Source organism: Pseudomonas sp. xss_4 (assembly GCF_043104125.1).
GTDB classification, from domain to species: Bacteria; Pseudomonadota; Gammaproteobacteria; order Pseudomonadales; family Pseudomonadaceae; genus Aquipseudomonas; species Aquipseudomonas parafulva_B.
This window is the reverse complement of record NZ_JBICKJ010000089.1, coordinates 55,916-110,883: the sequence shown is the minus strand read 5'-3', so window position 1 is coordinate 110,883 and position 54,968 is coordinate 55,916. Positions and strand designations below refer to the sequence as shown.

General features: G+C 63.7%; 57 protein-coding genes (1 of these 57 cut by a window edge). 26 read left to right on the top strand and 31 right to left on the bottom strand.

What is annotated here, in order from left to right; all coding sequences use genetic code 11:
* Positions 1 to 24: 24 nt before the first annotated feature.
* The 8 genes from ACF8GB_RS18930 to cbiE form a co-directional block, all read right to left on the bottom strand.
* Positions 25 to 456: a DUF2946 domain-containing protein gene (locus ACF8GB_RS18930; protein ID WP_078477924.1), complete on the bottom strand. Its 432-nt coding sequence runs from the start codon at positions 454 to 456 to the stop codon at positions 25 to 27.
* A 19-nt stretch (positions 457 to 475) separates the two neighbouring features.
* Positions 476 to 955 (bottom strand): copper chaperone PCu(A)C, encoded by a 480-nt coding sequence (locus ACF8GB_RS18925; protein WP_058603508.1) that lies wholly within the window; start codon positions 953 to 955, stop codon positions 476 to 478.
* Between the two features lie 47 nt (positions 956 to 1,002).
* Entirely contained in the window at positions 1,003 to 1,392 is a 390-nt protein-coding gene (locus tag ACF8GB_RS18920) for a DUF2946 domain-containing protein (RefSeq protein WP_058603509.1), read from the bottom strand.
* 138 nt (positions 1,393 to 1,530) lie between these two features.
* Complete coding sequence (locus tag ACF8GB_RS18915; RefSeq protein WP_058638228.1) at positions 1,531 to 2,385, bottom strand: SPFH domain-containing protein; 855 nt, start codon at positions 2,383 to 2,385, stop codon at positions 1,531 to 1,533.
* A 25-nt stretch (positions 2,386 to 2,410) separates the two neighbouring features.
* Complete coding sequence (locus ACF8GB_RS18910) at positions 2,411 to 2,848, bottom strand: NfeD family protein (RefSeq protein WP_058638227.1); 438 nt, start codon at positions 2,846 to 2,848, stop codon at positions 2,411 to 2,413.
* Between the two features lie 137 nt (positions 2,849 to 2,985).
* Positions 2,986 to 3,708, bottom strand: a complete 723-nt coding sequence (locus tag ACF8GB_RS18905) for a cobalt-precorrin-6A reductase (RefSeq protein ID WP_078477925.1) — start codon at positions 3,706 to 3,708, stop codon at positions 2,986 to 2,988.
* Complete coding sequence (locus ACF8GB_RS18900) at positions 3,705 to 4,799, bottom strand: cobalt-precorrin-5B (C(1))-methyltransferase (protein ID WP_058638225.1); 1,095 nt, start codon at positions 4,797 to 4,799, stop codon at positions 3,705 to 3,707. The genes ACF8GB_RS18905 and ACF8GB_RS18900 overlap by 4 nt, the downstream gene beginning before the upstream one ends.
* Entirely contained in the window at positions 4,792 to 6,003 is a 1,212-nt protein-coding gene (gene cbiE / locus ACF8GB_RS18895; protein WP_197844440.1) for a precorrin-6y C5,15-methyltransferase (decarboxylating) subunit CbiE, read from the bottom strand. Before cbiE ends, ACF8GB_RS18900 begins: the two co-directional genes overlap by 8 nt.
* 157 nt (positions 6,004 to 6,160) lie before the next feature.
* On the opposite strand from cbiE, the gene cobG reads away from it, so the two are divergent.
* The 7 genes from cobG to ACF8GB_RS18860 all read left to right on the top strand — a co-directional run bounded on the left by cobG (position 6,161) and on the right by ACF8GB_RS18860 (position 12,700).
* A complete protein-coding gene (cobG, locus tag ACF8GB_RS18890) occupies positions 6,161 to 7,474 on the top strand; it encodes a precorrin-3B synthase (RefSeq protein WP_392527448.1) in 1,314 nt (437 codons plus the stop codon).
* Positions 7,467 to 8,093: a precorrin-8X methylmutase gene (locus tag ACF8GB_RS18885; RefSeq protein ID WP_027915280.1), complete on the top strand. Its 627-nt coding sequence runs from the start codon at positions 7,467 to 7,469 to the stop codon at positions 8,091 to 8,093. Before cobG ends, ACF8GB_RS18885 begins: the two co-directional genes overlap by 8 nt.
* Positions 8,093 to 8,824: a precorrin-2 C(20)-methyltransferase gene (locus ACF8GB_RS18880; RefSeq protein WP_058603631.1), complete on the top strand. Its 732-nt coding sequence runs from the start codon at positions 8,093 to 8,095 to the stop codon at positions 8,822 to 8,824. Before ACF8GB_RS18885 ends, ACF8GB_RS18880 begins: the two co-directional genes overlap by 1 nt.
* Entirely contained in the window at positions 8,812 to 10,509 is a 1,698-nt protein-coding gene (gene cobJ, locus ACF8GB_RS18875; protein ID WP_196126325.1) for a precorrin-3B C(17)-methyltransferase, read from the top strand. Before ACF8GB_RS18880 ends, cobJ begins: the two co-directional genes overlap by 13 nt.
* A 116-nt stretch (positions 10,510 to 10,625) precedes the next feature.
* The gene (locus ACF8GB_RS18870) at positions 10,626 to 11,309 is read left to right on the top strand and encodes a hypothetical protein (RefSeq protein ID WP_058638221.1); all 684 of its coding nucleotides are present in this window, start codon (positions 10,626 to 10,628) and stop codon (positions 11,307 to 11,309) included.
* Positions 11,310 to 11,364: 55 nt separating this feature from the next.
* Positions 11,365 to 12,051, top strand: coding sequence for a hypothetical protein (locus ACF8GB_RS18865; protein WP_196185794.1), 687 nt, complete (start codon positions 11,365 to 11,367; stop codon positions 12,049 to 12,051).
* Entirely contained in the window at positions 12,044 to 12,700 is a 657-nt protein-coding gene (locus ACF8GB_RS18860) for a hypothetical protein (protein ID WP_145253628.1), read from the top strand. The genes ACF8GB_RS18865 and ACF8GB_RS18860 overlap by 8 nt, the downstream gene beginning before the upstream one ends.
* Here ACF8GB_RS18860 and ACF8GB_RS18855 read toward each other — a convergent pair.
* The 8 genes from ACF8GB_RS18855 to ACF8GB_RS18820 all read right to left on the bottom strand — a co-directional run bounded on the left by ACF8GB_RS18855 (position 12,697) and on the right by ACF8GB_RS18820 (position 23,079).
* On the bottom strand, positions 12,697 to 15,489 hold the full coding sequence (locus ACF8GB_RS18855) for a response regulator (protein WP_392527447.1): 2,793 nt from the start codon (positions 15,487 to 15,489) through the stop codon (positions 12,697 to 12,699). The two genes, ACF8GB_RS18860 and ACF8GB_RS18855, sit on opposite strands and share 4 nt — an antisense overlap.
* 149 nt (positions 15,490 to 15,638) lie before the next feature.
* The gene (purD, locus tag ACF8GB_RS18850; protein ID WP_058638217.1) at positions 15,639 to 16,928 is read right to left on the bottom strand and encodes a phosphoribosylamine--glycine ligase; all 1,290 of its coding nucleotides are present in this window, start codon (positions 16,926 to 16,928) and stop codon (positions 15,639 to 15,641) included.
* A gap of 99 nt (positions 16,929 to 17,027) precedes the next feature.
* The gene (gene purH / locus ACF8GB_RS18845) at positions 17,028 to 18,635 is read right to left on the bottom strand and encodes a bifunctional phosphoribosylaminoimidazolecarboxamide formyltransferase/IMP cyclohydrolase (RefSeq protein WP_058638216.1); all 1,608 of its coding nucleotides are present in this window, start codon (positions 18,633 to 18,635) and stop codon (positions 17,028 to 17,030) included.
* Positions 18,636 to 18,716: 81 nt separating this feature from the next.
* Positions 18,717 to 19,037, bottom strand: a complete 321-nt coding sequence (gene fis, locus ACF8GB_RS18840; RefSeq protein WP_023534526.1) for a DNA-binding transcriptional regulator Fis — start codon at positions 19,035 to 19,037, stop codon at positions 18,717 to 18,719.
* Positions 19,034 to 20,047 (bottom strand): tRNA dihydrouridine synthase DusB, encoded by a 1,014-nt coding sequence (dusB, locus tag ACF8GB_RS18835; RefSeq protein WP_100850726.1) that lies wholly within the window; start codon positions 20,045 to 20,047, stop codon positions 19,034 to 19,036. Before dusB ends, fis begins: the two co-directional genes overlap by 4 nt.
* A gap of 207 nt (positions 20,048 to 20,254) precedes the next feature.
* A complete protein-coding gene (locus ACF8GB_RS18830; RefSeq protein ID WP_392527446.1) occupies positions 20,255 to 21,589 on the bottom strand; it encodes a DUF3426 domain-containing protein in 1,335 nt (444 codons plus the stop codon).
* A gap of 27 nt (positions 21,590 to 21,616) precedes the next feature.
* On the bottom strand, positions 21,617 to 22,510 hold the full coding sequence (gene prmA, locus ACF8GB_RS18825; RefSeq protein ID WP_196124432.1) for a 50S ribosomal protein L11 methyltransferase: 894 nt from the start codon (positions 22,508 to 22,510) through the stop codon (positions 21,617 to 21,619).
* Positions 22,511 to 22,623: 113 nt separating this feature from the next.
* Positions 22,624 to 23,079, bottom strand: a complete 456-nt coding sequence (locus tag ACF8GB_RS18820) for a MaoC family dehydratase (protein WP_058603526.1) — start codon at positions 23,077 to 23,079, stop codon at positions 22,624 to 22,626.
* A 130-nt stretch (positions 23,080 to 23,209) separates the two neighbouring features.
* On the opposite strand from ACF8GB_RS18820, the gene ACF8GB_RS18815 reads away from it, so the two are divergent.
* Genes ACF8GB_RS18815 through ACF8GB_RS18805 form a run of 3 tightly spaced genes read left to right on the top strand, consistent with a single transcriptional unit; the run spans position 23,210 to position 24,885 of the window.
* Positions 23,210 to 23,572, top strand: a complete 363-nt coding sequence (locus ACF8GB_RS18815) for a CidA/LrgA family protein (protein WP_023534554.1) — start codon at positions 23,210 to 23,212, stop codon at positions 23,570 to 23,572.
* Complete coding sequence (locus tag ACF8GB_RS18810) at positions 23,569 to 24,285, top strand: LrgB family protein (protein WP_058603527.1); 717 nt, start codon at positions 23,569 to 23,571, stop codon at positions 24,283 to 24,285. The genes ACF8GB_RS18815 and ACF8GB_RS18810 overlap by 4 nt, the downstream gene beginning before the upstream one ends.
* A gap of 9 nt (positions 24,286 to 24,294) precedes the next feature.
* Entirely contained in the window at positions 24,295 to 24,885 is a 591-nt protein-coding gene (locus ACF8GB_RS18805; protein WP_058638979.1) for an LON peptidase substrate-binding domain-containing protein, read from the top strand.
* A 13-nt stretch (positions 24,886 to 24,898) separates the two neighbouring features.
* Here the strand turns inward: ACF8GB_RS18805 and ACF8GB_RS18800 are convergent, their stop codons facing one another.
* Positions 24,899 to 26,215, bottom strand: a complete 1,317-nt coding sequence (locus tag ACF8GB_RS18800) for a bifunctional DedA family/phosphatase PAP2 family protein (RefSeq protein ID WP_058638945.1) — start codon at positions 26,213 to 26,215, stop codon at positions 24,899 to 24,901.
* A 3-nt stretch (positions 26,216 to 26,218) separates the two neighbouring features.
* Complete coding sequence (locus tag ACF8GB_RS18795) at positions 26,219 to 26,887, bottom strand: DNA-3-methyladenine glycosylase (protein WP_058603529.1); 669 nt, start codon at positions 26,885 to 26,887, stop codon at positions 26,219 to 26,221.
* A gap of 246 nt (positions 26,888 to 27,133) precedes the next feature.
* On the opposite strand from ACF8GB_RS18795, the gene ACF8GB_RS18790 reads away from it, so the two are divergent.
* The 13 genes from ACF8GB_RS18790 to ACF8GB_RS18730 all read left to right on the top strand — a co-directional run bounded on the left by ACF8GB_RS18790 (position 27,134) and on the right by ACF8GB_RS18730 (position 39,579).
* Complete coding sequence (locus ACF8GB_RS18790; protein WP_058638946.1) at positions 27,134 to 28,405, top strand: glutamate-5-semialdehyde dehydrogenase; 1,272 nt, start codon at positions 27,134 to 27,136, stop codon at positions 28,403 to 28,405.
* 1 nt (position 28,406) lies between these two features.
* A complete protein-coding gene (nadD, locus tag ACF8GB_RS18785) occupies positions 28,407 to 29,066 on the top strand; it encodes a nicotinate-nucleotide adenylyltransferase (RefSeq protein ID WP_058638947.1) in 660 nt (219 codons plus the stop codon).
* Between the two features lie 43 nt (positions 29,067 to 29,109).
* Positions 29,110 to 29,529, top strand: coding sequence for a ribosome silencing factor (rsfS, locus tag ACF8GB_RS18780; protein ID WP_027915263.1), 420 nt, complete (start codon positions 29,110 to 29,112; stop codon positions 29,527 to 29,529).
* A gap of 10 nt (positions 29,530 to 29,539) precedes the next feature.
* A complete protein-coding gene (rlmH, locus tag ACF8GB_RS18775; RefSeq protein WP_027915262.1) occupies positions 29,540 to 30,007 on the top strand; it encodes a 23S rRNA (pseudouridine(1915)-N(3))-methyltransferase RlmH in 468 nt (155 codons plus the stop codon).
* Between the two features lie 16 nt (positions 30,008 to 30,023).
* Positions 30,024 to 31,913 (top strand): penicillin-binding protein 2, encoded by a 1,890-nt coding sequence (gene mrdA, locus ACF8GB_RS18770; protein WP_058603532.1) that lies wholly within the window; start codon positions 30,024 to 30,026, stop codon positions 31,911 to 31,913.
* A gap of 38 nt (positions 31,914 to 31,951) precedes the next feature.
* On the top strand, positions 31,952 to 33,055 hold the full coding sequence (gene rodA, locus ACF8GB_RS18765; protein WP_042139378.1) for a rod shape-determining protein RodA: 1,104 nt from the start codon (positions 31,952 to 31,954) through the stop codon (positions 33,053 to 33,055).
* Between the two features lie 17 nt (positions 33,056 to 33,072).
* Positions 33,073 to 34,083, top strand: coding sequence for a lytic murein transglycosylase B (mltB, locus tag ACF8GB_RS18760; RefSeq protein WP_058638948.1), 1,011 nt, complete (start codon positions 33,073 to 33,075; stop codon positions 34,081 to 34,083).
* Positions 34,083 to 35,090 (top strand): septal ring lytic transglycosylase RlpA family protein, encoded by a 1,008-nt coding sequence (locus tag ACF8GB_RS18755; RefSeq protein WP_058603534.1) that lies wholly within the window; start codon positions 34,083 to 34,085, stop codon positions 35,088 to 35,090. The genes mltB and ACF8GB_RS18755 overlap by 1 nt, the downstream gene beginning before the upstream one ends.
* Positions 35,091 to 35,357: 267 nt before the next feature.
* On the top strand, positions 35,358 to 36,518 hold the full coding sequence (locus ACF8GB_RS18750) for a D-alanyl-D-alanine carboxypeptidase family protein (RefSeq protein ID WP_023534573.1): 1,161 nt from the start codon (positions 35,358 to 35,360) through the stop codon (positions 36,516 to 36,518).
* Positions 36,519 to 36,590: 72 nt separating this feature from the next.
* Positions 36,591 to 36,866, top strand: coding sequence for a DUF493 domain-containing protein (locus ACF8GB_RS18745; RefSeq protein ID WP_058603535.1), 276 nt, complete (start codon positions 36,591 to 36,593; stop codon positions 36,864 to 36,866).
* Complete coding sequence (lipB, locus tag ACF8GB_RS18740) at positions 36,866 to 37,513, top strand: lipoyl(octanoyl) transferase LipB (RefSeq protein ID WP_058638951.1); 648 nt, start codon at positions 36,866 to 36,868, stop codon at positions 37,511 to 37,513. The genes ACF8GB_RS18745 and lipB overlap by 1 nt, the downstream gene beginning before the upstream one ends.
* A gap of 2 nt (positions 37,514 to 37,515) precedes the next feature.
* A complete protein-coding gene (lipA, locus tag ACF8GB_RS18735) occupies positions 37,516 to 38,532 on the top strand; it encodes a lipoyl synthase (protein ID WP_058603537.1) in 1,017 nt (338 codons plus the stop codon).
* A 108-nt stretch (positions 38,533 to 38,640) separates the two neighbouring features.
* Entirely contained in the window at positions 38,641 to 39,579 is a 939-nt protein-coding gene (locus ACF8GB_RS18730; protein WP_196185787.1) for an LD-carboxypeptidase, read from the top strand.
* Between the two features lie 82 nt (positions 39,580 to 39,661).
* Here the strand turns inward: ACF8GB_RS18730 and ACF8GB_RS18725 are convergent, their stop codons facing one another.
* The 5 genes from ACF8GB_RS18725 to leuS form a co-directional block, all read right to left on the bottom strand.
* Positions 39,662 to 40,972: a lytic murein transglycosylase gene (locus ACF8GB_RS18725; protein WP_058638953.1), complete on the bottom strand. Its 1,311-nt coding sequence runs from the start codon at positions 40,970 to 40,972 to the stop codon at positions 39,662 to 39,664.
* Between the two features lie 60 nt (positions 40,973 to 41,032).
* On the bottom strand, positions 41,033 to 41,197 hold the full coding sequence (arfA, locus tag ACF8GB_RS18720; protein WP_027915252.1) for an alternative ribosome rescue factor ArfA: 165 nt from the start codon (positions 41,195 to 41,197) through the stop codon (positions 41,033 to 41,035).
* Positions 41,198 to 41,357: 160 nt separating this feature from the next.
* Positions 41,358 to 42,395 carry a DNA polymerase III subunit delta gene (holA, locus tag ACF8GB_RS18715; RefSeq protein ID WP_058603540.1) on the bottom strand — a complete coding sequence of 346 codons (1,038 nt, stop codon included), beginning with the start codon at positions 42,393 to 42,395 and terminating at the stop codon, positions 41,358 to 41,360.
* A gap of 40 nt (positions 42,396 to 42,435) precedes the next feature.
* Positions 42,436 to 43,041 carry an LPS assembly lipoprotein LptE gene (gene lptE, locus ACF8GB_RS18710; protein WP_145253609.1) on the bottom strand — a complete coding sequence of 202 codons (606 nt, stop codon included), beginning with the start codon at positions 43,039 to 43,041 and terminating at the stop codon, positions 42,436 to 42,438.
* A gap of 61 nt (positions 43,042 to 43,102) precedes the next feature.
* Entirely contained in the window at positions 43,103 to 45,709 is a 2,607-nt protein-coding gene (gene leuS / locus ACF8GB_RS18705) for a leucine--tRNA ligase (protein WP_392527441.1), read from the bottom strand.
* Positions 45,710 to 45,933: 224 nt separating this feature from the next.
* Here leuS and ACF8GB_RS18700 point away from each other — a divergent pair, with 224 nt between their 5' ends.
* Positions 45,934 to 46,248, top strand: a complete 315-nt coding sequence (locus ACF8GB_RS18700) for a hypothetical protein (RefSeq protein WP_392527440.1) — start codon at positions 45,934 to 45,936, stop codon at positions 46,246 to 46,248.
* 115 nt (positions 46,249 to 46,363) lie between these two features.
* On the top strand, positions 46,364 to 47,125 hold the full coding sequence (locus ACF8GB_RS18695) for a YdcF family protein (RefSeq protein WP_058638958.1): 762 nt from the start codon (positions 46,364 to 46,366) through the stop codon (positions 47,123 to 47,125).
* 45 nt (positions 47,126 to 47,170) lie between these two features.
* Here the strand turns inward: ACF8GB_RS18695 and lnt are convergent, their stop codons facing one another.
* The 8 genes from lnt to ACF8GB_RS18655 form a co-directional block, all read right to left on the bottom strand.
* Positions 47,171 to 48,688, bottom strand: a complete 1,518-nt coding sequence (gene lnt, locus ACF8GB_RS18690) for an apolipoprotein N-acyltransferase (RefSeq protein WP_078477939.1) — start codon at positions 48,686 to 48,688, stop codon at positions 47,171 to 47,173.
* Between the two features lie 8 nt (positions 48,689 to 48,696).
* On the bottom strand, positions 48,697 to 49,536 hold the full coding sequence (locus tag ACF8GB_RS18685; protein WP_023534628.1) for an HlyC/CorC family transporter: 840 nt from the start codon (positions 49,534 to 49,536) through the stop codon (positions 48,697 to 48,699).
* Positions 49,537 to 49,561: 25 nt separating this feature from the next.
* Complete coding sequence (gene ybeY / locus ACF8GB_RS18680; protein ID WP_058603546.1) at positions 49,562 to 50,035, bottom strand: rRNA maturation RNase YbeY; 474 nt, start codon at positions 50,033 to 50,035, stop codon at positions 49,562 to 49,564.
* Complete coding sequence (locus ACF8GB_RS18675; RefSeq protein ID WP_028687151.1) at positions 50,028 to 51,026, bottom strand: PhoH family protein; 999 nt, start codon at positions 51,024 to 51,026, stop codon at positions 50,028 to 50,030. Before ACF8GB_RS18675 ends, ybeY begins: the two co-directional genes overlap by 8 nt.
* A gap of 105 nt (positions 51,027 to 51,131) precedes the next feature.
* A complete protein-coding gene (locus ACF8GB_RS18670) occupies positions 51,132 to 51,677 on the bottom strand; it encodes a tetratricopeptide repeat protein (RefSeq protein ID WP_058603547.1) in 546 nt (181 codons plus the stop codon).
* Between the two features lie 254 nt (positions 51,678 to 51,931).
* The gene (gene hemL / locus ACF8GB_RS18665) at positions 51,932 to 53,215 is read right to left on the bottom strand and encodes a glutamate-1-semialdehyde 2,1-aminomutase (protein ID WP_058638961.1); all 1,284 of its coding nucleotides are present in this window, start codon (positions 53,213 to 53,215) and stop codon (positions 51,932 to 51,934) included.
* A 16-nt stretch (positions 53,216 to 53,231) separates the two neighbouring features.
* Positions 53,232 to 53,855 carry a thiamine phosphate synthase gene (gene thiE / locus ACF8GB_RS18660; RefSeq protein ID WP_058638962.1) on the bottom strand — a complete coding sequence of 208 codons (624 nt, stop codon included), beginning with the start codon at positions 53,853 to 53,855 and terminating at the stop codon, positions 53,232 to 53,234.
* Positions 53,856 to 53,868: 13 nt separating this feature from the next.
* Positions 53,869 to 54,666, bottom strand: a complete 798-nt coding sequence (locus ACF8GB_RS18655; protein WP_058638963.1) for a hydroxymethylpyrimidine/phosphomethylpyrimidine kinase — start codon at positions 54,664 to 54,666, stop codon at positions 53,869 to 53,871.
* A 262-nt stretch (positions 54,667 to 54,928) separates the two neighbouring features.
* Between ACF8GB_RS18655 and ACF8GB_RS18650 the strand changes: the two genes are divergently transcribed.
* Positions 54,929 to 54,968, top strand: partial view of a hybrid sensor histidine kinase/response regulator gene (locus tag ACF8GB_RS18650; RefSeq protein ID WP_196185784.1) — the beginning only. It continues 1,946 nt past the right edge of the window; 40 of the gene's 1,986 nt are visible here — the first part of the coding sequence; the start codon lies at positions 54,929 to 54,931; the stop codon falls past the right edge of the window.

The window sequence follows — 54,968 nt, the reverse complement described above, 5'->3', positions numbered from 1 at the left end:
GTTCAGGCTTCGTGCGCTAATGGGTCAAACACTGATCGAAACGGGCGGTGCGCGGCTGCGGGCGCCGGGGAAAACGGCCTGCCTGGCATGCCCGTGGCGCGTGGCAGGCTGAAGATGGACCTGAGGCAGGGCGGCTGCCAGGTTGAGGGGGCTGAGCGCCTGGGGCACTGCAGGGCAGTTGAACAGCAGGCTGCAGTAGCCGCACTTCTCCCACATCACATGAAGCTGGCCGTCCTGGCTCGGGCCGTGATGAGCGTCGCCATGCTGATGAGCAGCCGGCATCGGCATGTCCATTGGCATGGTCATGCCGGCGCCATGGTGATCCATGGGCATCGACTGGGAAACCAGCGGCCCGATGAAAATCATCCACATGGCGAACAGGCTCAGCCATCCGCCACCGGCGCGCCTGCGATCAGGGCGGGTGGTACGGGACTGGCGGTGTGGCGACGAGCGCATCACGCCCTGTCAGCGGCAGTCAGTGCTGATGAGCCTGCGGCTGGCCAGTCGGCGGTGCTTTCTGCACAGCCACTTGCACGGTGATGGGGCCGGCTTTCTCGAAGCGAAGGGTCAGCGGGAAGCGCTGGCCATCGGTCAGCAGGCTGCGATCCTTGGGCTGCATGAGCATCACATGGTAAGCGCTGGGTGCAAACACCAAATCCTTGCCTGCGGGCACTACCACGTTTGGCACTTGCTGCATGCGCATGGCACCGGCCGCGCTCATGGCGTGCTCGTGCAACTGGGTGTCATCGCTGATGGGGGACTCGGCGCTCAGCAGGCGGTCATCGGTGTTGCCATTGTTGTGCACCACGAAATACGCGGCGACGTTGGGGGCATTGGGCGGCAGCTGCAACGACCAGGGATGGGCGATATGCAGGTCGCCCACGGTGTATTCGTGAGCATGGGCGAAAGCGGCGGGCAGCAGGAGGGCGGCCACGGCAAGGGCGTGCTTGAGCATGATGAATGTCCCGATGGAATGAGGTTCAGGCAGGCGGCGTGAGACACTCAGGCAAGCGGGGAGGCACGGGGGTTGAGCGCGGGCCTGAGCTGGCGCGGCGTGGGCGTGGGTGGCGCATCCAGCGACAGTGGGCCGGCAAGACGTGCAGGCGAGGCATGCAGCTGTAACGCTTGTCCGCCCAATGGTAGTGGCGGCGCGGCACCCAGGCAGCACCAGCAGTGCATTGTGCTGGCGCTGTCATCGCTTTGCGGGCCCAGGTCGATCTTGGCCAGGGCCTGCACATCGACCTTTGCCTTGTTGGCCATGCTGGAACAGAACGCCCCCCATAGCAGTTGCTCTGCCGGGCCTTTGGGCGCAGCAGAGGACAACGGCATGGCCAGCAGGTTGAACAGCACCGCTAGGCAGGCTATCCAGGCAATGTGCCGACGTGGGGGCATGGAGAGATCCGGTCAGGAATCGTGGTGACTATTGTACGGCCGAGTATAAGCAAATTTGGCGGGGTGCGGTGACGTGACGCAGGTGGCGTGCCTGGCCGCTGGCTTCGGGATGCCCTGGCACCGCGAAGCCGTTCAGGTTCAGGCCTTGTTACGGCCCATCAGGCCGCGTACGGTTTCCTGCAGGTCGGCCGGCAGTACCACCACCTTGGCGTTATTGCTGCTCGCCAGGTTTTCCATGGCCCCGACGTAACGCTCACCGAGCAGGTACATGGCCGGGACGGTTTCGTTGCCGACCGCGTCCTTGACCAGCGAGATGGCCCGCGCCGAGGCTTCGGCCAGGCTGATCTGCGCCTCGGCATCCAGCCGGGCGGCCTGCAGGCGCGCTTCGGCTTCGAGTACTGCCGCCTGCTTGGCGCCTTCGGCACGGGTGACGTCGGCCTTGCGCTCCCGCTCGGCGGCCGCCTGGCGTTCCATGGCCAGTTGCATGTTCTGGGACGGCTTGATGTCCTGGATTTCCACCGAGCGCACGGTCACGCCCCAGTCCTCGGTCTGCTCGGACATGGCCTCGCGCAGGCGCGCCTTGATTTGCTCGCGGCTGGAAAGGGCTTCGTCCAGGTCCATGGCGCCGACGATGGCGCGCAGGGACGTCATGGTCAGGCTGGTGACGGCAAATGCGTAGTCCTGCACGCCATAAGACGCCTTCTGCGGGTCAACGACCTTGGCAAAGCACAGGGCGTTGGCGACGATGACGGCGTTGTCGCGGGTGATGATTTCCTGTTCCTGCACATCGAGGATGATGTCCTTGGTCGGCAGGCGATAGGCAACCACGTCCATGTAGGGGATGACGACGTTGAGGCCAGGCTTGAGGGTGGTGTGGTAGCGGCCCAGGCGCTCGACGATCCATTCCTCACCCTGGGGGACGATGCGTACCCCCTTGAACACGGTGATCAGGACGAACAGGGCGATGGCGCCGACGACGATGAGGCTGGTCATGATGGCAAATTCCTTTTTTACGGATTCAGGCCCGGATGACGCGGGCGGTATTTCCTTCGACGGCGATCAGGCGTACCCGCTCGCCGGCCGGGATGGTGGTATCGGCAATGCAGGTCCACTCCTCATTGCCCAGTACGGGCTTCTGGAAGCGCACCCGGCCTTTCTGGAATTCGGACACACCTGTGGTCAGCAAGCCGACCTCGCCGATCACGCTGGCGGCGGTCCAGCGCTCATCCGGCTGCTTACGGCGAAACACCTTGAACCACAGCAGGGTAGTCAGCGATGAAAGCACGACCCAGAGCAACCCTTGCATGTCCAGCTCCAGGCCTGGAAACGCCAGGGAGGCCAAGGCCACCAGCACGGCACCGATACCGAACCAGAGGATGAAGAACGTGGGCAAGACCAGTTCGAGCAACATCAGCGCGATGCCGAACACCAACCAGATCCACCATTGCAGTTCCATATCAGGCACGTCTTCCGAGGGGGGGCGCCCGAGTTTAAGGCAGGACTGCGACACATGGCCACTTGCAGGCGCTCGGAAAATGCCCAAAGGGGTGTAGGAGCTCAACCCCCCCTAGGCGCTATGCAAGGGGGCTTTCGTCACATAGCGAACAAAGCCGCCACCAGTTCCGGCAGGGCATGGAACGTCCGATCGGCAATCGGCAATGTCGGTCGCTTGAGAATGAACACCGGCAGGCCTAGCTCACGGGCTACTTCCAGCTTGGGTTCGGTGGCGACGCTGCCGCTGTTCTTGCTGACCAGAACGTCGATGCGCCGGTCGGTGAACAGCGCACGCTCCTGGTCCAGGTCGAAAGGCCCGCGAGCACCGATCACCTCGCAGCGCGCATTGCCAGGACAGGCCTGCAGGGCGCGCAATGTCCAGAACTGGCCATCCGGGATGGCGTCCAGGTGCTGCAGGGGTTCCCGGCCCAGGGTGAACAGCGGTCGGGCATAGGGCCCAATGCCCTGCATCAGCGCCGGCCAGTCTTCGACTTCGCGCCAGTCATCCCCCGCCTGTGCCTGCCAGGCCGGACGGTGCAGGGCCCAGCAAGGGATCCCGACACGCTGCGCGGCGCTGGCCGCGTTGGCGCTGATACGGGCGGCGTAGGGGTGGGTGGCATCGACCAGCAGCGTGATGCCGTTTTCATAAAGGTACTGGGCCAGCCCAGCGGCCCCCCCGAAGCCGCCCACGCGTACCTGGCACTGCAGGTCGTCGGGCACCCGGCCGACGCCGGCCAGGCTGTAGATGTGGTCCGGGCCCAGCAGGCGTGCGATGGCCAGCGCCTCGGTAATGCCGCCGAGCAGCAGAATGCGCGCCTTCATGGCTGGCCCGCTCGACCGACGATGCCGCCCTGGCGGTCGATGGCGACCACCTCGACGTTCACTTGGGCAGGCACGACGCTGCGGGCGAAGGCCAGGGCATGCTGGCACACGGCATCGCCCAATTGGACACCGGCGCTGTGGGCCAACGCCAGGGCCTGCTGGCTGGTGTTGGCGGCCACGATGGCAGCCTGAAGCGCCGGATCGGCCCCGCCTGCTGCGGCCCAGCCCGCCAATTGCGGCAGGTCGATGCTCGAATGACGGCTGTGCAGGTCCATGTGCCCGGCGGCCAGCTTGCTGATCTTGCCGAAGCCCCCGCACAGGGTCAGGCGTGAAACCGGCACCTTGCGCAGGTGCTTGAGCACCGCCCCAACGAAGTCGCCCATCTCGATCAGGGCGATTTCCGGCAGCCCGTAGACACGGCGCATGGTGTCCTCGCTGGCGTTGCCGGTGCACGCGGCAATGTGGGTGTAGCCGTTGGTGTGCGCCACGTCGATACCTTGATGAATGGAGGCAATGTAGGCTGCGCAGGAGAAGGGGCGCACAATACCGCTGGTGCCCAGGATCGACAGGCCGCCGAGGATGCCCAGGCGTGGGTTCATGGTCTTGAGCGCCAAGGCTTCACCGTCCCGCACGTTGAGGGTGACCTCGAACCCGCCGGTGTAGCCGCATTCGACGGCCAGGCCCTGCAGGTGGTCCGTGATCATACGCCGTGGCACCGGGTTGATGGCCGGCTCGCCCACGGCCAGGACCAGCCCAGGCCGGGTCACAGTGCCCACGCCTGTGCCTGCGACGAAGTGCACACCGGCCTGGGCACGCAGGCGCACCTGGCTGTACAGCAGTGCTCCATGGGTCACGTCCGGGTCGTCGCCGGCGTCCTTGAGCGTGCCTGCTTCGGCGTAATCGTCGACCAGGCGGCAGAACTCCAGGCGCATCTGCACCACCTTGCCCTTGGGCAGGGTGATGCTCACTGCGTCGCTGTCTGCACCGGTGAGCAGCAGACGCGCTGCCGCCAGGCTGGTCGCGGTGGCGCAACTGCCAGTGGTCAGGCCACTGCGCAGCGGGGCGGCCTGTTCGCGGGTTTCTTCACGCATCGGCCGACTTGACCACGTCGAGCAAGGTGATGGGCAGCGCCTGGCGCCAGGTATCGAACGCACCCAAGGGCTGGGCATGGGCAACATGAATGCGCGTCAGTTCGCCACCGTGCTGCGCCTTGAAGTGGGCCAGGGCCAGTTCGCTTTGCACCGTCACGGCGTTGGCCACCAGCCGACCGCCTGGGCGCAGGCTGGACCAGCAATGCGCCAGTACCCCTGGACGGGTGACCCCGCCACCAATGAACACCGCATGCGGCGGTTCCAACCCTTCCAGTGCCATGGGGGCCTTGCCGCGCACCAGGTGCAGGCCAGGTACGCCCAAGGCATCGCGGTTGTACTCGATCAACCCCTGACGGCCCTCGTCGGCCTCGATGGCCACGGCGCGGCATGCCGGGTGTGCACGCATCCATTCGATGCCGATCGAGCCGCAGCCCGCGCCCACGTCCCAGAGCAGCTGCCCGGGCTCGGGGGCCAGCCGGCCCAGGGTGATGGCGCGCACATCGCGCTTGGTCAGTTGGCCGTCGTGCCGGTAGGCGTCATCGGGCAGGCCTGCCAGGCGGTGCAGGCGAGGCGCTTCGGGCGCTGCCACGCATTCGATGGCCACCAGGTTGAGCGCAGCCGTTTGCCCGTGCTGCCACGTGGACGCCTGCCCGTGCAACTGGCCCTGGGCCTCGCCACCCAGGTGTTCGAAGACCCATAGGCGGCTGGGGCCGAAACCCCGTTCGCGTAACAACGCGGCAATGGCCGCCGGGCTGTCTCCATCGTTGCTCAGTACCAGCAGGCGCAGGCCGCCATGCAGGTGCGCGTTCAGCGCGGCCAGGGGCCTTGCCACCAGCGACACCACCTGTACGTCCTGCAGCGCCCACCCCAGGCGCGCAGCAGCCAGGGCGCACGAGGAGGGCATCGACAGCACCTGCATTTCATTGGCAGGCACTTGGCGCGCCAGGCTGGCGCCCACCCCATAGAACATCGGGTCGCCACTGGCCAGCACGCACACAGGCGAGCCGCGCAGCGCCAGTACCGGCGCTAGCGAGAAAGGGCTCGGCCAGTGCAGCCGTTCGCCGGTCACGCAACGCGGCAGCAGGGCCAGCTGGCGAGGGCTGCCGAAAATCCGTGTCCCACTGAGCAGCGCTCGGCGAGCCTGTTTGCCCAGACCGCTGAAACCGTCTTCGCCGATGCCTACTACTGTGAGCCAGGGTGCCATTGATACCTCTAGAGTTCGTGCGTGTGCAGCACGCCCAATTGTGCCTTTACCCGAAAGATGCTCGACCACCGGCTTTTCATGCGGGCGGCCAAAGCAGGCATAATACCGCGCCTTCTCCACTCAAGCGCAGTTTCACGGATTGCCGGATACCTCAGCGATGCCACCTCACGCTTCCTACAGTTCGCCTCGCCCCTCGGCTTGTCCGGGGTTGTGGCGTATCGTCAGCGCCCTGGATGGCGGCATTTGCCGGATCAAACTGCCGGGCGGGGTGTTGCTGGCCCAGCAGGCCGAGGCCGTCGCCAGCGCCGCCGAGCGCTTCGCAGGGGGGGTGATCGAGGCCACCAACCGGGGCAATCTGCAAATCCGTGGCGTCGGCCCTGATCACCAGGGCCTGGTGGCGGCGCTGCTTGCAGCTGGGCTGGGCCCGCGTGAAGCAGCCGGCGACGATGTTCGTAACCTGATGCTCAGCCCACTGGCCGGGCTTGACCCGGCGATGGTGCTGGACGTCAGGCCGCTGGGGGGGCAAATCCTCGACCTGCTCGAGGGCACGCCACGCTTTCACGCGTTATCGGCCAAGTTCGCCCTTCAGCTCGATGCCGGTGAACGCCTGGCCATGCTCGATCACCCGCACGACCTGTGGCTTTCGGTGCTTGAGCTTGAGCAGCAGCCTTGGCTCGCATTTGGCCTGGCCGGCAGCCTCGGGGAGAGTGACGTACTGGGTGCGGTGCCGTTCAGCCAGGGCTTGACCTTGGTACGCGCCGTGCTCGAACGTTTTCTGGACCTGGCCACCCCAATCCAGTCGCGCATGCGGCATGTGCTGCAGACCTACAAGGCTGCCGACTTCATCGGTGGGCTTGGCGTGGCGTTGCGCCAAGACCCCGCCGTGCTGGGCTGGCGCCGGCCGGTTCGCCCAGTGTCGTGGCTTGGGGCACTGGCTCAGCGGCGTGGGGTTGCGCTTGGCGTGGCACCGCCACTGGGGCGGCTCACCCCGGCCATGCTGCGTGAGGCGGCGCGTGTCGCGCGTGAACAGGGCGACAGCAGCCTGCGCTTGACCCCCTGGCAGAGCCTGGTGCTGCCCAACCTGGCGCCCGGCGCCATCGACCAGGCGCAGCGCAGCCTGATGACGGTCGGGCTGCTCTGCCACGCGGCTGAGCCCTTTGCGCGCATCAGCGCCTGCACCGGCGCCAGCGGCTGTGCCAAGGCCTTGAGCGAGACGAAGGCCGACGCCGTGGCACTGGCCGCATTACTGGGGCCCGGAGCGCCTGCCAGCGTGCATCTTACTGGCTGCCCCCGGTCCTGTGCCCTGGCCCACACCGCCCCGGCCACACTGCTGGCCCGCGCGTCCGGGCGCTACGATCTTTACCAGCGTGACCCCCGCCTGCCGGGGTTCGGCGCCCTGCGCGCCACTGACATTACCTTGAATGAAGCAGGCGCCATGCTCGACCTGCCGACGGAGCACCTTGATGATTGACTACATCCGCGATGGTCAGGAGATCTATCGCAATTCCTTCCGGATCATTCGTGAGGAAGCCCGACTTGAGCGGATTCCCGCAGACCTCGAAAAGCTTGCGGTACGCGTGATCCATGCCTGCGGCATGGTCGATGCGATCGATGGCCTGCAATTCTCCGAGGGCGCCGGCCAGGCCGGCCGTCAGGCCCTGCTGCGTGGCGCGCCGATCCTGTGCGATGCGCACATGGTCGCCGAAGGCATCACCCGGGCACGACTGCCAGCGAACAACCCGGTCATCTGCACCTTGCGCGACCCGAGCGTACCGGACCTGGCCAAGGCCGCTGGCAATACCCGCTCCGCCGTTGCCCTGGAGCTGTGGCGCCCCCACCTGGAAGGCAGCGTAGTGGTGATCGGCAACGCGCCGACGGCGTTGTTCTACCTGCTGGAAATGCTCGACGCCGGTGCGCCGCGCCCAGCGCTCATCCTGGGGTTCCCCGTCGGCTTCGTTGGCGCTGCCGAATCCAAGGCCATGCTGGCGGCCGACAGCCGTGGCGTGCCCTTCGTGATCATGCAGGGGCGGCTGGGCGGTAGCGCCATGGCCGCCGCGGCCGTGAACGCCCTGGCCACGGAGGTGGAATGATGGCCCCGCGCGGACGCCTGATCGGCCTTGGCGTAGGGCCGGGCGACCCTGAACTGATCACGCTCAAGGCCCTGCGCCTGCTGCGCGAGTCGCCGGTGGTCGGCTACTTTGTCGCCAAGGGCAAGCGCGGTAACGCATTCGGCATCATCGAAGCGCACTTGCAACCCGAGCAGACGCTACTACCGCTGGTCTATCCGGTGACTACCGAAGCCTTGCCCGCGCCCCTGTCCTACGAGCAGGTGATCAGCGACTTCTACGACGAAGCCAGCGTCCAGGTGGCCGAACACCTGGACGCAGGGCGTGACGTGGCGGTGATCTGCGAGGGTGACCCGTTCTTCTATGGCTCCTACATGTACCTGCACGACCGCCTGGCCCAGCGCTATGAAGCGCAGGTGATTCCTGGCGTGTGCTCCATGCTCGGTGGGGCCTCGGTGCTGGGTGCACCGCTAGTCTATCGCAACCAGAGCCTTTCGGTGCTCTCTGGCGTCTTGCCGGCCGAAGACCTCAAGCGCCGCCTGGCCGACGCCGATGCGGCCGTCATCATGAAACTGGGGCGCAATTTTCCCAAGGTGCGGCAGGTGCTCGGTGAGCTGGGCCTGCACGAGCGTGCGCTGTATGTGGAACGCGCCACCATGGCCAACCAGAAAATCGTACCGCTGGACCAGGTCGACCCGCAGTCCTCGCCTTACTTTTCGCTGATCATCGTGCCGGGGGAAAAATGGCAGGGCTGAACACGCAGGTGGCACCGGCCATCGTCATCCTGGGGCAAGGCAGTCTGACCACCGCCCGTTGCCTTCAACAGATCTACGCCCAAGCCACAATTTACGGCCTGCAAGGGCGCGTCCAGGGGGCAGACCAGGATTACAGCACTTTTGGCGATCTGCTGCGCAGCCTTTACCAGCGTGGTACGCCGATCATCGCCTTGTGCGCCGCGGGGATCGTGATCCGCAGCCTGGCCAGCCTGTTGGGCGAGAAAGGTAGCGAGCCGCCTGTGCTTGCCGTGGCAGAAGACGGCAGCGCTGTGGTGCCCCTGCTCGGTGGCCTCAGTGGCGTCAACCAGATGGCACGCGACATCGCCGCTGCGCTGGGTGTGTCAGCGGCCATCACCACCAGCGGCGAGTTGCGCTTTGGTACGTGCCTGCTCAATCCGCCTCAGGGTTACGCCTTGGCGGATCTGGAACAAGGCAAGCGTTTCGTGTCCGACCTGCTGGCTGGAGAGCCGGTTCGCATCGAGGGTCAAGCGCCGTGGCTAGCGCAGGCTCAGTTGCCTGCCAGTGATGCCGCGCAGCGCACCATCCATGTGGGCCATTTGGCGCGCCCCGCCAGCCGAGACGAGCTGTTGATCCACCCCCGCTCCGTCGTGGTCGGTCTCGCCAGCGGCGATCTGCAGACGATTCGTGACGCGCTGCAGCAGGCCGGTATTGCGCAGGCATCGCTGGCCTGCGTGCTGGCCGATGAGCGGGCCATGACGGACACCCGGTTGCATGCCGCCGCGCAGGCGCTGGGTGTCGAATTGCGCTTTGCGGCAAGGCCCGACGATGTGGCTGGCATGGTGGGCGCTGCACTGCCCGAGGCGCGGTTGCAGTGCCAGGGTGAGGTGGTCATCGCCGTGGCACCTGCGCCGGTCGAGGTGACTCAGATTGGCCGTCGCCGTGGACGGCTGGCCGTCATCGGTCTGGGACCCGGTGCAGCGGAGCTGATGGTGCCAGCGGTCAAGGCTGAGCTGGCACGGGCCGAGGATGTGCTCGGCTACGAAACCTACGTACGAATGGCAGGCCCATTCCGGGACGATCAGGTGCTGCACTGCACCGACAACCGTGAGGAGATGCAGCGCGCCCGCCACGCATTCGAACTGGCCGCGCGGGGCCGTTCGGTGGTGGTGGTGTCATCGGGCGACCCAGGTGTATTCGCCATGGCCGCTGCGGTCCTTGAGGCGTTGCACGAGTCCACGAATCCTGACTGGCACGCTGTCGATCTGGAGATACTGCCTGGCGTATCGGCCTCGCTGGCAACGGCTGCACAGGCTGGCGCGCCGCTGGGGCATGACTTCTGTGTCATGTCGCTGTCGGACAATCTCAAACCCTGGTCGATCATCGAAAAACGGCTGGACCTCGCTGCCCAGGCCGATCTGGTGCTGGCCTTCTACAACCCGATTTCCAAAGCACGTCCTCACCAACTGGGGACCGCGCTGGACGTCGTGCGCCGGCACCGTGGTGCTGATACACCTGTAGTCCTTGGCCGTGACATTGGTAGGCCGGGGCAGACTTTGCGCGTCGTCTCTTTGGCCCAACTGGTGCCAGAAATGGTCGATATGCGCACCATGGTGCTGGTGGGCTCATCGACCACGTGCACCTTCGAGCGCCCGGACGGCGGGCAGTGGGTCTACACGCCGCGGTGGTATGGCGCAAAGCCCTGAAGTACGGAAGCTCGATCCGAGGGGGAAGCGTTTCGAGGCAGGATGAGCAGCGTCGAGCAGTTAGGTTCACGGCCGAAACCACCTGGTTTCGACCGGACCTAACTGGAGCCTTTGACATGACCACCAACAAAGAGAACCTTGAACTGCAAGTCCTGCCTGACATGAACCTGTTCGTGTTCCCGGACACCATGAGCGAGGTTAACCGTAGCGCGGCCAAGGCCTGCCACGCCCTTGCTACCCAGGGCGCCAATAGACAGCACCACCCGATCCAGGAAACCCAAGCCTGGTTCAACCAGTACGTGTTCCTGATGTCGAAGATGGGTTGGACACCCACGCGCGTTGATGTGCAGCGTATTACCCAGAGCGACAGGCACCTGGAAATCAGCAACCTGGTTGGCAAGGGGCTGCAGGCTGCCTGTGGCGCCTTTACCGGCGACGTGGCATCGGCGCTGGAAGGGTTGGGCAAGACCGTCATTTCCGCACTGGCTGCCAGCACCAAGAATGTCGAATTGCTGGATCGCAAATCCGTGGAGGATGACCGCAACAGCCTGAGCCTGAACAAGTGTGAGCAGACCGGTGCTGGCCAGGTCGCCATGATGGTGAGCGCAGTCCAGACCGATGCCAAGCCTGATAAGAAAGCCAACTACCTGTTGGCCAAATGGGAGAGCAGCGGCACCACCAACTACGCCTGCGGTGCCGTACTGAATCTCGATCAGCGCCAGTACGAGAAAGTACGCGCCGTGGTTGAAACCAAGCTCGACGACAACGCCCTGGAAGTGTTGCTGGCCCTCGAAATCTAACCTGTCGGTCTGACTCACCGGGGCCTTGGCTTCGGTGAGCCTGGAGGGTGCATCAATGGCAAATAACTACAGCGTGTGGCGCAATGGCAACAGTCTGGTGCTCGTCGACAAGACCATCAGCGAGTCTTGCAGGCACGATATGCTCAATATCCAGCTGGCGGCCTACCTGGCCGCGTGCAATGGCGGTGTCTCCGGGGCTGATGGTGACAGCTGGCTCAATGAATACATACGTGTGCAGAGCAGTTTCGGCTGCACGCTTGCTACGCTGCGGTCGCAAACCATATCCATGGTGCCGGTTGCCGCTTTCAAGCCTTGGGACATGCTTTGCGACAGTCTTCTTCAGGCTACGCCTCACCGTCTTCGCGAAGCTGTCGCGCAGTGTCTGGCAGCCTGCGCCAGCAGTGAAACACGCGATGACCGGACGGGGGAGCGCTGGGATCTTGGCGAACACCCTGGCGACACTGGTCTGAACTACGCGCATGCCGAGGTTCGGTTGGTGCTGCCTGAGTATTCCATCATCAGCACTCAACTGAACCTGGGGAGTCGAGAGCCTCTTGATTCTGATTGGCTCTGGCAACTGTTCGACCCTCAGGCGGTGCAGGTGTGCTGGCAGTTCCAGGGGCAATACTTGATCGATTCCAGGCGTATGAACCTCATCGGTCCGGGGCTGGCAAAAAAACTTCAGGGCAAGCTGGCCCATCACCGCAGCGAAATCAGCGTGCAGGAGCTCAACCATGACTAACACCGACGCATCATCTATCGCCGGCCAGCTGGTCCACAGCAGCGTGCTGGTCTTTCTGCCAGGCGTATGCCCGCAAGCACGTTCAGACATACTGTTGGCCAACGCCTTTGCGCAGCAGGTGGCATGGGGGGATTCGAAAGACGGTCTCGAACCTGACTGGTTCAGGAATTACTGGCGCAACCTCGCTGCCCTTGGCTTCGATGGCAAGCTGGCGCCAGTAGGGCGGCGGCCCGGGCCTGACCGAGGCAGCCTTGCTGCGCAGGCAGTCGAGCACATCAGCCAGGCGAGCTCTCCACGCCTGGCCGAAGCGGCCAACCAGGCGCTAGAGGCCCTACGTCGAGATGACAAGGCGCTGAGACTGTTCAGCGCACATTCGACCGTGGGCACTCAGGCGCGCGTGCAGTTGTTGCCCTGTGCTCAGCAGTCGAATGGTTTTATCGACATGGTGCTGCTGCACATGGATATCTCGATGAAGACAAGCACCAGCGATTTCCTGTTCATGGGCGCAAGCAACGGGATCAGTGTGAGAGACCTGCGACTGGAAGTGATCCATTTCAATCTGCAAGGGTTCCGTGAGGATTATCGGCGCAGGGCAGAGGCCAGTGTTGCGCGAACGGCCGAGCGTGTCATCAGGGATCTGGTGCTCTAGTTGCGCGGCCAACTGCCGTCAGGGCCCATGCCCTGATCAGCATTGGCCGGCTGTTGGCTGGACCAGTGTTGGATCAACTCTCGCAGTTGGGACAATTCGACGGGCTTGGCCATATGGCCGTCCATGCCGGCTTGCTTGGCGCGGTCCTTGTGCTCGGCGAGGATATGCGCGGTCAGTGCAACGACGGGCGTGCGCACGCGCTGGTTGGCGGCTTCCCATTCGCGCAGGCGCCTGGTTGCCGAGAAACCATCCAGAACCGGCATTTCGCAATCCATGAGCACCAGGTCATAGCGCTTGGCTTTCATCGCTTCAAGGGCTTCTTCGCCGTTGGAGGCAGTATCGGGCTGCAGGCTGAGCTTGCCGAGCATGCTGCGGATGACCTTGGTCGAAATGGTGTTGTCCTCTGCGACCAGCACGCTGAAATCTGGGGGCAGGTCGAGGGCCTGGGGCTGGCCTGGTGCAACAGCCGGCAGCGCCTGCTCGCGGCCGCGTTGAGCCAGTTCTTCGGCCAGCGTGGTCTTGAGCGTGTAGCCAGCGACCGGTTTGGCCAGTATCCGCTTGATCCCGGCATTACGGGCGATGATCTTGCTGGGGGCGTTGCTGATACCGGTCAGCATGACCACCAGGATGTCGTGATTGAGGCTGGGGTCTTCCTTGATCTTGGCGGCCAGTTGCATGCCGGTCATGCCGGGCATGTTCTGGTCCAGGAGCACCGCGTCGAAGTAATCGCGAAGGTGAGCCTTGGTACGCAGCAAAGCCAAGGCTTCCTTGCCTGAAGGCACTGCGCTGACATTCATGCCCCAGGCGCTGCACTGTTGGACCAGTACCTTGCGGCACGTGTCGTTGTCGTCCACCACCAGTACCCGCGCGTCGCGCAGCGGCCCGTCCAGGTCGGCCGGAGGTTGCTCGAGGCAGGCTGGGTCCAGCGGCAAGGTCAGCCACAAGGTATTGCCGGTGCCGGTGCTGCTCTTGATGCCAAACTCCCCATGCATCAGGCCAATCAGCTGCTTGGCGATTACAAGCCCCAGGTGGCCGCCCAGCCGATTGCTGGACAGGAAGTGCCTGCTGTGCAGTTCCGCCTGCAGCAGCGCCTTGCGATCGGCTGCCGGCAAGGGGTCGCCGCTGTCCTGTACCGCGATGCGCAAGCGGGGCACCTCGCCGCGCTGGTCCAGTGCAACGACAAGCAGAATTTCCCCCTGGTCGGTGTTTTTCAGCGCGTTTTCCATCAGGCTCGACAGCGCCTGGCGCAAGCGTGTGGGGTCGCCGCTGACCACACGGGGCACCTGGGGCTGGGTGAAGCTGATCAGCTCGATGTTCTGCTGCTCGGCCTTGGCCCGAAAGATGTTCGTGCAGTCTTCGATTAGCGCGTTGAGGTCGAACTGGACATCGTCGAGTTCGATCTGACGGGATTCGAGCTTGGAGATATCGAGTATCTCGTTGATCAACGTGAGCAGCTCGTTGCCCGCGCTGTGAATGGTCTGAACGTAATCGCGCTGTTTGACGGACAACGGCGTGCCCAGCAGCAGTTCGGTCATGCCCAGCACGCCGTTCATGGGGGTACGTATTTCGTGGCTGATCTTGGCCAGAAATTCGGCCTTGGCGTTGATTTCGGCGTCACTGGCTGCCAAGGCGCGGCTGACACTGAAGCGCTCCTCATTGATGCGTCGCAGCCGGTCGCTGACAGCCAGGTTCAATAGCAGCCCGCTCGCCACTGCCAGCCCCAACAGAATGCACAGCAACCAAGGCGTGGGGGTGCGTGTAAGCCCAAGCAGGGCAGGCAGCAGCACCAGCCCGCCAACGTTGAAGATGATCATCGCCAGACCGAACAAACGGGCGGGTGCGTAACCGCGGTACCAATGGTAGCTGCTGACCACCAGCATCGTGACACTGCCCAGTGCCATCAAGGCATAGGTCATGAGATTGAGCGGCAAGGTGTCGATGAACAGCAGCACGATCCCGCTCACCCCCACCAGCAGCATCTCGCCGCTCAACAGCCGGTTAAGGCGCGGCGAGTTGCGCGGTGCGAAGAAGCGCTGGGTGAAGTACAGCCCTGCCAGCCCTGCCAGGACCAGCGTAAGGTACGCCGCTGGCGTCTGGGCGCTGTACCACACATGCCACCATGGGCCGCTGAGGTTCAGCAGGATCAGGCCGCTGAGCAACATCAAGCCATGGTAGAACGCCAGGATCAGGGCAGTGCTCGAGCGGCTGTAGATGAAGCGAATCAGGTTATGCAGGATCAGCATCACCAGGCCACCGAACAGCATGCCGAACAGCAACGGCTGGGTCTGATTGGCGGCGGCGCGCGCAGCGGGCTCAAGGCTGATGGCCGGGCGCAGCTGGTGTTCCGATACCAGGCGCAGGTAGATATCCAGGCTTTGCTTGCTGTTAGGCAATGGCAGCACGTGGTCGCTGCCGCGCAATGTGGGGTTGGCACTGCCGGTTTGGCGGCCGTGATGCAGGTGGCGTATCAGCTTGTCGCCTTGCAGGGCGTATAGGTCCAGACCAGAAAGATCAGGCGCGAAGACGCGCAGCAGTTGTTCCTGCTCACCGGGCTCTAGGCGGTAATGCAGCCACAGGGCCTGGTCGGGGGGCGCCGCATCGAGTTCTGCCAGCTCCAGCGGGCTGAACTGGTTGCGATAACGGTCCGAGCGCACGTCGCTCAGTTGCAGGTTGCCTTGTTCGTCGAGCAGCAGGGCCCAGCCACTGTCATGCTCCGCCATCGCGGGGAACATGCAGATCAGGGTCAGCAAGCTGACGATCAACGCTGAGGCAATCCGGAGCCGGCGCACTACGAAATCCCTTCTTGGCCCATGTGCGGGGTGCTAACTATGCGCGGCGTTTGGAGTTGAAGGCAAGGCCCGCGGGCACGCCAACGAGCCGGTTGCCGTGCGCCCGGCTGCACAGGTCCGGGCGCCTCGACAGTGCAGCGATAAAGCGGTTATTGCTCGCCACGTTCCCGGGCAATGGCCCGGTAGCCGATGTCGGTCCGGTAGAAGCTGCCGTCCCAGGTGATCTGCTCGGCCAGGCGATACGCTTGCTGCTGAGCGGATTCGACGGTCTCACCCATGGCCGTGGCGCACAGCACGCGCCCCCCAGCGGTAACCACGTCACCGTCCTTCAAGGCAGTGCCCGCATGGAATACCTTGCCTTCGATTTTTGCGGCCGCCTCCAGGCCTGAAATGGCTGCGCCCTTGGCGTAGTCACCAGGGTAGCCGCCTGCGGCCAGCACCACACCCAGACTAGGGCGTGGGTCCCACTGCGCCTCGACCTTGTCCAGGGCCTTGGCAAAGGCTGCTTCGATGAGCAGTACCAGGCTCGACTCCAGGCGCAGCATGATCGGCTGGGTTTCCGGGTCGCCGAAGCGGCAGTTGAATTCGATGACCTTGGGGTTGCCCGCCTTGTCGATCATCAGGCCTGCATACAGGAAGCCGGTGTAGACATTGCCTTCTTCAGCCATGCCGCGCACGGTCGGCCAGATCACCTGATCCATGACTCGCTGGTGAACCTGGTCAGTGACTACAGGGGCAGGGGAGTAGGCACCCATGCCGCCCGTGTTCGGGCCGCTGTCCTGGTTGCCGACGCGCTTGTGGTCCTGGCTGGTGGCCATGGGCAGCACGTTGTGGCCGTCGACCATGACGATGAAGCTGGCTTCTTCGCCATCGAGAAATTCCTCGATGACCACGCGCGAACCCGCTTCACCAAAGGCATTGCCCGCGAGCATGTCTCGCACGGCGGCTTCGGCTTCTGCCAAGGTCATGGCGACGATCACGCCCTTGCCAGCGGCCAGGCCATCGGCCTTGATCACGATCGGCGCGCCTTTTTCCTGCAGGTACGCCAAGGCCGGCTCGATCTCGGTGAAGTTCTGGTAGTCGGCCGTCGGGATCTTGTGGCGGGCCAGGAAGTCCTTGGTGAACGCCTTGGAACCTTCCAGTTGGGCAGCGCCCTGGGTCGGGCCGAAGCAGTCCAGGCCACGGCTGCGGAACAGGTCGACCACACCGATGACCAGTGGCGCTTCCGGGCCGACGATGGTCAGGTCGACGTTCTTCTCGGCAAAGTCAGCCAGTTGCTCCAGAGCGCAAACGTCGATGGCGACGTTCTCGCACTTGGCCTCGATGGCGGTGCCAGCGTTGCCTGGAGCCACGAAGACTTTTTCGACGCGTGGGTCCTGGGCGACTTTCCATGCCAGGGCGTGCTCACGGCCGCCGCTGCCGATGATCAAAACTTTCATGTCAAAACCTCTAGATCTGTCGAGCAAAAGGCTGTGCCTCTCGCTGTGCCAGGTCGCACCGCAGCAGTTGCCTGCCTGGGTGCGGCCGATTGCCCTGAATCAGTGGCGGAAGTGGCGCATGCCGGTGAACACCATGGCGATGCCGGCTTCGTCAGCGGCAGCGATTACCTCGGCGTCACGCATCGAGCCGCCGGGCTGAATGACCGCGCTGATGCCGACCTTGGCCGCATTGTCGATGCCATCGCGGAACGGGAAGAATGCGTCCGAGGCCATGACGGCGCCCTGCACCTGCAAGCCGGCATGTTCGGCCTTGATGGCGGCGATACGGGCGGAGTTGACGCGGCTCATCTGGCCCGCGCCAACACCGATGGTCTGGCGCTGCTTGGCATAGACGATGGCATTGGATTTGACGAACTTGGCCACTTTCCAGGCGAACACCAGGTCGTGGATCTCTTGCTCGGTGGGTGCACGCTGGGTGACGATCTTCAGGTCATCGGCGTTGATCATGCCGATGTCACGACTCTGGACCAGCAGCCCGCCGTTGACTCGCTTGAAGTCCCAGCCGGCAGCCCGCTCCGCTGGCCACTCGCCGCATTCGAGCAGGCGCACGTTCTGCTTGGCTGCAACCACCTCGCGCGCAGCCTGGGAGATCGTCGGTGCGATGATCACCTCGACGAACTGGCGCTCGACGATGGCTTTGGCGGTTTCGCCGTCCAACTCGCGGTTAAAGGCAATAATGCCGCCGAAGGCCGATTCGGTGTCGGTGGCGTAGGCCAGGTCGTAAGCTTTGCGGATACCGCCTTCGTCTTCAGGCACTACGGCCACGCCACACGGGTTGGCATGCTTGACGATGACGCAGGCCGGCTTGACGAAGCTCTTGACGCACTCGAGCGCAGCGTCGGTGTCGGCCACGTTGTTGAAGGACAGCTCTTTGCCCTGCAGCTGCACGGCAGTGGAAATGCTGGCTTCGCCTTTCTTGGCTTCCACGTAGAACGCCGCGCGCTGGTGCGGGTTCTCGCCGTAGCGCATTTCCTGGGCCTTGACGAACTGGGTGTTGAAGGTGCGCGGAAAATCGCCGCGTGCCTCGGTGCTCAGGGTTTCCCTGGCCTGGTCCACGGTGCCCATGTAGTTGGCGATCATGCCGTCGTAGGCGGCGGTGTGTTCGAAGGCCTTGAGCATGAGGTCGAAGCGCTGGGCGTAGGTCAGACCGCCGGCCTTCAGGCCCTCGACGATGCTGGCGTAGTCACTGGCGTTGACCACGATGGCCACGTCCTTGTGGTTCTTGGCAGCCGAGCGGACCATGGTCGGGCCGCCGATGTCGATGTTCTCGATAGCGGTCGGCAGGTCGCAGCCAGGCTTGGAGATGGTGGCTTCGAAGGGGTACAGGTTGACCGCCACCAGGTCGATGGGCTTGATCCCGTGCTCGTTCATGATCGCGTCGTCGGTACCGCGACGACCGAGGATGCCGCCATGGATCATCGGGTGCAGGGTCTTGACCCGGCCATCCATCATTTCGGCGAAGCCGGTGTAGTCGGCCACTTCCACCGCGTTGACACCGTTGTCCTTGAGCAGCTTGTAGGTGCCGCCGGTGGACAGTATCTCGACCCCGAGCAGTTGCAGCTCACGGGCAAATTCGAGGATACCGGTCTTGTCGGAGACGCTGATCAGGGCGCGGCGGACTGGCAGGCGGGTAGTCTGGTCGGTCATTTCGGGTTCCAATAACGCGGTGGAGTCAGCAAAAAAGGCGTCTGTGTTGAGACAGGCGCCTTTTTCGATCGGGATTCTGGCTTACAGCAAGTCGTATTGCTTGAGCTTCTTGCGCAGCGTGCCTCGGTTCAACCCGAGCATCTCGCTGGCTTTGGTCTGGTTGCCCTTCACATAGCTCATCACGCTTTCAAGCAGCGGCGCCTCGACTTCGGAGAGCACCAGGTTGTACACGTCCGTGACGGTCGCGCCTTCGAGGTGGGCGAAGTAGTTGTGCAGCGCCTTCTCGACGCTGTCGCGAAGGGTCTGGCCCTCTTCGCTTGGCGTGTTCAGGTGCTGTTTCAGGTTGGCGTTGTCGCTCACGGGCGTTGTTCCACTCACAAATGTTTCGGTCATCATCGTCATGCGGCCACCCCTTGTCCGTCCTCTGTCTCAAGGCTCTGTCGACGTTCACTGAAAAACGCGCGAACGTTGGCGCACTGCGCTTGTGTGTCTTCCAAAGCGTTGAACCGGGAGCGAAACTCCTTGCCGCCGGGTCGTGTCGCCAGGTACCAGCCCACGTGCTTGCGGGCGATTCGCACGCCCATGACATCGCCGTAGAAGGCGTGCAGGGCGGCCAGGTGCTCTAGCAGGATGCGTTCCACCTCGTCCAGCTGCGGCGCTGGCAACTGCTCGCCAGTGCGCAGGTAATGCTCGATCTCGCGAAAGATCCAGGGCCGCCCTTGAGCGGCCCGGCCGATCAGCAGGCCATCCACGCCCGTGGCGTCGAGCACTGCCTTGGCCTTTTCCGGCGAGGTGATGTCGCCGTTGGCGAAGACCGGGATGGACACCGCTTGCTTGATAGCGGCGATGGTGTCGTATTCGGCTTCACCGGTGTACAGGTCGGCGCGTGTGCGGCCATGCACCGCAAGCGCCTGGATGCCAGCCTGTTCGGCGATCTTCGCCACGTTCAGACCATTCTTGTTGGCCCGGTCCCAGCCGGTGCGGATTTTCAGCGTCACCGGCACGTCCACGGCGCCCACGACGGCGTGCAGAATTTCGCTGACCAAGGCTTCATCTCTCAATAAAGCAGAGCCTGCCGCCTTGTTGCAGACTTTTTTTGCCGGGCAGCCCATGTTGATATCGATGATCTGGGCGCCCGCGGCGACATTGGCCTGTGCGGCCGCCGCCATCATCTGTGCATCGCCCCCGGCAATCTGGACCGAGCGGGGCTCGGGATCGCCTTCGTGGATGCGGCGCAGGCTCGACTTGCGGCTGTTCCACAGGGACAGGTCGCTGGAGACCATTTCCGACACCACCATGCCTGCGCCCATGCGCTGGCAAAGTGTTCGGAACGGCTGGTCCGTGACCCCAGCCATGGGTGCGAGGATCAGATTATTGCGCAGTGTATAAGGGCCGATGCGTACCGCCGACATAGGTGTTCCCTGTTGTGGGGCCGAATCTTGAGGTTCGAAAAAGGGTTGGCATGATACCCGCTCTGGATGACCGGATAAAGATGGATTTGGATAAAATCTGAACAACTGCGGGTTGCCGCCCCTGCACCTTGGGCTCCGGGTCGTCAGACCCGGACAAGCGGCATCATGGCCGGCGTGCCGGCAGCGTACCGGGTAGGCCGCCTGGGTTTATTCCGGCGAGCGAAAGCTCAGGCTGTAGTTCACCGCTCGCTGTCCTGGGTCCAGAATATCCAGCGCGATGTGGATCGGGGTCTGGCTGGGCATTTCGCCGCGTCCGGCCAGCTCCCCGGACAGGTATTCGGCCGGTTTGAAGCGGCGACTGGCAATCAGTTGGCCGTTGAGGTCCGAGAAGCGCAGTTCGAGCAGTGGAAACGGTTGGGCGAAAGGTGCGCGGTTATAGATGATGGCGTCCACGATCAGCGCCCCTTTGAAGTCCGGGTGGCTGCGCACCACCAGGTTGCTGCTCTTGATCCGGTTCACATCGACGCGAGAGGGGACCTGGCAGCCCACGACCGGGCACACCTGCTCGAACAGTGGGCGATACTGGTCCTGTCGGGACAGCTCGTCGAAATGGAACCACACATACTGCAAGGCTAGCGTGGCGGCAGCGATCAGCGTCAAGCCACCCCATAACAAACGCTTGCCCCAGGCCGGGGCCGGTTTCTCCCAGCCTAGTTGCAGCGGGTCGTCCACCACATCCACCAGGGGTTCCTTGCGCCTTGGGCGTTCGACCTTGTCAGTGACTTCAGGCTCCAGACGCCCCATGGGCAACGGCGCCTCGTCGAGCTCATCGTCGGCGCGCAGGCTAGTTGCCAAAGGTTCGTCGTCGTGCGCGGTGAGGCCGGCAATCGACACATCGTCATCGTCATCGTCATCGGGGCGCAGCGGCGCTCCCAGTTTCGGCTCATCTTCATTCGTAACGATGCTGCCCAGCGGCGGCTCACCTTCTGCATCGGTGTTCAGGTCAGCGGTGAAGGTCGGCTCGGTACGCGCCTCGCGCCGTGAATCTGCCTGGGGGGCGGGCTTGAGCACGGGGGCGGCATCAGCCTGTTCCGGTTCAAACGGCTCGCCGGCTGCAGTGCCGAAGACCTCGTCCAGGTGTTCCTCTGTGTCCTCCTCGTGACGCCGTGCCTGCAGCACGGGCGTCTGGTCGGCCTCACCCACCTGTACAGGCGCGTGGCGGCGTTCCAGGCGCTCCAGTTCCTTGTCCAGATCGAGTTCGTCCAAGGCCTGGGCGGTCTGGGCCCAGGCCTCGTCGTCCGGGGCGATGGGGTGCCCTTGCGCGGGGGTGGGCGCGGCAGGCGACGGCGCTGCCTCGGTTGCCGGCAGCGGGTTCGCCTGAGGGGGGGCGCTGCGGTTCTGTGCCAGCAGCTGCTTGGCGGCATTGAACACTTGCAGGCACTGGCCGCAACGCACCACGCCACGGGCCACGCTCAACTGGTGGTGGGTGACACGAAAGCTGGTCTGGCAATGCGGGCACTGGGTGACGAAACTGTCGGTCATGCGGCGATCCGGAGGCTGTGCTGAGGGCTATTCTAGGTTCGACTGGCGGCGGCGACCACTGATTCGCACCCAGCCATCGCGAACGACGATGGGGTCCAGGTCGAAATCGGCAGCGTAGGCGGCAGCCACTTCTTCACCTTGTTCGGCGAGGATGCCCGACAGCGCCAACAGGCCGCCCGGGCGAACCAGGCCGCTGAGTTGCGGTGCCAGCGCCACCAATGGCCCGGCCAGGATGTTGGCCACCAGCACGTCGGCCTGCATGGCAGGCATGTGCTCGGGCAGGTAGAGCGCGAACAGCTCGTCGGCAATGCCGTTGCGCCGGGCATTGTCGCGAGAGGCCTCGATGGCCTGCACATCGATGTCCGTGCCTACCGCTTCGCGCGCGCCCAGCAGCAGTGCAGCGATGGCCAGAATGCCCGAGCCACAGCCGAAGTCCAGGACCTGGGTGCCTTGCAGTTGCTGACCGTCGAGCCATTCAAGGCACAGCGCCGTGGTGGGGTGCGTGCCCGTGCCGAACGCCAGGCCAGGATCGAGCAACAGGTTCACGGCCTCCTTTTCCGGGGCATCGTGCCAGCTGGGCACGATCCACAGCCGGCGGCCGAAGCGCATCGGCTGGAAGTTGTCCATCCAGCTGCGTTCCCAATCCTGGTCTTCGATCACTTCGGCCTGGTGCTGGGGCAGCTCGACCCCCGTCAGCAGGTGCAGGTGCGCGAATACCTGCTCGGGGTTGGTGTCGGCCTCGAACAGCGCCAGCAGATGGGTGTGCGACCACAGCGGCGTGGTATTGAGGTCTGGCTCGAAGATGGGTTGATCTTCGGCGTCCATGAAGGTGACCGACACCGCGCCGACTTCCAGCAGCGCGTCTTCGTAGGTTTCGGCTTGTTCCGGGCTGATGGCCAGACGTACTTGCAGCCAGGGCATGGCGTGTACCTTTGATAGATCCAGAAGGGCAGCCCAAGGCTGCGCGGAAGCCTGGCAGTTTACGCGAGTGCGTGGGGTTTGTAGAGACGCCTGCGCCTGCCAGGTGCCGGTGCCTAAACAAAGCACAGGGACAGGGATTCGGCCCGGTAGGCGGGCTTGTCCTCGTCTTTTATCTCCAGTGTGGCGATAGCCTTGAGCAACCATTGGCCGGGGCGCTTTTGCTGCACATCGGCCAGCTCCACATGCAGGCGCACCTGGCTGTCGACCTTCACCGGCTGGATGAAGCGCACGCTGTCCAGGCCGTAGTTGACGACCATTTTCAACCCCTGTGGCAAGACCAGGATGTCTTCGATCAGCGCAGGTATCAGGGACAGGGTCAGAAACCCATGGGCGATGGTGCAGCCGAACACGGTCTGCGCCGCTCGCTGCGGGTCGACGTGGATGAACTGATGATCGCCAGTCGCCTCGGCGAAACGGTCGATACGCTGCTGGTCGATGGTCAGCCAGGCCGAGTGGCCGAGGGACTTGCCGATGTATTGGGTAAGCGCGGTGACCGGCACTAGCGGCATGGTGAGCCTCATGGGTATTAAATGGTACGTGCGTGCAAGATCAACACGCCCGGCCAGGCCGGTCAAGTTGCGCTCGGCGCTGGCAGCGTGCCCATGCTTATAATGAGCCGCACGCCTGAAGGAGAACGTTATGCTGTTGCGGGGTTTGACCTGGCTGGTGCTGTTCCAGCTGTTGGGGACGGCAGTCAATCATCTATTGGTTCCCGTCTTGCCGGGGCCGATCATTGGCCTTTTGCTACTGCTGGGCTTTCTGATGGTGCGCGGCGAGGTGGGGGCCCCCCTCAATGAAGCTGCCGGCAGCCTGCTGCGCTACTTGCCGCTGTTGTTGGTGCCTCCTGCCGTGGGGGTGATGGTGTATGCCCGCGACATCGCCGCCGACTTCTGGGCCATTGTCGGCGCGCTGCTGATTTCCTGCCTGCTGACGCTGGTGGTGGTGGGCGTGCTGATGCAGAAACTCATTCATCGTCAGGCCCGGCGCGAGGACCAGCCATGATGCTCGACTGGCAAGGCGCAGTGAATGCAGTGGTCCACCACCCGTTGTTCGGCATTGGCGTGACCTTGGGGGCCTATCAGCTGGTGCTGGCCGGGTATGAGAAGACCCGTTGGATCTTCCTGCAGCCGGTGCTGGTGTCGATGGCGCTGGTCATCGGCGTACTGCTGCTATGCGGCATCGACTACGCCGAATACCGCAAGAGCACCGAAATCATGAACATCCTGCTGGGCCCTGCCACCGTGGCCTTGGCGGTGCCGCTGTTCCTGAACCTGCGCCGCATTCGTCAGTTGTTCTGGCCGACCTTGACTACGCTGGTACTCGGAGGCCTGTTCGCCACGGTGTGTTGCCTGTTGCTGGGGTGGTGGTTTGGCGCCGAGCACATGATCCTGATGACCATGGCACCCAAGTCCGTCACCTCGCCCATCGCGATGCTGGTAGCCGAGCAGATCGGTGGGGTGGCGGCGCTAGCTGCGGTCTTCGTGCTGATTACCGGGGTGATCGGGGCCATTTTCGGGCCTGCCTTGTTGAGCCGCTGCGGTGTGCTCAGCCCTGAAGCGCGGGGCATGTCCCTGGGCATCACGGCCCACGCGGTCGGCACCTCGGTGGCCTTGCAGGAAAGTGACGAATGCGGCGCCTTCGCCGCGCTGGCGATGAGCCTGATGGGCGTGGCAACGGCAGTGTTCCTGCCGCTGGCCGTCAGCCTGGTGGCTTGAGGAGTGATGATGATGCTACCGCTGTTTCCCCTCGACACCGTGCTGTTTCCAGGGTGTTTTCTCGACCTGCAGATTTTCGAAGCCCGCTACCTGGACATGATCGGGCGTTGCATGAAACAGGGCGAAGGCTTTGGTGTGGTCTGCATCGTGGAGGGCGAGCAGGTCGGCAAGGCGCCGCCCGTGGTGGCGTCCATTGGCTGCGAAGCCGTGATCCGCGATTTCGTCCAGCAGGAAAACGGCCTTTTGGGCATTCGCGTCGAAGGCGTGCGGCGTTTCGATCTGCAGGCCACCGAAGTGCTCAAGGATCAGCTGCTGGTGGGGCAGGTGCAGTGGCTGCCTGATCTTGAAGACAGCCCCTTGCAGGAAGCGGACGACGATTTGCTGGCGCTGCTGCTGGCCTTGGGCGAACATCCGATGGTCGAGGCGCTCGACATGCCCCGGGCCGTGGACGGGCGTCAGACACTGGCCAACCAACTGGCCTATCTGCTGCCCTTCACCGAGCAAGACAAGCTGGACTTGCTGGCCCAAGACTCGCCCGAGCAGCGGCTGGGCGAGATCCACAGGTTGCTTGAGCGCATCCAGGGTGAGCTGTTTGCCTGAATAGCGCCGGGCGTCAGTACTGGTACCTGAGCAGCGCGTGGGGCAGGGCGTGGGTGGCAAAGAAGGCCAGCAAGGCGATGCAGGCCGGCAACACCAGCCACCAGACCTTCAGGGGCAGGGCCGGCAGGGTCTGCCGGTACTGGGACAACGTCAGGCTGATCGCGCAGACGCAGCAGGCCAGCAGGGCACCGGCCAGGATGTCGGTGGGCCAGTGTGCACCCAGGTACACCCGCGACAGGGCGATGGCCAATGCCGGAATGCAGCCCAGCATGATCCAGGTCAGGCGCATGCGCGGTGGCTGGCCGCGGCCGGCGAGCACCGCCAGCACCAGAAAGAACGCAAACGACGCCGAGCTGTGGCCGCTGGGCATGCTGTAGCTGGTCAGCGGGTCGGTCAGCACTTCCGGGCGGGCCCGGGCGAACAGCCACTTGAGCGTGCCGTTGGCGATGGCGGTGCCCATCAGCGCCCCCGCGGCGAAGAAAGCGTGCCGCCACTGACGTACCACCAGCAGCAAGCCTGTCAGCAGCCCGCCCAGAAAGAACTGCGTGCGAAAATCCCCAAGCCGCGTCACCACCACCACGGCGCCGTCGATGGCCTGGCTGCGATGCTCCTGGACCAGGGTCATCACCCCGTCGTCGAAGTCGTGCAAGTAAGGCCAACCGAGAAACACCCCGACCAAGGCCAGCAGGCATAGGGCACCAATCAGCCGTGTGCCGTGCCGGCGGTCGCGGATGCTGGTGCTCAGACTAAGGCCGATGATCACCGCCAACGTGCCAAAAATGATGCCGGCCTGGGGCCAGAAGCCTTCGGGCAGGGGCAGGCGCATGGCAGCGCCCGTGGCCCAACCGGGCAGCAGGTAGGCGATCGACCATCCTGCGGCTGCCACCAGGCTAACGGCGATGAACCGCAGCAGGGGCATGTCGAACATGCCTGCGACCATTGGCAGCATGGGCCGCAACGGGCCGATGAAGCGGCCTACGAGCAGGCTGGCGATGCCATAGCGCTTGAAGTAGGTTTCGGCGCTGCCGATCCATTCCGGGTGGTGTCGCAACACCGGCAGGCGGCGAATGTTCTGGTGGAAATGCTTGCCGATCATGTAGGACAGCGCGTCACCCAGTAACCCGCCCAAAAAGCCCAGCAGCAAGGTTTCGCCAAGGCCCAGCACGCCGCTGCCTGCCAGCACGGCGACCGCGAACAGCAGCACCGTGCCGGGGACGATGATGCCGGCGATGGCCAGGCATTCGATGCACGCGACCAGGAAGATCGCGACGCCCAGCCACTGTGGGTTGGCGCCCAGCCAACCGGTCAGGCCGTCGAGCCATTGTTCCATGGTTCAGTTCTCTTGTTCGATGATGGAGAAGTCACGGCCTTCGACCTGGCCGCGCCGCAATGGGTTGCGCGTGCAGAACCGGGCGTACGCGGCATCGACGAAGCGGTACGGCAGGTGCTCGTCACGCCCGTGGGGAATGCCCAGGCGCGCTGCCTGGATCACCCGGGGCACCGGGTTGGCGCAGTCGTCCACATACAGCCGCTGCGGGTCGAAGCGCTGCGCATCCCACTGTGGCACCTTGAGGCCTAGCGCCCGGCACAACAGCGTCTGCCCTGCGCACAGGCGCTCGACGGGGCGCAGGTTGCCGCTGGCGTCGGGGTTGTTCAGGTGCATCTGCGCCAGGCTGTCTGGCCCGGACAAGGCATCCTGCCATGGGTAGGCAGACTTGATGAGCACCGCATTGCCGGGGCCCTGGGCGCTGAAGTTCAGGGAGTCCCCGCCGCGGGCGTAGTACATATAGATGTGCCCACCATCGAGAAACAGCGCCTTGCGCTTTTCGGTGTAGCCCAACGACGCATGGCTACCCTTGTCGGCGAGGTAATAGGCCTCGGTCTCGATGATGCGGGCGGCAAGCCACAGGTTGCCCTGGCGGTGGCGGATAACCTTGCCCAACAGGGCTTTGGCCAAGGTCTGGGCGTCGCGGTCGAAAAAGCTGTCTGGCAGTGCTGGCATGCAAGGACTTCGCAGGCTAAAGGCATGAGGGTAACAAGCGCTACCTTAACCGAATCTGAAACCTGCGAATATGCGACGGCGCACGGCAGCGATTTCCACAGAGTTCTGCGTTTTTATGGATAAGCCCGGTTACATCTTTCCTACGGATTACCCACAGCTTTTTTTACCATCCGCCACCCACCGCTGGGCGTACACCTGCGCGACAGTTATAATCAGCCGTTTCCCCACCGCCAAGACACCGAGCCCATGACTGAGTCCGTTCTTGACTACATGACCCGCCTGGGTCGCGCAGCCCGTGAAGCGTCCCGGGTAATCGGCCGTGCCAGTACCGCGCAGAAGAACCGTGCGCTGCACGCTGCCGCCGACGCGCTGGATGCAGGGCGTGACGTGCTGATCGCAGCCAACGAGCAGGACTTGGCCCACGGCCGTGCCACCGGGCTGGAAGCCGCGTTGCTCGACCGCCTGGCCCTGACCCCGGCGCGCATCGATGGCATGATCACCGGCCTGCGCCAGGTGGCCAGCCTGCCTGATCCGGTCGGCGCCATTCGCGACATGAGCTACCGCCCATCGGGCATCCAGGTCGGCAAGATGCGCACGCCGCTGGGCGTCATCGGCATCATTTACGAATCACGCCCGAACGTCACCATCGACGCGGCCAGCCTGTGCCTGAAGTCAGGCAATGCCACCATCCTGCGCGGCGGCTCCGAAGCCATCCACTCCAACCGCGCCATTGCCGCCTGCATCCAGCGCGGCCTGGCGGCGGCAGGCCTGCCCGCGGCCGTGGTCCAGGTGGTGGAAACCACCGACCGCGAGGCGGTGGGCGCGCTGATCAGCATGCCCGAGTTCGTCGATGTCATCGTGCCGCGCGGCGGCCGGGGCCTGATCGAGCGCATCAGCCGCGACGCCCGGGTACCGGTCATCAAGCACCTCGACGGTATCTGCCATGTCTATGTCAGTCAGCATGCCGACCTGGACAAGGCCTGGCGCGTGGCATTCAACGCCAAGACCTACCGTTACGGCATCTGCGGGGCGATGGAAACACTGCTGGTGGACCAGCAGGTCGCCGAGCGCTTCCTGCCCGAGATGGCGCGCCGCTTCCAGGAAAAGGGCGTTGAGTTGCGCGGTTGCGAGCGTACCTGTGCGCTGATCGACGCGCACGCGGCCAGCGAAGATGACTGGCACACCGAGTACCTCGATGCAGTACTGTCCATCCGTGTGGTGCAAGGCCTGGATCAGGCCATCGAACATATCAACCACTATGGCTCGCACCATACCGACTCGATCATCACCGAGCATCAGGGGCAGGCGCGCCAGTTCATGGCGGAAGTCGACTCGGCCTCCGTCATGCTCAACACCCCGACCTGCTTCGCCGACGGCTTCGAATATGGCCTGGGTGCCGAGATCGGCATTTCCACCGACAAGCTTCACGCCCGTGGCCCGGTCGGCCTCGAAGGCCTGACGTGCGAGAAATACGTGGTGATCGGCGACGGTCAACTGCGCGGCCAGGAGTCCTGCTGAGTTGAATCAGGCCCAGGCAGTGCGCCGCGTCGGCATTCTTGGCGGCACCTTCGACCCGGTTCACATCGGCCACCTGCGCAGTGCGCTGGAAGTCGCCGAGTTCATGGACCTGGACGAGCTGCGCCTGCTGCCCAATGCTCGCCCGCCGCACCGAGACACGCCGCAAGTGGCCGCGCACGATCGCCTGGCCATGGTGCAGGGCGCCGTCGCGGGCGTTGCAGGCCTGAGCGTGGACGCACGTGAACTGGCACGGGACAAACCGTCGTACACCATCGATACGCTGGAGTCGATCCGTGCCGAGCTTGCTGCTGACGACCAGTTGTTTTTGGTGCTGGGCTGGGATGCTTTCTGCGGACTGCCCGGTTGGCACCGCTGGGAAGAACTGCTGCAACACTGCCACATCCTGGTGCTGCAACGCCCGGATGCGGACGTAGACCCCCCCGACGAACTGCGCAACCTGCTGGCTGCCCGTTCGCAGAGCGATCCCACCGCCATGTCCGGCCCGGCGGGAAACATTTCGTTCGTCTGGCAGACACCGCTTGCGGTGTCGGCTACACAGATCCGACAGCTGCTGGCCAGCGGCAGGTCGGTGAGGTTCCTGGTGCCGGACGCCGTACTGGCCTACATCGAGGCGCACGAACTGTATCGTGCGCCCAACTGACGGTGCCCCTGGCACCTCATCCTACGAGTTGAACGAGTTTTATATGACCAAGCAGAAAATTTACGGCGACGAACTGGTCGCAGTGACCACGGCAGCGCTGGAAGACGTCAAGGCCCAGGATATCCAGGTCATCGACGTGCGTGACAAGCACAGCCTGACCGACTACATGATCATCGCCACCGGTACCTCCAACCGTCAGATCAACGCCATGGCCGAGAAGGTCCGCGAGGCGGTCAAGGCCAAGGGCGCCCAGCCGCTGGGTGAGGAAGGCAAGGGTGACAGCGATTGGGTGCTGCTGGACCTCAACGATGTCATCGTGCACATGATGACCGCGGCTGCACGCCAGTTCTACGACCTCGAACGCCTGTGGCAGGGTGCCGAGCAGAGCCGCGCCGCCGATGGCAAGCACCACAGCCCGGACCATGTCCACGAGTACTCCGACAAGCTCAAAGATCGCGAATAAGGAAAGCGCCGTGCGTCTGCGCCTGATCGCGGTCGGCTCGCGCATGCCGAAGTGGGTCGAGGAGGGCTGGCATGAGTATGTCAAGCGCCTGCCGGCCGAACTGTCGCTCGAGCTGGTGGAAATACCGCTGAACACCCGCGGCAAGAATGCCGACGTCGCCCGCCTGATTCGCCAGGAGGGCGAAGCCATGCTCAGCAAGGTGCAACCCGGCGAGCGCGTCGTGACCCTTGAGGTTCATGGCAAGCCGTGGAGCACCGAGCAGCTGGCAGGTGAGCTGGACCGCTGGCGCCTGGATGCGCGCACGGTGAATTTGATGGTGGGCGGGCCCGAAGGGCTTGCGCCGCAAGTGTGCGCCCGCGCCGATCAGCGCTGGTCCCTGTCGCCGCTGACCTTGCCGCACCCGCTGGTCAGGATACTCATCGGCGAGCAGGTCTACCGGGCCTGGACGGTGTTGTCCGGCCATCCCTACCACAAATGAGCCTGTAAGCAGCCCGATGTCGCAGCCGATCCGCCTCAAGGACCACGAAAAAGACGCCCGTCTGGTGCGCAACCGCGTCGTGGTCGGCGCCGTGGCGGTCATGCTGCTCATCTGCGTGCTGATTGCGCGGCTGTACTACCTGCAGATCATCCAGTACGACTACCACTCCACGCTGTCGGAGAACAACCGGGTGCACGTGCAGCCGATCCCGCCGACACGCGGGCTGATCTTCGACCGCAACGGGGTAGTGATCGCCGACAACCGGCCCAGCTTCAGCCTGTCCATGACCCGGGAGCGTGCCGGAGACTGGCAGCAGGTACTGGACAGCATCGTCGAGATACTGGAACTCACCCCAGACGACCGCGCGCTGTTCGAAAAGCGCATGCGCCAGGGGCGCAGGCCGTTCGAGCCGGTACCTATCCTGTTCGAACTCAACGAGGAACAGATCGCCCGTGTGGCGGTGAACCAGTTCCGCTTGCCAGGGGTGGAAGTGGTCGCCCAGCTGGTACGTCACTACCCACAGGGGGCGCATTTCGCGCATTCGGTGGGCTACGTCGGGCGTATCAACGAGAAAGAGCTCAAAACCCTGGACCCTGTGAACTACAGCGGCACGCACCACATCGGCAAGACCGGCATCGAGCGGTTCTACGAGGCCACGCTGCACGGCCAGGTCGGCTACGAAGAAGTCGAGACCAACGCCCGCGGCCGTGTGCTCAGGGTGCTCAAGCGTACCGATCCCAAGCCTGGCAAGGACATCGTGCTGAGCCTGGACATCAAGTTGCAGGAAGCGGCCGAGGCCGCCCTGGCCGGGCGCCGTGGCGCGGTGGTTGCGCTTGACCCACGCACCGGTGAAGTGCTCGCCATGGTGAGCCAGCCCAGCTTCGACCCCAACCTGTTCGTCACTGGCATCAGCTTCAAGGCCTATGCCGAACTGCGTGATTCGATCGACAGGCCGCTGTTCAACCGCATCCTGCGCGGCCTCTACCCGCCCGGCTCGACGATCAAGCCCGCCGTGGCGATCGCCGGCCTGGACAGCGGCGCGGTGACCCCAAGCAGCCGTGTGTTCGACCCTGGGTACTACCAGCTGCCCAACTACGATCACAAATACCGTAACTGGAACCGCTCGGGTGACGGCTGGGTGGACCTGGATACCGCCATCATGCGCTCCAACGACACCTACTTCTACGACCTGGCCCACAAGATGGGCATCGACCGGTTGTCCAGCTATATGAACAAGTTCGGCATCGGCCAGCGGGTATCGCTGGACATGTTCGAAGAGTCCGCAGGGTTGATGCCGTCGCGGGAATGGAAGCGGGCCACGCGCCGGCAGGCCTGGTTCCCGGGCGAAACCCTGATCCTGGGTATCGGCCAGGGCTACATGCAGGCCACGCCGCTGCAGCTTGCGCAGGCGACGGCGCTGATTGCCAACAAGGGTGTGTGGAATCGGCCGCACCTGGCCAAGACCATCGAAGGGGAACCGCCGGTGGACGAAAACCCAATGCCGGACATCGTGCTGCGCGACAAGGCCGATTGGGCGCGCGTGACCCATGGCATGGAGCAGGTGATGCACGGCGCGCGCGGTACTGCCCGCAAGGCCGCCATCGGCGCCCAATACCGCATCGCCGGCAAAAGTGGTACCGCCCAGGTGGTGGCCATCAAACAGGGCGAGAAGTACGACCGCAACAAACTTCAGGAGCGTCACCGCGACCATGCCTTGTTCGTGGCCTTCGCTCCGGCAGACGACCCCAAGATCGTGGTGTCGGTCATGGTCGAGAACGGTGAGTCGGGTTCTGGGGTGGCTGCGCCAGTGGTGCGCCAGATCATGGATGCCTGGCTGCTGGACGAAAACGGCCGGCTCAAGCCTGAGCTTGCGCCGGCTACCGCTACTCAGGAGTCGCCGCTGTGATGAACAATTTCGATCGCATGCTCTCCAGCGAGGATGTGATGCGTCGGCGCGCCAGCTTCCTGCAGCGCATCCACGTCGATGGTCCTTTGCTGATCATCCTCCTGACCCTGGCCGCAGGCAGCCTGTTCGTGCTGTATTCGGCCAGCGGCAAGAACTGGGACCTGTTGCTCAAGCAGGCCACCTCGTTTGGCATCGGCCTGGTATCGATGTTCGTCATCGCCCAGCTCGAGCCACGGTTCATGGCGCGCTGGGTGCCACTGGCCTACCTCACCGGGGTGTTGCTGCTGGTGGTGGTGGACGTGATGGGCCACAACGCCATGGGTGCGACGCGCTGGATCAACATACCCGGGGTGATTCGCTTCCAGCCCTCCGAGTTCATGAAGATCATCATGCCGGCGACCATCGCCTGGTACCTGTCCAAGCGCACCCTGCCGCCGCACCTCAAGCATGTGGCCATCAGCCTGGTATTGATTGGCGTGCCGTTCATCCTGATCGTGCGCCAGCCGGACCTGGGTACGGCGTTGCTGATCCTGGCCTCCGGTGCCTTCGTCCTGTTCATGGGCGGCCTACGCTGGCGTTGGATTCTCAGCGTGCTGGCGGCCACGGTGCCGGTGGCGGTGGCCATGTGGTTCTTCGTGATGCACGACTACCAGAAGCAGCGGGTGCTGACCTTCCTCGACCCGGAGAGCGACCCGCTGGGTACGGGCTGGAACATCATCCAGTCCAAGGCAGCGATTGGTTCTGGCGGCGTGTTCGGCAAGGGGTGGCTGCTGGGCACCCAGTCGCACCTGGACTTTCTGCCTGAAAGCCACACCGACTTCATCATCGCCGTGCTGGGCGAGGAGTTCGGCCTGGTGGGCATTTGCCTGTTGCTGATCGTCTACCTGCTGCTGATCGGCCGGGGCCTGATGATCACGGCGCAGGCACAGACATTGTTCGGCAAGCTGCTGGCAGGCAGCTTGACCATGACGTTCTTTGTATACGTGTTCGTCAATATCGGGATGGTAAGTGGCCTTTTGCCCGTCGTCGGCGTGCCGTTGCCCTTCATTAGCTATGGCGGAACTTCATTGGTGACGCTGCTGTCAGCGTTTGGCGTTCTGATGTCGATCCACACGCATCGAAAGTGGATCGCACAGGTTTGAATAAGGTGAACAATTACATGCAAGCAGTGCGTAACTGGGCTACCCGTTGTGCGCCGTGGTTTGGTGCGGTGAGCCTGTTTGGCGCTGTACAGCTGGCCGAGGCTGGCGACTACGACAACTCGCCCCAGGTGGCCGAATTCGTTGGCCAGATGAGCCGCGACCATGGTTTTGCCCCAGAACAACTGATGGGCGTGTTCCGTGAAGTGCAGCGCAAGCAGTCGATCCTCGATGCGATTTCGCGGCCCGCCGAACGGGTCAAGCCCTGGAAGGAATATCGCCCCATGTTCCTCACCGACGCGCGCATCGCGCGGGGCGTGGACTTCTGGCGTCAGCACGAGGCCGTGCTGGCGCGGGCCGAGCAGGAATACGGGGTGCCGGCACAATACATCGTGTCGATCATTGGCGTTGAAACCTTTTTCGGGCGCAACACGGGCAACTTCCGGGTGCTTGACGCGTTGTCCACCCTGGGCTTCGATTATCCCCCCCGCGCCGAATTCTTCCGCAAGGAACTGCGTGAGTTCCTGCTGCTGGCCCGTGAAGAACAGCTCGATCCCCTGACTCTCAAGGGCTCCTATGCCGGGGCCATGGGGCTGCCGCAGTTCATGCCCAGCAGCTTTCGCAACTATGCCGTGGACTTCGACGGTGATGGGCACATCAACATCTGGACCAACCCCGATGATGCCATCGGCAGCGTGGCAAGCTACTTCAAGCGCCATGGCTGGATGGCCGGAGAGGAAGTGGTCAGCCGCGCAACCGTGCAGGGCGAGCGCGCCGATCAAGGCCTGACCACCGGTATCGAGCCGGCCAGCACGGTCGGACAGTTGCGTGCCCTTGGCTGGTCGGTTCATGATTCGCTGCGCGATGATCTGCCCGTCACGGCCTTCCGCCTGGAGGGTGAGAACGGCCCCGAGTACTGGGTGGGGCTCAAGAATTTCTACGCGATCACTCGCTACAACCGCAGCGTGATGTATGCCATGGCGGTGCATCAGCTTGCGCAACAGCTGGTCCAAGCACGGGGCGTCAACTAATGCGCGCAATTTTCTCTACCACTTCCTTCAAACTGATCACCTGCGCAGCCATCGGCCTGGCATTGGTCAGTTGCTCCTCCAGCCGCCCGGCGCCCAAGAGTTCCAGCGGTGCGAGCGTGGTGCGCAGCCAGCCCGGCCTGGACATCAACCGTGCCCACAAGGACGGTGCGCCGTGGTGGGATGTGGACGTCAACAAGATCCCCGATGCCACGCCCACCCTGCACACCGGCAACTACAAGGCCAACCCCTACACCGTCCTGGGCAAGACCTACTACCCGATGCAGGATGCGCGCAACTACCGCGCCGAGGGCACGGCGTCGTGGTATGGCACCAAGTTCCATGGCCAGAACACCGCCAACGGCGAGCTGTACGACCTGTACGGCATGAGTGCCGCGCACAAGACACTGCCACTGCCCGCCTATGTGAAGGTGACTAACCTGGCTAACGGTCGCAGCGTTATCCTGCGGGTGAACGATCGCGGCCCGTTCTATTCCGATCGCATCATCGACTTGTCGTACGCGGCGGCGAAGAAGCTGGGCTACGCCGAGATCGGCACTGCCCATGTACGCGTCGAAGGCATCGACCCCCAGCAGTGGTGGGCGCAACGTGGCCAGACGCCACCCATGGTGCTCAAGGAGCCCCAGGTGGCCCAGACCCAGGCGATCCCGGCCAGCTCCGGTCGGGTAGAGCAGTGGACGCCGCCGCCACAGCAGCATGCAGCACCGGTGGTGCCGGTGCAGGTGGGCGGCAACAACGTGCCTGCTGGCACTGGCGGCAGCTTCCTGCAAGTCGGCGCTTTCGCCAACCCGGATGCGGCCGAGCTGCTGCGCGCCAAGCTCAGCAGCATGGTCAGCGCACCGGTGTTCATCAGCTCGGTCGTGCGTAACCAGCAGACATTGCATCGTGTACGCCTGGGGCCGATCAACAGCCAGGGTGAAGTCCAGCAGGCGCAGAACAGCATTCGCCTGGCGAACCTAGGGCAGGCCAAGCTGGTCACAGCTGACTGACCAGGCGTCCCGGCAGGATGACCGACCCCTCGCGCACGGTATGAACAGCCTGCGTGTGGGGTTCACCTACGGGCAAGCACGGTGCAATGTGGCGGTTTTGTCATGAATTGACAGGCTCAGCCATGTACAATGCCGGTTTTGCCCGCAGCGGCACCCTGTCGCACGTTGCCGGGCCAGGCCTCAGGCCAATAACTAGACTGACCGGTGCTGGGCCGTGTGCTTGCCCAGAAAACATCTCCAGACCATTAAGCGATTTTCGAGAGACGGATGAACATCACCAACCTTGCCAAACGACTTTGCTTGCCCGTATTGCTCCTGCTCACTCCGGTAGCCTTCGCGGCCGAGCAGATGACGCCCGCGCCGCCTCAACTGGCAGCCAAGTCCTACGTACTCATGGACGCGTCCAGCGGCAACGTGCTGGTCGAGAACAACGGTGACGAGCGTCTTCCGCCAGCCAGCCTGACCAAGCTGATGACCGCCTACATCGCCACGCTGGACATCCGCCGTGGCCAGATCGGCGAAAACGACCCGGTGACCGTCAGCGAAAACGCCTGGCGCACCGGGGGCTCGCGCATGTTCATCAAGGTGGGCAGCCAGGTGACCGTCAGCGACCTGCTGCACGGCATCATCATCCAATCCGGCAACGATGCGTCCGTCGCCCTGTCCGAGCACATCGCCGGCAGCGAAGACGCGTTCGCCGACATGATGAACAAGACCGCTGCCGACCTGGGCATGACCAACAGTCACTTCATGAACCCCACCGGCCTGCCGAACCCGGAGCATTATTCTTCTGCTCACGACATGGCGATCCTGGCCCGTGCGATCATCAACGTCGATCCGGCTCACTACGCCATCTATTCGCAGAAAGAGTTCTTCTGGAACAACATCAAGCAGCCTAACCGCAACTTGCTGTTGTGGCGTGACAAGACCGTGGACGGCCTTAAGACCGGCCACACCGAAGAGGCTGGCTACTGCATGGTGGCGTCGGCCGTACGTGACGGGCAGCGCCTGATCGCCGTGGTGTTCGGTACCAATAGCGAGCAGTCCCGTGCTGCCGAAACCCAGAAGCTGCTGACCTACGGTTTCCGCTTCTTCGAAACCCAGACCTTCTATCAGAAAGGCACCGAGCTGACCAAGGCGCCGGTCTGGAAAGGCGCCACCAGCGAAGTCAAGGCAGGCCTTGCCGAAGACCTGACCATGACCATGCCCAAGGGCCAGCTTAAGCGCCTGCAGGCTTCGATGACCATGAACCCACAACTGACCGCACCTATTGCCAAGGGTGACGTGATCGGCAAGGTTGAAGTCAAATTGGACGACAAAGTGGTTCACAGCGCCGACCTGATCGCCCTCGATGGCGTCGAGGAAGGTGGTTTCTTCCGCCGTATGTGGGATAGCATCCGTCTATTCTTCTACGGGTTGTTCAACTGACACGTGACCTGCACACCCCCGCGTGATCGCGGGGGTGTTGTTGTTGCCACGGCTTGCGAGGCCGTTTCCGCCATGAGCGAACCAGACGTCAAGTCTCATAAAATCGAATTTCCCTGTGCCGACTACCCGATCAAAGTCATTGGTGACACTGGTGTCGGCTTCAAGGACACCGTGATCGAAGTGCTCAGCAAATACGCCAAGGTCGATCTTTCCACGCTGGCCGAACGCCAGAGCAAGGAAGGCAAGTACACCACCGTGCAACTGCACATCGTGGCCGAAAGCGAAAACCAGCTCCACGACATCAACAGCGCCCTGCGTGCCACCGGCATCGTGAAAATGGTGCTGTGATGCCCGGCTGCCTCGGTGTCCGCGAACTTGGCCTGCAGCCCTATGAGCCGGTGCTCGAGGCCATGCGGCGTTTCACTGAGCAGCGCACTGCCGATACCCAGGATGAAGTCTGGCTGGTCGAACACCCGCCGGTCTTCACGCAAGGGCAGGCTGGCAAGGCCGAGCACCTGCTGGTGCCGGGCGATATCCCCGTGGTGCAGGCCGACCGTGGTGGCCAGGTGACCTATCATGGGCCAGGCCAGCTGGTGGCCTACCTGCTGCTGGATGTACGCCGCCTGGGCTTTGGCGTACGCGACCTGGTCAGCCGCATCGAGCGCAGCCTGATCGCTTTGCTCGATGGCTACGCGGTGCAGGCCGCTGCCAAACCCGATGCACCCGGTGTGTATGTGGACGGCGCGAAGATCGCTTCGCTTGGCCTGCGTATCCGCAACGGCCGCTCCTTTCATGGCCTTGCCTTGAACGTGGACATGGACCTGGCGCCCTTTTGCCGAATCAACCCCTGCGGTTATGCGGGGCTGGCGATGACCCAGCTGCGTGACCTGGCAGGCCCGATCGAACTCGACGAGGTCAGGACAAGGCTGCGCGAACAGCTGGTCAAGCACCTCGACTACGCAGAGCAGACGACCCTCACGGGCGGAATCGACTGAATATGACTACTGTGCAAGAAGCCGTGCCGAACCTGATCCCAACCCAGGACGCTACGCCGCGCTCCGCCCCCAAGAAGGTCGAAGCTGGGGTCAAGCTGCGAGGCGCCGACAAGGTCGCGCGCATCCCGGTCAAGATCATCCCCACTGACGAGCTGCCCAAGAAGCCTGACTGGATCCGTGTGCGTATCCCGGTCTCGCCCGAGGTAGACCGCATCAAGCAACTGCTGCGCAAGCACAAGCTGCACAGCGTCTGCGAGGAGGCCTCCTGCCCGAACCTGGGCGAGTGCTTCTCGGGCGGCACCGCCACCTTCATGATCATGGGCGACATCTGCACGCGCCGCTGCCCGTTCTGCGACGTGGGGCATGGCCGTCCCAAGCCGTTGGACGTGGACGAGCCGAAGAACCTTGCGGTGGCCATTGCCGACCTGCGCCTGAAGTACGTGGTCATCACCTCGGTTGACCGTGATGATTTGCGCGATGGCGGCGCCCAGCATTTCGCCGACTGCATCCGCGAAATCCGCGCTTTGTCGCCAGGCGTGCAGCTTGAAACCCTGGTGCCGGATTACCGGGGCCGTATGGACGTCGCGCTGGCGATCACGGCTCAGGAGCCGCCGGATGTGTTCAACCACAACCTCGAAACCGTGCCGCGTCTGTACAAGGCCGCTCGCCCGGGTTCGGACTACGACTGGTCGCTGGACCTGCTGCAGAAGTTCAAGCAGCTGGTACCGCATGTTCCTACCAAGTCTGGCCTGATGCTCGGGTTGGGCGAGACCGACGAAGAAGTGATCGAGGTCATGCACCGCATGCGCGAGCACGACATCGACATGCTCACCCTGGGTCAATACCTGCAGCCATCGCGCAGCCACTTGCCGGTACAGCGTTTCGTGCACCCTGACACCTTCGCCTGGTTCGCCGAGGAAGGCTACCGCATGGGCTTCAAGAACGTCGCTTCCGGCCCGCTGGTGCGCTCGTCCTACCATGCCGACCAGCAAGCGCACGAAGCCAAGATCAAACTCTGATCTGACCGTAAAAAGAGAAATGCCGATGCGCCGCAAGGCCGCGTCGGCATTTTTTTTTCTACCAGCCAAGCCGTAAGCTGTTTGTGACAAGCCGTATGGAGTTGCCCGATGAACTGCGTAGAACCTTCTGCCTTGCCACTGCGCAAGGCCATTGAGCCCGATGCCTGCTTTGCCGTGGTTGCCCCGGCAGGCCCGGCGCGTCTGGATGTGCACAAAGCGGCCCAGTGGTTCGCCGAGCGCGGCTACCGCTGCCGGGTCTATCCGGGTGCGACTCAGTCCGAGGGCTACCTGGCAGGCGCCGACGCGCAGCGGCTACAGGATCTGCACGACGCCTTCCGGGACCCGTCCATCGACGCGGTTCTGTGCATGCGTGGCGGCTACGGCAGCATGCGCCTGCTGGACAAGCTCGATTTCGAGCTGTTGCAACACCACCCCAAGCCTTTGATTGGCTACAGCGATATCACCGCCTTGCATGCGGCGCTCTACCGTCACACGAGGATGATCAGCTTCCACGGGGCCATGCTCAACGCCGACCTGCTGGGTGGCAAGCAGGCACCGACCGAATCGTCGCTGGTGGCGCAGTTGAGCGGGCAGGTGGCAGCCGGTGACCCGATCACGCACCCGACGCAGTTCACCTTGCACACGGTCTTCCCCGGCCTTGCCAGTGGCCCGCTGCTGGGTGGGAACCTGTCGATGCTGGGTGCGACCCTTGGGACCTTGGCAGAGCTGGATACCCAGGGCTGCATCCTGTTCATCGAAGACGTGAACGAGCCGTTGTACCGAGTCGATCGCCTGCTGACGCAGTTACGGCTAGCCGGCAAGCTAGAAGGCATCAGGGGTGTGCTGGTAGGGGACTTTGCTGGCATTACCGCGGCGGCGCTGGCACCGCTGCTGCGCGACACGTTCGGCCCACTGGGCGTCCCTGTGCTGGCCGGATGGCGCAGTGGGCACTGTGACCCCAATATCTGCCTGCCGCTAGGTGCCCGAGTAACGCTGGACAGCGAGCGGCAGCGCCTGGTGCTGGAGCAGGCGTTGTTCCAGGCATGAGCCTGGCGCCAAGGCCACCCCAGGGTCACGGTTACCGTGCCCAGGGGGACCCGCATTGTTGCCAGTCAGCGAGAGCGTGTGGCTACCGTAGGCTCTCCAGGAGCTTGTGCGTCGGATAGCCATCGGCTGGCCAGCCCAGGCCCTGCTGGGCATTACGGATGGCCTTGCGGGTGTTGGCGCCAATGATCCCATCGGCGTTGCCCGCCTCAAAGCCCTTGGCATTGAGCAAGTTCTGCAACTCCATGCGCTCGCTACGGCTCAGGGGGGTGTCGTCCTTGGGCCAGCTGCCAGCGATGAAGCCCCAGCCGGTGAAGCGATCGCTCAGGAGGCTGACGGCCAGCGCGTAAGCCGATGAGTTGTTGTATTTGAGAATGGCGCGGAAATTGTCGAGAACCAGGAATGCCGGGCCTCGCGCGCCAGCGGGCAGCAACAGGGCGGCTGGCAACTCATTGCTACCGGCTGGCAACTGCGTACCAGCAGGCAGTGTCAGGCCCATGGCCAACCATTCGGCGATCGGCTTGCGCGAGGTCCCGTCAGCTTGCCAATAATCGAAGCCTGCCGGTACCTGCACCTCGAACCCCCAGGGTTGGCCACGCTTCCAGCCTGAGCTTTGCAGGTAGTGTGCAGTGGAGGCCAAGGCATCGGGCGTGCTGTTCCAGATATCGCGGCGGCCATCGCCGTCGAAATCCACGGCATGGGTGTTGTAGGTGGTCGGGATGAATTGGGTCTGGCCCATGGCGCCGGCCCAGGAGCCGCGCATCGCATCAGGCTGAATATCACCGTGCTGGATGATCTGCAGGGCGGCAATCAGCTGGTCTTGGGCAAACTGTGGGCGTCGTCCTTCGTAGGCCAGGGTGGCCAGGGAGCGGATCACTGACTTGCTGCCCTGGAACTGGCCGAAGTTGCTTTCCATGCCCCATACCGCGACCAGGATCTGGCGATCAACGCCGTAGCGCTGTTCCAGGCGGGTCAGCAGCTCGGCGTTCTGCTCCAGCAGCCTTTTGCCGTTGCGTACGCGTACGGGGGATAAGGCACCTTCCAGGTATTCCCAGACTGGCCGGGTGAACTCTGGCTGGCTTCGGTCAGCCTTGATCACGTCCATGTCCGGCGTGACGCCGAGAAACGCCTTGTCGAAGATTTCCGGGGCAATGCCCGCTTGCAGGGCCTGTTGGCGGAAACCTGCTTGCCACTGGGCAAAGGTTTGGGACGGCTGGATATCTGGGTTGCTGTCTGGCGCCTTGCCAGGTGCATTCACGACAGGTGCCGGCTGCGCCTGGGCGAGGGGCAATGCATCGGCTGCCGTGGGTTTTTCCGCACAGGCAACGAGCAGGATGAAGCTGGAGGCCGCAACGAGCTGGCGGGTTTCCCAACGAGGAAAAAGACGGTAGAGCATGCACAGGTCCAGGTCTGCAGGTCAGGTGATGACCATATCATGCCTGCGCTACGGATGCCTTCATGCCGCCAAAAAGTAAGAAGCCTCCCAATCTCTCGATTGGAAGGCTTCGCGGCGGTAGCTGCCCTTGCCTTTCTCCGGCCGTTCCTGACGGCAACGGAACAGGGGCTGGGCGACGATGGACTTGGCCTTGTTATGGCCTTGCTTGTTTGGTTTTTTGCTCATGAAGGTGGTTCCTGCGTTGGGACGGTGCGGGCTGCACTGTGCAGGCTTGGCCGTGGGCAGGCCAATTGATTGTTTATATGGTCGTGAGTGTCATCCAGGCCTCATGAGGCGGCTTGCCGGCCATGGCCAACAAGCGCGGGCTCTATAGGCAGGGCTTCGACTATTGGGCAGGCAGCGCTAGGCGCTGGCCGGCCATCAGTAGCACCAGGCGCGCCAGGCCTGTCCAGGGAGAACCTTGCGCCTGGCCCTTGATCTGGGCGTCGATACGCTGGGCGTCCTGCAGCAGCTGCGACCAGCGCTGGGCGGGTAACCGCTGCAGGGCCTTGCTAACCAAGGGGCGGCGTTTGTCCCAGATGGGTGGGCGTGCCTGGCTGAAGGCCTTGTCCAGGGGAACGCCCTGGCTGAACTGCTGGGCCAGGCCCGCCAGTTGCCGCAGTTCACGGGCCAGGGCCCAGAGGATCACCGGGGGCTCCACGCCTTCGCCGCGCAGGCCTTCGAGCATGCGCAAGGCATGGGCGGCTTCACCCTTGAGAATGGCGTCGACCAGCCCGAAGACATCGAAGCGCGCGCTGTCCGCCACCGCGGCCTGGACCGTTTCCAGGGTGATGACGTTGCCCTCGGCCAGCAGCTTGAGCTTTTCGATTTCCTGCGCGGCCGCGAGCAAGTTGCCCTCCACGCGCGCAGCAATCAGGTCCACGGCGTCACGCTGGGCACTCAGGCCTGCCTGTTGCAACCGCTGATTGATCCATTGGGGCAACTGATGCGCGTCCACGGGCCATATCTGGATGAACTGGCAATGATCACCCTCGACCAGTGCCTTGCCCCATTTGGTCTTCTGCGCGCTGGCATCGAGCTTTGGCAAGCTGATCAGCAGCAGCGTGTCTTCGGCAGGGCGGGCGCAGTATTCCAGCAACGCGGCAGCGCCCTTGTCACCCGGCTTGCCCGAGGGCAGGCGCAGTTCCAGCAGGCGTCGCTGGGCGAAAAGCGACAGGCTCGCACCCGCTTGCAGCAGGGTGCCCCAATCGAAGTTGGCATCGGCACTGAATACCTGGCGCTCGTCGAAACCTTGCTGGCGGGCGGCGCTGCGGATGGCGTCGGCCGCTTCCTGGCACAGCAACGGGTCATCGCCGCTGACCACGTAGACGGGCGCGAGTGAGCCTTGCAGGTGTTTGGTGAGTTGAGCGGGGGCGAGTTTCATGGCATCGGGGGCAGGGCGCCAGACAGCGCCCTGCACGGGCTCAGTTGCCCGGCACTTCCAGCGGCGACTGCTGCGGTGTCTCGGCCTGCTGGCGACGCGCGGCTTCCAGCGCATCCGCTTCGGCCTTGGCACGCTCATCGGCCTTGCGCTGCAATTCATCGAGCTGGGCAGGGGTGAGGTTTTGCAGGCGCACGATCATGGCATTGACCAAGTCGCGGCGCATCTCGTCACGGGCGCGTTTGGCATCCTGCTCGGAACCGGTGATGTTCGAGGCGTCACGCACATAGACCTTGCGCACTTCGACCTTGTCGCTGGTCAGCTCCAGGTTGTTCAGGCCCTGGATGCTGTAGTCCAGCTCGGTGGTGAGCTCGAATTCCGCCGTGCGGTTGCCGCTGTTGTAGGTAACGGCGCGCTGGCGCTCCTGTTCGTTGGTCAGCACCAGGCGGTAAGGTGCGCCTGCGTGGACGTTCACGCCGCTGCGCTCGAGCACTTCGCGCAGTTGAATCACGGTCGGGCCGTAGGCGTTGCGCGCGCTGACGTCCATCTCCTTGACGCTCATTTCGCTGGTGCCCGTGCCGCGCAGCTGGAACCCGCAGGCGCTGAGCATGACCGCCAGGCCAACTACCAGCAGATTGCGTTTGATCATGTTGTTGCTCCCTCGTGAGCCTGTTCCGCCCGTGCGCAGAGCCTGCGAACGGGCGTTGCCATCAGTTGGCGACGATATTGACCAGTTTGCCCGGCACTACGATGACCTTGCGGATGGCCAGGCCATCGATGAAGCGCAGGACATTCTCGTTGCTGCGCGCGGCGGCTTCGACTTCTTCGCGGCTGGCTGCGGCTGGCATCTCGATCTGGCCACGCAGCTTGCCATTGACTTGCACCACCAGGGTCACGGTGTCCTGTACCAGCGCGGCTTCATCCACTGCAGGCCAGGCGGCATCGATGACGGCCTGGTCATGGCCCAGTTGCTTCCACAGCTCGTGGGAGATGTGCGGCGTGATCGGGGCCAGCAGCAGGGTGACGGCTTCGAGGCCTTCCTGCAGCAGGGCACGGTCTTGTGCGGTGGACTGCGGCGCCTTTTCCAGCACGTTCATCACGGTCATCACCTGGGCGATGGCGGTGTTGAACTTGTGGTGCTGGCCTACATCGGTACTGGCTTGCTTGATGGCGGCGTGGATGGCGCGGCGGATCACTTTCTGCGCGTCATCCAGGGTTGCCACCTCCAGCTTGCCAGGCAAGCCCTGGGCAACGTGGGCCTGAGCCAGGCGCCAGACGCGGCGCAGGAAGCGGCTGGCGCCCTCCACACCTGAGTCGGACCATTCCAGGCTCATGTCGGGCGGCGAGGCGAACATCATGAAGAGGCGGCAGGTATCGGCGCCGTACTGTTCGATCATCGACTGGGGATCGACGCCGTTGTTCTTGGACTTGGACATCTTCTCGGTGCCGCCGATTTCAACCGGCAGGCCATCGGTCTTCAAGCGTGCGCCGACGATCTTGGCCTTGGCATCGCGCTCGACTTCGACATCGGCCGGGTTGAACCAGTCCTTGCCGCCGTTGCTGGCGACGCGGTAGTAGGTTTCGGCCACGACCATGCCCTGGGTCAGCAGGTTCTTGAACGGCTCGTTCGAGGTCACCAGGCCTTCGTCACGCATCAGCTTGTGGAAGAAGCGCGCATACAGAAGGTGCAGGATGGCGTGTTCGATGCCGCCGATGTACTGGTCGACCGGCAGCCAGTGGTTGGCCGCTTTCGGGTCTACCATGCCGCCTTCGTAGTTGGGCGAGGCGTAGCGCGCGAAGTACCACGAGGACTCGACGAAGGTGTCCATGGTGTCGGTTTCGCGTTTGGCCGCAGTGCCGCACTTGGGGCAGCTGCATTCGTAGAATTCGGGCATGCGCGCCAGCGGCGAGCCTGCACCGTCCGGTACCACGTTTTCGGGCAGGGTAACCGGCAACTGGTCTTCCGGCACCGGCACATCGCCGCAAGACGGGCAGTGGATGATCGGAATCGGGCAGCCCCAGTAACGCTGGCGGCTGATGCCCCAGTCGCGCAGGCGGAACTGGGTGCGGGACTTGCCCAGGTCCTTGCGCACCAGCGCCGCTTCGATGGCGTCGAAGGCGCCGGCGAAATCCAGGCCGTCGAATTCGCCGGAATTGATCAGCTGGCCATGCTCGCCATAGGCAGCCTGCCACTGGGCGCCCACCTCGTCACCGGCACTGGTACGCACCACGGCCTTGACCGGCAGGTCGTACTTGCGGGCGAACTCGAAATCGCGTTCGTCGTGGGCTGGCACAGCCATGACTGCACCGTCGCCGTAGTGCATCAGCACGTAGTTGGCGACCCATACCGGCAGCTTCTCACCGGTGAGCGGGTGCTCGACCAGCAGGGAAGTGGCCATGCCCTTCTTTTCCTGGGTGGCCATGTCCGCTTCGGCCACGCTGCCGCCCTTGCATTCATCGATGAAGGCTTGCAGCGCCGGGTTGCCCTGGGCCGCCTGGGTGGCCAGCGGATGCTCGGCGGCGACTGCCACGTAGGTAGCGCCCATCAGCGTGTCCGGGCGGGTGGTGAAGACTTTCAGCGTACCGGTGTGGCCAATGCTGGCCTGATCGTACGGGAACTGCACTTCCATGCCGCGGGACTTGCCGATCCAGTTGCGCTGCATGGTCTTGACCTGCTCAGGCCAGCCCGGCAGCTCGTCGAGGCTTTCCAGCAGCTCGTCGGCATAGTCGGTGATGCGGAAGTAGTACATCGGGATTTCGCGCTTTTCAATCAGCGCGCCGGAACGCCAGCCGCGCCCGTCGATGACCTGTTCGTTGGCCAGCACGGTCTGGTCAGCCGGGTCCCAGTTAACGGTGCCGTTCTTGCGATAGATGATGCCCTTCTCGAACAGGCGGGTGAACAGCCACTGCTCCCAACGGTAGTAGTCGGGCTTGCAGGTGGTGACCTCGCGGGCCCAGTCGATGGCAAGGCCCAGGCTCTTGAGCTGGGTCTTCATGTAGTCGATGTTTTCGTAGGTCCACTTGGCCGGGGCGACGTTGTTCTTCATCGCCGCGTTTTCGGCAGGCATGCCGAAAGCGTCCCAGCCCATTGGCTGCAGGACGTTCTTGCCCAGCATGCGCTGGTAGCGGGCAATAACGTCGCCGATGGTGTAGTTGCGCACGTGGCCCATGTGTAGCTTGCCGCTCGGGTACGGGAACATCGACAGGCAGTAGTACGTGTCCTTGCCTGGCTGTTCGGTAACAGCGAACGATTGTTGCTCGTCCCAGAATGTCTGGGCGGCGGCTTCGATATCACGGGGCGTGTATTGTTCGTGCATGGCTACTTTTGGCTGAGAGAGAGGAGACCTTTCCAGGCAGCGAACCTCGCTGCGTCCGGCACTCCGGTGTCATCGGGAGTGAACGCCGTAGCATACAGCAGCGCCGCGCATCGTGGGAAACGTTCGTTGCGAATGGCCGCTGGTCGCAGCGTCGGGCTGCTTTTCGCAACGACGCTAAGCTCTCGGGTGGGGGAGATAATCGTTATCTTCAATGAGGTGAACGAATGGGAGAGTCGCAGCTACCTGCAGGAAAACCAGAACTCTATGAGCGCCTGATCGATAGGCTCGGGCTTGCCCTGGATACAGCCAGAACGTCCATGCGACTTCGGGACGAGGCGCCAGCCGAGTTGGAGTTGCGTGGTTTGAGCCGCGCCGAGTTCGAGGTGATCAAAACTTATCTGGATACCTTCCAGAAACGCGCCGACGAGGCTGCAAACCTCAGGCCGCAAGCTGAACCTGCGTCGGCCAGGATCATCTGGCTCAAGGAGATCAAGCGCACAGTGCGCACGCCACGCCCACGCAAGGCCTCCCGCCGCTAGGGGTTTGCGCGGCGCCTTTCAAGGGTTTGCACAGTAATCCGACCTTGATCGACGCCGGCCATGTTGTTGGCCGGCGCCGATGCTTTTAGTCTGCACACCTTCGAAGGAGGTGTGCATGCCCATTCGGTATTTCATCAAACAGTGGTTGTTACCCCCAGGCGTGCTGTTTCTCCTGCTGCTTGCAGCCTGGTGGCTGCGCAGGCGTCGCCCCCGGCTGGCCGCTGTGTGCTTTGTGGCAGGGCTAGGCGGGCTGTGGATGACCAGCTTGCCGGTGGCCGTTCAGTACCTGGCAAGAGCCCTGGAGACGGAGCCTGCGCTAGCCGGGCAGGACTGGGCTGGCCTCAAGCAGCGGGCCGATGCCATCGTCGTGCTGGGCGCAGGGCGTGAACGGGGCGACCCTGCCTGGGCGGGTGTCGACCAGCCGACGCCCACGGCCTTGGAGCGGCTGCGCTTTGCCGCTCGCCTGGCCAAGGCGTCCGGGCTACCGGTGCTGACCAGCGGCGGGCTGCACTACGGCACACCACCCAGCGAGGCGCAGCTGATGGCCGACAGCCTGCATGACGACTTCGGCATTGAGGTGAAGTGGTTGGAGCAGGCGAGCCGCACCACCTGGGAAAATGCCCAGCACTCGGCGAGTGTGCTTGAGCCGTTGGGGATACGCCGCGTCGTGGTGGTGACCCAGGCCTGGCACATGCAGCGCTCACGCTGGAGCTTCGAGCAGGCAGGTTTCGAAGTGGTACCCGCGCCAGTCGGCTTCCTCGGCCGTGATCCGGCGCGGCCATTCGGTGGTTGGCTGCCGGAAAGCCGGGCCATGTGGCAGAGCGGGCAGTTGCTCAATGAGGTGGCTGGGCTGGTGGGGTATCGGTTGTTCTACTGAAAGGGCTGAGCAACAGCCCCTTGGAACGTCAACTTCAAAGCCCCGTCACACTGCCCTGGCCACACGCCCGGCCATCAACGCCCAGACCAGCAGCAACCCACAAACGATTGCAAGCGGCCAGGAACGCCATTGCAGATAAGGCGTCAGCTGCTGCATCGGCACCACCTCGCCGTACATCACTGCCTGCTGGAACTGAGGCACTTGGGTCGTGATGCGCCCGAACGGGTCGATCAAGGCCGTCACGCCATTGTTGGTGGCCCGGATCATCCAGCGGCCGGCTTCAAGCGCACGCATCTGGGCCATCTGCAAGTGCTGCAGCGGGCCTATGGAAGTGCCGAACCAGGTGTCGTTGCTGATGGTCAGTAGCAAGTCGCTACGTGCCGCCAGGCCGGCGGCAAACTCGGGGTAGACCACCTCGTAGCAGATATAAGGCGCGATCTGATAACCCTTGGCCTGGAGCAGCGGTTGGTCCTCAGGGCCCCGGGCGAAATCCGACATGGGCAGGTTGAAGAACTCGATCAGCCCCCGCAGCATGTCCTGCAGCGGGACATATTCGCCAAAGGGCACCAGCTTCTGCTTGAGGTAGGTGCCGTCCCCTTCGCCCGTGACGGTGATGCCGTTGAAGTAGCGACGCTGGCGGTGCACCACTTCGCGAACCGGCACGCCGGTGATCAGGGCCGAATGCCGGTCTGCGGCGAAGCGCCCCATGATGTCGATATACCCTTGCGCCTGGTCCTTGAGCACAGGTACCGCCGTTTCCGGCCAGATCAACAAGTCCGCAGGTTTTGAACTGAAGCTCAAGTCGCGGTACAGGGCCAACTGGGCGTCGATATGCGCCGGGTCCCACTTCACGTCCTGTTCGACGTTGCCCTGAATGGCAGCGACCTTGAGTGGGTCGCCTGCCGGAGTAGTCCAGGCATGCCCTTTGAGTGCCAATCCTACCGCCCAGGGAGTGAGCAGCAGCACGCAGGCGATGGCAAGAAAGCCCGGACGGGTACGCAAACGGTTGAGGTTGCACAGCAGCGCAGCCGTCAGCGCCAACGCAAACGACACCAGCCACACCCCGCCCAGAGGCGCCAGGCCGGCCAGCGGGCCGTCCAGCTGACTGTAGCCTGCGTACAACCACGGGAAGCCGGTGAGGAACCAGCCGCGAAACGCCTCTTGCGCCACCCACAGGGCAGCAAAGCCCAGGGCATCGGCAAGCGGCGCCTCGTTGCGCCGCAACCAGCGTGCCCACAACCAGGTGGGCAGCGCAAAGAACCAGGCCAAGGCCGCAAAGAACGCAACCAGCAGCGCGATGGCCAACAGCGGCGAGGCGCCGCCGTAGTTCGTCATGCTGACGTAGATCCACCAGGTGCCGGCGCCGTAGAGGCCGAAGCCGAACCACCAGCCACGCCACAAGGCCTGGCGCGGGCTAAGCTCGCGCAGGCCCAGGTAGAGCAGGGCGATGGACAGCAGCGCCAGTGGCCACAGATCGAATGGCGCCAGGGCCAGGAGGGTAGAAGCGCCGGCCGCCAGGGCCAGCAGGTTACCGGGCCAGCCGGGGCGGGTGATCCAGCGCATGTCGTTCCTTAACGGTTGATCGGGGTCAGGCGCAGCAGGTGTATCCGGCGGCTGTCGGCGTTGAGCACGCGGAATTTGTACGCGCCGATTTCGGTGGTTTCGTTGCGCTTGGGCAGATGGCCGAAGGCACTCATCACCAAACCGCCGACGGTGTCGAACTCATCGTCCGAAAACGCACTGTCGAAGGACTCGTTGAAGTGCTCGATCGGCGTCAGTGCCTTGACCAGGAAGTCGCCGTTGGGCAGCGGCTTGATGTAGCTGTCCTCTTCGACGTCGTGTTCGTCTTCGATATCGCCGACGATCTGTTCGAGCACATCCTCGATGGTCACCAGGCCAGCCACGCCGCCATATTCATCGATGACGATGGCCATGTGGTTGTGGTTGGCGCGAAACTCGCGCAGCAGCACGTTCAGGCGCTTGGACTCGGGCACGAAAGTGGCCGGGCGCAGCAGCGTCTTGATGTCGAAGTTGTCGCCGTTCTCCTTGAGAATCAGCGGCAGCAGGTCCTTGGCGAGCAGGACACCGAGCACATCGTCATGGCTTTCGCCGATTACCGGGTAGCGCGAGTGCGCCGCGTCGATCACCGCCGGCAGGAACTCGCGAGGCGACTGGCCGGCCTTGATGCTGTTCATCTGCGAGCGCGGCACCATGATGTCACGCACTTGAAGGTCCGCCACCTGGATGGCACCTTCGACGATGGTCAGCGCCTCGCTGTCCAGCAGCTTGTTCTGATGTGCTTCGCGCAGCAGCTCCAGGAGCTCCTGGCGGTTTTTCGGCTCATGGGCAAAAGCCTGGGTCAGTTTACCCAGCCAGGACTTCTGCCCGTTGCTCGATCGATCTTCGCTCATGGCGGTTCTCGTGATCCTTGGTCTATCAGTGTGGGGTTGATTCGGTTTCGTCATCGGCGTATGGGTCCGGGTGACCCAGTTGCGCCAGCAATTCTCGTTCCAGGCTTTCCATCTCCTCGGCTTCCTCATCCTCGATGTGGTCGTAACCGAGCAGATGCAGGCAGCCGTGAATGACCAGGTGCGCCCAGTGCGCCGCCAGCGACTTGCCTTGCTCGGCCGCCTCGCGTTCGACCACCGCGACGCAGATCACCAGGTCGCCCAGCAAGGGGATGTCGAGCAAGTCGTCTGGCACGTCGGCCGGGAAGGACAACACGTTGGTCGCGTAGTCCTTGTGCCGATACGTGTGATTAAGCTCGCGCGCTTCCGCTTCGTCCACAAGACGAATGGTCATCTCCGAGTCGGCCTTGCGTTGCTGCAAGGCCAGCTCGCACCAGCGGCGAAAGTCGGCATCGACCGGGGCGACAGCCTGTGTCGCCCGTTGTATGTCAAGTTCAAGCATTTTTGCCGGGCGCCTCGGGAGTGGCCTGGCGGGCTTCGAAGCGGTCATAGGCCTCGACGATGCGCTGCACCAAGGGGTGACGTACCACGTCCTTGGGCTGGAAGTGGGTGAAACTGATACCCGGCACGTCCCGCAGCACTTCGATCACATGCGCCAGGCCCGACTTGGTGCCCCGGGGCAGGTCGACCTGGGTGATGTCGCCGGTGATCACCGCCGTGGAGCCGAAGCCGATACGGGTGAGGAACATCTTCATCTGCTCGAGCGTGGTGTTCTGGCTTTCGTCGAGAATGATGAAGCTGTTGTTCAGGGTGCGACCGCGCATGTAGGCAAGCGGCGCAATTTCGATGACTTGGCGCTCGATCAGCTTGGCCACGTGCTCGAAGCCCAGCATTTCATAAAGGGCATCGTAGAGCGGGCGCAGGTAAGGGTCGATCTTCTGTGCAAGGTCGCCAGGCAGGAACCCGAGCTTCTCGCCAGCTTCAACGGCCGGGCGCACCAGCAGGATGCGGCGAACCTGTTCACGTTCCAGCGCGTCGACAGCACACGCCACGGCCAGGTACGTCTTGCCGGTACCGGCCGGGCCGATGCCGAAGTTGATGTCGTTGGCCAGGATCTCCTTGACGTAGCGCTGCTGGTTGGCGCCCCGTGGTCGGATATTGCCCTTGCGTGTGCGCAGCGAGACGCTGACCTCGTTCACCGCCGGGTTGTCGATGTGCTCGACGGCCGATTCCTGAAGGTACAGGTGCACGGTTTCCGGCGACAGCTCGGTAGCCTGGGTCTCGCGGTAGAGACGGCGCAGCAGTTGCTCGGCAGCATGGGTGGTCTTGGATTCGCCGATCAGTTCGAACTGATTGCCGCGGTTGCGGATCTCGATGGCAAGGCGTTGTTCGATCAAGCGCAGGTGCTCGTCGAACTGGCCACACAAGTTGGCGAAACGGTGGGCCTCGAAAGGTTCGAGGATGAAACGATGGGGTTCGATGGGTGCGTTCAAGGTCGTTTTTAGCCGCCCGACGGCAATGAGTGTGAGCTCAAGAATAACCCTTGAATGGCAGTGGCGAAAGTCCTGATGGGCTCAACGGCATTCTGCAAGCAAAGCCTAGGGCAGCGGGGAGAACGGCGAGCGACCCTCGGCGTTCTGCAGCTCGAGCAGGTACTTGCGGAAGATCTGGCCGAGCACCTGCGTCGCATGCTCCAGGTCGTCCCTGGGCATCTGTTCGGTGACTTCGTCCGCCATGTCCAGGGCATCTTCAGCGCCGTTGACTGCCGCCATCTTCAACAGGATGTAGGCCTGCACGTTGTTGGCCTTGACCCCTTCGCCGCGGAAAAACATCGACCCAAGGCGGTACTGGGCCTCGGCATGGCCTTGCAGGGACGCTTTCTGGTACCAGTCCAGTGCCTTGTTGAGGTTTTTCGGCGCTTGCGCATAGAAGTACTCGCCCAGCTCGTACTGTGCCTGGGCATCGCCGGCATCGGCCACCTGTTCACAGGTTTTGAGTGCGCTGGCCAGGTCCTGCGGCTGCACGTTCAAGGTGCAGCGACCCGTCGTCGGGATGAGCAACGAGTTACCGCCCTCCGCCAGGGCCAGCAGGGGCTGGAGAAGCAACAGGCAGCCCAGGGTGAGGGCGCGGCCGGTGCGGTTCATGGGGATCGACTTACCTCTGCAAAGCTGCGGCCAATGTCTCTGGTGGCACATTATGGGATAAGCAGCGCCAACCTTACAAAGTTTTACTCGAATTTATGTCGGCGTGGCGAAACAGGCTGATGGCAGGACCCCTTCGTTACCTGTATGGCCTCATTGCACATGCGCCCGTTCCCATGGGGTATGCCCCTGGCGATGGCCGGTATACCCACCGTGATAGCGGGTACTACCGGCTACCAAGGTGGGAAGGCGCCGGGTTACTTCAGGGCTGCGAAGGCCTTTTCAGCCGCATCCAGGGTGATCTGCAGCTCTTTGTCGCCATGAACGATGGAGGTGAAGCCAGCCTCGAACGCGCTCGGCGCCAGGTACACGCCACCCTCGAGCATCAGGTGGAAGAACTGCTTGAAGCGACCGGCGTCACTGGCCATTACGTCATCGAAGGTGACGATGTCGTCGGCCCCGCTGAAGTACAGGCCGAACATGCCGCCAGCCTGAGTGGTCACGAACGGCACGCCGGCAGCATCGGCGCGCTGTTGCAGGCCGTCGAGCATGCGGCTGGTGTAGTCAGTCAGCTCGGCGTGGAAGCCCGGGCGGCTGATCAGCTTGAGCGTGGTCAGGCCGGCGGCCATGGCCAGCGGGTTGCCCGACAGCGTACCCGCCTGGTAGACCGGGCCCAGCGGGGCGATGCAGCCCATGATTTCGCGCTTGCCGCCGAAGCAGCCGACCGGCATGCCGCCGCCGACGATCTTGCCGAAGGTGGACAGGTCGGGGGTAATGCCGTAGTGCGCCTGCGCACCACCCAGCGAAACCCGGAAACCGGTCATCACTTCATCGAAGATCAACACCACCCCATGCTTGTCGCACTGCTCACGCAGGCCTTCGAGGAAGCCTGGCGCCGGCGGGACGCAGTTCATGTTGCCGGCAACCGGCTCGACGATAATGCAGGCTACGGTCTGGCCCACTTCAGCCAGCGTCTTCTCGACGGCGGCGATGTCGTTGAAGGGCAGCGTCAGGGTGTGCTTGGCGAAGTCGGCGGGCACGCCTGCCGAGCTGGGCACGCCTTGGGTCAGCAGGCCGGAACCGGCCTTGACCAAGAGGCTGTCGGAGTGGCCGTGGTAGCAGCCTTCGAACTTGATGATCGCGTCACGGCCGGTGTAGCCACGGGCCAGGCGGATGGCGCTCATGGTCGCTTCGGTACCCGAGCTGACCATGCGCACCATTTCCATGGAAGGCACCAGCGAGCACACCAGGTCTGCCATTTCGGTTTCCATGGCGGTCGGGGCGCCATAGGACAGCCCGTGTTCCAGCTGGCGACGTACCGAGTCCAGCACGTCAGGGTGGCCATGGCCCAGGATCATCGGGCCCCAGGAGCCCACGTAGTCGACGTAGCGCTTGTCATCTTCGTCGACGACGTAGGCGCCCTCGGCATGCTTGAAGAACAATGGGGTGCCGCCCACGCTCTTGAACGCGCGCACGGGCGAGTTCACACCACCGGGGATGTGTTTCTGGGCTTGGGCGAAAAGTGCTTCGGAACGGGACATGGAAAGTTCTCTCGAATCAGGATGCGAACAAGGCATTGAAGGCGCGGGCGCGGCGGGTGACTTCCTGCGCACTGTCGGCACCGAACAAGCCGTGGATCACCGCCAGCAGGTCGGCACCGTGGTGCACCAGTGCGGCGGCATTGTCGAGGGTGACCCCGCCGATGGCGGCGATCGGCAGGTTCACCTGGGCGCGAGCCTGCGCCAGAAGACGGACGTCGGCAGCCGGAGCGCCGGGTTTGGTGCTGGAGGTGAAAAAGCGGCCGAAGGCGACGTAGCTGGCGCCTTCGCGGGCTGCCTGGTCGGCCAGGTCGAGGCTGGCATGGCAGGTCGAGCCGATGATCGCCGCGCTGCCCAGCAGGGCGCGTGCAGGGGTCAGCGGCCCATCGGTTTGCCCCAGGTGTACGCCCACGCCAAGGTGCCTGGCCAGTTGGGCATCGTCGTTGATGAGCAGCTGAGTGCCATAGCGCTCGCACAATTGCTGGAGTGCCTGCGCTTCACGCAAGCGCCGCGCGGCGTCATCGCTTTTGTCCCGGTACTGCAGAAGGCATACACCCCCTTCGAGCGCTGCCTCCACATGAGACAGGAATCGGCCGGCCAGCAGTTGGCTGTCGGTGATGGCATACAGGCCGCGTAGGGTCATCGAGCACCTCGAGTCAGGAGCAGAAATCCAGAGGCAGGCGCCGAGGCACGAACTGGCCCCGTCCCAACTGCTCCGCATCGCGCAGGGTGCGCCAGGTGTAGTCCAGGGCGGTGCGCACGGCGCTTTCCAGGTGCTCGCCCAAGGCCAGTCGACCCGCCAGGGCGCTGGCCAGGGTGCAGCCCGAACCGTGGTAGCTGCCCGGCAGGCGTTGGCAGGTCGAGGTGCTGCGGTGACCGTCGCGGCTGTACAGACGGTTGTGGATTTCGACCTCGTCGCCGTGTCCGCCGGTGATCAGCACGTGCGGGCAGAACTCCAGCAGCCTGGCAGCGCACTCGTCGGCGCTGCCTTCGGGCAACTCGGCAAGAATGCGGGCTTCGGGCAGGTTTGGCGTGGTGATGGTCGCCAGCGGCAACAGGCGTTCACGCAGGGCATAGCCTACTTCATCCTTGCCCAGGCGCCCGCCGCCGCCTGCGCGCAGCACCGGATCGCACACCAACGGCAGGTGCGGGTGCGCAGCCAGCAGCTCGGCCACGGTATCGACCATGTCGATCGAGCCGAGCATGCCCAGCTTGACCGCAGCCACCGTGGAGTCGGTGAGCACGGCATTGGCCTGGGCCAGCACCCACTCACGGTCGAGCACGCGGAAGTCGGAGACATTGACGGTATCCTGCACGGTCAGGGCGGTCACCGCGGGCGCGGCATGACAACCTTGTGCAAGCAGGGCTTCGATATCTGCCTGCAAGCCGGCGCCGCCACTGGGGTCGTGGCCGGAGAGACAGAGGACAACGGGGCGGGAGGCGTAGGTATTCATGGTCGGCGAGCTTACCACCAAACCTGTTTGTGCGGACCTTGCCCGTGCAGGTCGGTGGATTTTTTGGTGCGAGATGGGCAACGCTCAACGCCGCTTATGCCCGTGCCAGAGCGGTCCTGTGGGTTTTGTGCCGCCGCTCGATGCACCTAGAAGCTGTGCTAGAGTGCGCAGATAAATCGATAAACAGGTTCTGCAGGATTTCGTCGTCTCAAACGGAAAGGGGGCAACCGCGACGCGACCGGACAGGCCATGCTGGGGCTGTATGCGCTATTTGCTGATTATGCTCATGGGTTTGCTGCCCG

Excerpts from the sequence above, each read along its gene's own strand:
- holA (WP_058603540.1), bottom strand. The coding sequence starts at position 42,395 with ATGAAACTCGCCCCCGCTCAACTCACCAAACACCTGCAAGGCTCACTC.
- cobG (WP_392527448.1), top strand. The coding sequence starts at position 6,161 with ATGCCACCTCACGCTTCCTACAGTTCGCCTCGCCCCTCGGCTTGTCCG.
- arfA (WP_027915252.1), bottom strand. The coding sequence starts at position 41,197 with ATGAGCAAAAAACCAAACAAGCAAGGCCATAACAAGGCCAAGTCCATC.
- ACF8GB_RS18900 (WP_058638225.1), bottom strand. The coding sequence starts at position 4,799 with ATGCGTGAAGAAACCCGCGAACAGGCCGCCCCGCTGCGCAGTGGCCTG.
- purH (WP_058638216.1), bottom strand. The coding sequence starts at position 18,635 with ATGACCGACCAGACTACCCGCCTGCCAGTCCGCCGCGCCCTGATCAGC.
- ACF8GB_RS18685 (WP_023534628.1), bottom strand. The coding sequence starts at position 49,536 with ATGAGCGAAGATCGATCGAGCAACGGGCAGAAGTCCTGGCTGGGTAAA.
- ACF8GB_RS18745 (WP_058603535.1), top strand. The coding sequence starts at position 36,591 with ATGAGCGAACCAGACGTCAAGTCTCATAAAATCGAATTTCCCTGTGCC.
- ACF8GB_RS18755 (WP_058603534.1), top strand. The coding sequence starts at position 34,083 with ATGCGCGCAATTTTCTCTACCACTTCCTTCAAACTGATCACCTGCGCA.
- ACF8GB_RS18885 (WP_027915280.1), top strand. The coding sequence starts at position 7,467 with ATGATTGACTACATCCGCGATGGTCAGGAGATCTATCGCAATTCCTTC.
- cbiE (WP_197844440.1), bottom strand. The coding sequence starts at position 6,003 with ATGGCACCCTGGCTCACAGTAGTAGGCATCGGCGAAGACGGTTTCAGC.
- lipA (WP_058603537.1), top strand. The coding sequence starts at position 37,516 with ATGACTACTGTGCAAGAAGCCGTGCCGAACCTGATCCCAACCCAGGAC.
- ACF8GB_RS18700 (WP_392527440.1), top strand. The coding sequence starts at position 45,934 with ATGGGAGAGTCGCAGCTACCTGCAGGAAAACCAGAACTCTATGAGCGC.
- ACF8GB_RS18820 (WP_058603526.1), bottom strand. The coding sequence starts at position 23,079 with ATGCCGCTAGTGCCGGTCACCGCGCTTACCCAATACATCGGCAAGTCC.
- lnt (WP_078477939.1), bottom strand. The coding sequence starts at position 48,688 with ATGCGCTGGATCACCCGCCCCGGCTGGCCCGGTAACCTGCTGGCCCTG.
- ACF8GB_RS18815 (WP_023534554.1), top strand. The coding sequence starts at position 23,210 with ATGCTGTTGCGGGGTTTGACCTGGCTGGTGCTGTTCCAGCTGTTGGGG.
- ACF8GB_RS18920 (WP_058603509.1), bottom strand. The coding sequence starts at position 1,392 with ATGCCCCCACGTCGGCACATTGCCTGGATAGCCTGCCTAGCGGTGCTG.
- ACF8GB_RS18865 (WP_196185794.1), top strand. The coding sequence starts at position 11,365 with ATGGCAAATAACTACAGCGTGTGGCGCAATGGCAACAGTCTGGTGCTC.
- ACF8GB_RS18830 (WP_392527446.1), bottom strand. The coding sequence starts at position 21,589 with ATGACCGACAGTTTCGTCACCCAGTGCCCGCATTGCCAGACCAGCTTT.
- ACF8GB_RS18795 (WP_058603529.1), bottom strand. The coding sequence starts at position 26,887 with ATGCCAGCACTGCCAGACAGCTTTTTCGACCGCGACGCCCAGACCTTG.
- thiE (WP_058638962.1), bottom strand. The coding sequence starts at position 53,855 with ATGACCCTACGCGGCCTGTATGCCATCACCGACAGCCAACTGCTGGCC.
- hemL (WP_058638961.1), bottom strand. The coding sequence starts at position 53,215 with ATGTCCCGTTCCGAAGCACTTTTCGCCCAAGCCCAGAAACACATCCCC.
- ACF8GB_RS18925 (WP_058603508.1), bottom strand. The coding sequence starts at position 955 with ATGCTCAAGCACGCCCTTGCCGTGGCCGCCCTCCTGCTGCCCGCCGCT.
- ybeY (WP_058603546.1), bottom strand. The coding sequence starts at position 50,035 with ATGCTTGAACTTGACATACAACGGGCGACACAGGCTGTCGCCCCGGTC.
- purD (WP_058638217.1), bottom strand. The coding sequence starts at position 16,928 with ATGAAAGTTTTGATCATCGGCAGCGGCGGCCGTGAGCACGCCCTGGCA.
- ACF8GB_RS18670 (WP_058603547.1), bottom strand. The coding sequence starts at position 51,677 with ATGAACCGCACCGGCCGCGCCCTCACCCTGGGCTGCCTGTTGCTTCTC.
- cobJ (WP_196126325.1), top strand. The coding sequence starts at position 8,812 with ATGGCAGGGCTGAACACGCAGGTGGCACCGGCCATCGTCATCCTGGGG.
- lipB (WP_058638951.1), top strand. The coding sequence starts at position 36,866 with ATGCCCGGCTGCCTCGGTGTCCGCGAACTTGGCCTGCAGCCCTATGAG.
- rsfS (WP_027915263.1), top strand. The coding sequence starts at position 29,110 with ATGACCAAGCAGAAAATTTACGGCGACGAACTGGTCGCAGTGACCACG.
- ACF8GB_RS18730 (WP_196185787.1), top strand. The coding sequence starts at position 38,641 with ATGAACTGCGTAGAACCTTCTGCCTTGCCACTGCGCAAGGCCATTGAG.
- ACF8GB_RS18915 (WP_058638228.1), bottom strand. The coding sequence starts at position 2,385 with ATGACCAGCCTCATCGTCGTCGGCGCCATCGCCCTGTTCGTCCTGATC.
- dusB (WP_100850726.1), bottom strand. The coding sequence starts at position 20,047 with ATGTCGGCGGTACGCATCGGCCCTTATACACTGCGCAATAATCTGATC.
- ACF8GB_RS18870 (WP_058638221.1), top strand. The coding sequence starts at position 10,626 with ATGACCACCAACAAAGAGAACCTTGAACTGCAAGTCCTGCCTGACATG.
- mrdA (WP_058603532.1), top strand. The coding sequence starts at position 30,024 with ATGTCGCAGCCGATCCGCCTCAAGGACCACGAAAAAGACGCCCGTCTG.
- ACF8GB_RS18860 (WP_145253628.1), top strand. The coding sequence starts at position 12,044 with ATGACTAACACCGACGCATCATCTATCGCCGGCCAGCTGGTCCACAGC.
- leuS (WP_392527441.1), bottom strand. The coding sequence starts at position 45,709 with ATGCACGAACAATACACGCCCCGTGATATCGAAGCCGCCGCCCAGACA.
- ACF8GB_RS18805 (WP_058638979.1), top strand. The coding sequence starts at position 24,295 with ATGATGCTACCGCTGTTTCCCCTCGACACCGTGCTGTTTCCAGGGTGT.
- ACF8GB_RS18905 (WP_078477925.1), bottom strand. The coding sequence starts at position 3,708 with ATGAAGGCGCGCATTCTGCTGCTCGGCGGCATTACCGAGGCGCTGGCC.
- ACF8GB_RS18800 (WP_058638945.1), bottom strand. The coding sequence starts at position 26,215 with ATGGAACAATGGCTCGACGGCCTGACCGGTTGGCTGGGCGCCAACCCA.
- ACF8GB_RS18725 (WP_058638953.1), bottom strand. The coding sequence starts at position 40,972 with ATGCTCTACCGTCTTTTTCCTCGTTGGGAAACCCGCCAGCTCGTTGCG.
- ACF8GB_RS18910 (WP_058638227.1), bottom strand. The coding sequence starts at position 2,848 with ATGGAACTGCAATGGTGGATCTGGTTGGTGTTCGGCATCGCGCTGATG.
- ACF8GB_RS18750 (WP_023534573.1), top strand. The coding sequence starts at position 35,358 with ATGAACATCACCAACCTTGCCAAACGACTTTGCTTGCCCGTATTGCTC.
- ACF8GB_RS18790 (WP_058638946.1), top strand. The coding sequence starts at position 27,134 with ATGACTGAGTCCGTTCTTGACTACATGACCCGCCTGGGTCGCGCAGCC.
- ACF8GB_RS18695 (WP_058638958.1), top strand. The coding sequence starts at position 46,364 with ATGCCCATTCGGTATTTCATCAAACAGTGGTTGTTACCCCCAGGCGTG.
- lptE (WP_145253609.1), bottom strand. The coding sequence starts at position 43,041 with ATGATCAAACGCAATCTGCTGGTAGTTGGCCTGGCGGTCATGCTCAGC.
- ACF8GB_RS18810 (WP_058603527.1), top strand. The coding sequence starts at position 23,569 with ATGATGCTCGACTGGCAAGGCGCAGTGAATGCAGTGGTCCACCACCCG.
- fis (WP_023534526.1), bottom strand. The coding sequence starts at position 19,037 with ATGACGATGATGACCGAAACATTTGTGAGTGGAACAACGCCCGTGAGC.
- mltB (WP_058638948.1), top strand. The coding sequence starts at position 33,073 with ATGCAAGCAGTGCGTAACTGGGCTACCCGTTGTGCGCCGTGGTTTGGT.
- ACF8GB_RS18655 (WP_058638963.1), bottom strand. The coding sequence starts at position 54,666 with ATGAATACCTACGCCTCCCGCCCCGTTGTCCTCTGTCTCTCCGGCCAC.
- ACF8GB_RS18930 (WP_078477924.1), bottom strand. The coding sequence starts at position 456 with ATGCGCTCGTCGCCACACCGCCAGTCCCGTACCACCCGCCCTGATCGC.
- rodA (WP_042139378.1), top strand. The coding sequence starts at position 31,952 with ATGCGTCGGCGCGCCAGCTTCCTGCAGCGCATCCACGTCGATGGTCCT.
- prmA (WP_196124432.1), bottom strand. The coding sequence starts at position 22,510 with ATGCCCTGGCTGCAAGTACGTCTGGCCATCAGCCCGGAACAAGCCGAA.
- ACF8GB_RS18880 (WP_058603631.1), top strand. The coding sequence starts at position 8,093 with ATGGCCCCGCGCGGACGCCTGATCGGCCTTGGCGTAGGGCCGGGCGAC.